The 56940-nt window shown below is 58.2% G+C and carries 59 protein-coding genes; 17 read left to right on the top strand and 42 right to left on the bottom strand.

What is annotated here, in order from left to right; translation table 11 throughout:
• Positions 1-144: 144 nt before the first annotated feature.
• The 16 genes from U5J94_RS05075 to U5J94_RS05000 form a co-directional block, all read right to left on the bottom strand.
• On the bottom strand, positions 145-750 hold the full coding sequence (locus U5J94_RS05075) for a hypothetical protein (protein ID WP_322564556.1): 606 nt from the start codon (positions 748-750) through the stop codon (positions 145-147).
• Positions 751-883: 133 nt separating this feature from the next.
• Complete coding sequence (locus U5J94_RS05070; protein WP_322564555.1) at positions 884-1969, bottom strand: tetratricopeptide repeat protein; 1086 nt, start codon at positions 1967-1969, stop codon at positions 884-886.
• Complete coding sequence (locus U5J94_RS05065; RefSeq protein WP_416224192.1) at positions 1966-2886, bottom strand: ExeA family protein; 921 nt, start codon at positions 2884-2886, stop codon at positions 1966-1968. The genes U5J94_RS05070 and U5J94_RS05065 overlap by 4 nt, the downstream gene beginning before the upstream one ends.
• A gap of 26 nt (positions 2887-2912) precedes the next feature.
• Positions 2913-4640: a pilus (MSHA type) biogenesis protein MshL gene (gene mshL / locus U5J94_RS05060; RefSeq protein ID WP_322564553.1), complete on the bottom strand. Its 1728-nt coding sequence runs from the start codon at positions 4638-4640 to the stop codon at positions 2913-2915.
• Positions 4641-4667: 27 nt separating this feature from the next.
• Positions 4668-4949, bottom strand: coding sequence for a hypothetical protein (locus U5J94_RS05055; RefSeq protein ID WP_322564552.1), 282 nt, complete (start codon positions 4947-4949; stop codon positions 4668-4670).
• A gap of 40 nt (positions 4950-4989) precedes the next feature.
• The gene (locus U5J94_RS05050; protein WP_322564551.1) at positions 4990-5652 is read right to left on the bottom strand and encodes a hypothetical protein; all 663 of its coding nucleotides are present in this window, start codon (positions 5650-5652) and stop codon (positions 4990-4992) included.
• On the bottom strand, positions 5649-6266 hold the full coding sequence (locus tag U5J94_RS05045; protein ID WP_322564550.1) for a hypothetical protein: 618 nt from the start codon (positions 6264-6266) through the stop codon (positions 5649-5651). The genes U5J94_RS05050 and U5J94_RS05045 overlap by 4 nt, the downstream gene beginning before the upstream one ends.
• The gene (pilM, locus tag U5J94_RS05040) at positions 6263-7231 is read right to left on the bottom strand and encodes a pilus assembly protein PilM (RefSeq protein ID WP_322564549.1); all 969 of its coding nucleotides are present in this window, start codon (positions 7229-7231) and stop codon (positions 6263-6265) included. Before pilM ends, U5J94_RS05045 begins: the two co-directional genes overlap by 4 nt.
• A 188-nt stretch (positions 7232-7419) precedes the next feature.
• Complete coding sequence (gene ubiA, locus U5J94_RS05035) at positions 7420-8307, bottom strand: 4-hydroxybenzoate octaprenyltransferase (protein WP_322564548.1); 888 nt, start codon at positions 8305-8307, stop codon at positions 7420-7422.
• Positions 8308-8400: 93 nt separating this feature from the next.
• Entirely contained in the window at positions 8401-8958 is a 558-nt protein-coding gene (locus U5J94_RS05030; protein ID WP_322564547.1) for a chorismate--pyruvate lyase family protein, read from the bottom strand.
• Positions 8959-8973: 15 nt separating this feature from the next.
• Positions 8974-11064 carry an ATP-dependent DNA helicase RecG gene (recG, locus tag U5J94_RS05025; RefSeq protein ID WP_322564546.1) on the bottom strand — a complete coding sequence of 697 codons (2091 nt, stop codon included), beginning with the start codon at positions 11062-11064 and terminating at the stop codon, positions 8974-8976.
• A gap of 130 nt (positions 11065-11194) precedes the next feature.
• On the bottom strand, positions 11195-11581 hold the full coding sequence (locus U5J94_RS05020; RefSeq protein ID WP_322564545.1) for a RidA family protein: 387 nt from the start codon (positions 11579-11581) through the stop codon (positions 11195-11197).
• Positions 11582-11709: 128 nt separating this feature from the next.
• Complete coding sequence (gene spoT, locus U5J94_RS05015; protein WP_322564544.1) at positions 11710-13803, bottom strand: bifunctional GTP diphosphokinase/guanosine-3',5'-bis pyrophosphate 3'-pyrophosphohydrolase; 2094 nt, start codon at positions 13801-13803, stop codon at positions 11710-11712.
• A gap of 68 nt (positions 13804-13871) precedes the next feature.
• Positions 13872-14339, bottom strand: coding sequence for a DNA-directed RNA polymerase subunit omega (rpoZ, locus tag U5J94_RS15235; protein WP_416224152.1), 468 nt, complete (start codon positions 14337-14339; stop codon positions 13872-13874).
• A gap of 252 nt (positions 14340-14591) precedes the next feature.
• Positions 14592-15233, bottom strand: a complete 642-nt coding sequence (gene gmk / locus U5J94_RS05005) for a guanylate kinase (protein ID WP_322564543.1) — start codon at positions 15231-15233, stop codon at positions 14592-14594.
• A gap of 18 nt (positions 15234-15251) precedes the next feature.
• Positions 15252-16115, bottom strand: a complete 864-nt coding sequence (locus tag U5J94_RS05000; RefSeq protein WP_322564542.1) for a YicC/YloC family endoribonuclease — start codon at positions 16113-16115, stop codon at positions 15252-15254.
• A gap of 132 nt (positions 16116-16247) precedes the next feature.
• On the opposite strand from U5J94_RS05000, the gene U5J94_RS04995 reads away from it, so the two are divergent.
• The 5 genes from U5J94_RS04995 (at position 16248) to U5J94_RS04975 (ending at position 20590) form a co-directional block, all read left to right on the top strand.
• Complete coding sequence (locus U5J94_RS04995; RefSeq protein ID WP_322564541.1) at positions 16248-17147, top strand: serine/threonine-protein kinase; 900 nt, start codon at positions 16248-16250, stop codon at positions 17145-17147.
• A 3-nt stretch (positions 17148-17150) separates the two neighbouring features.
• Positions 17151-18008: a PP2C family serine/threonine-protein phosphatase gene (locus U5J94_RS04990; RefSeq protein WP_322564540.1), complete on the top strand. Its 858-nt coding sequence runs from the start codon at positions 17151-17153 to the stop codon at positions 18006-18008.
• Between the two features lie 155 nt (positions 18009-18163).
• Entirely contained in the window at positions 18164-18880 is a 717-nt protein-coding gene (gene rph, locus U5J94_RS04985) for a ribonuclease PH (protein WP_322564539.1), read from the top strand.
• A gap of 2 nt (positions 18881-18882) precedes the next feature.
• Entirely contained in the window at positions 18883-19485 is a 603-nt protein-coding gene (locus tag U5J94_RS04980) for an XTP/dITP diphosphatase (RefSeq protein ID WP_322564538.1), read from the top strand.
• Positions 19486-19951: 466 nt separating this feature from the next.
• Positions 19952-20590, top strand: a complete 639-nt coding sequence (locus U5J94_RS04975; RefSeq protein ID WP_322564537.1) for an OmpW/AlkL family protein — start codon at positions 19952-19954, stop codon at positions 20588-20590.
• 233 nt (positions 20591-20823) lie between these two features.
• Here U5J94_RS04975 and U5J94_RS04970 read toward each other — a convergent pair whose 3' ends face one another.
• Positions 20824-23562: an EAL domain-containing protein gene (locus tag U5J94_RS04970; RefSeq protein WP_322564536.1), complete on the bottom strand. Its 2739-nt coding sequence runs from the start codon at positions 23560-23562 to the stop codon at positions 20824-20826.
• Between the two features lie 119 nt (positions 23563-23681).
• Here U5J94_RS04970 and hemW point away from each other — a divergent pair, with 119 nt between their 5' ends.
• The 5 genes from hemW to U5J94_RS04945 are packed head-to-tail and all read left to right on the top strand — an operon-like array spanning position 23682 to position 26529.
• Positions 23682-24836 carry a radical SAM family heme chaperone HemW gene (gene hemW / locus U5J94_RS04965; protein ID WP_322564535.1) on the top strand — a complete coding sequence of 385 codons (1155 nt, stop codon included), beginning with the start codon at positions 23682-23684 and terminating at the stop codon, positions 24834-24836.
• Positions 24829-25017, top strand: a complete 189-nt coding sequence (locus U5J94_RS04960; protein WP_322564534.1) for a CPXCG motif-containing cysteine-rich protein — start codon at positions 24829-24831, stop codon at positions 25015-25017. The genes hemW and U5J94_RS04960 overlap by 8 nt, the downstream gene beginning before the upstream one ends.
• Positions 25010-25264, top strand: coding sequence for a hypothetical protein (locus U5J94_RS04955; RefSeq protein ID WP_322564533.1), 255 nt, complete (start codon positions 25010-25012; stop codon positions 25262-25264). Before U5J94_RS04960 ends, U5J94_RS04955 begins: the two co-directional genes overlap by 8 nt.
• 2 nt (positions 25265-25266) lie before the next feature.
• On the top strand, positions 25267-25629 hold the full coding sequence (locus U5J94_RS04950) for a cupin domain-containing protein (protein WP_322564532.1): 363 nt from the start codon (positions 25267-25269) through the stop codon (positions 25627-25629).
• Positions 25630-25632: 3 nt separating this feature from the next.
• Positions 25633-26529 carry an ROK family protein gene (locus U5J94_RS04945; protein ID WP_322564531.1) on the top strand — a complete coding sequence of 299 codons (897 nt, stop codon included), beginning with the start codon at positions 25633-25635 and terminating at the stop codon, positions 26527-26529.
• A 179-nt stretch (positions 26530-26708) separates the two neighbouring features.
• Here the strand turns inward: U5J94_RS04945 and U5J94_RS04940 are convergent, their stop codons facing one another.
• The 4 genes from U5J94_RS04940 to tsaD all read right to left on the bottom strand — a co-directional run bounded on the left by U5J94_RS04940 (position 26709) and on the right by tsaD (position 29996).
• Positions 26709-27455, bottom strand: coding sequence for a DUF4197 domain-containing protein (locus U5J94_RS04940; RefSeq protein ID WP_322564530.1), 747 nt, complete (start codon positions 27453-27455; stop codon positions 26709-26711).
• A gap of 211 nt (positions 27456-27666) precedes the next feature.
• Complete coding sequence (locus U5J94_RS04935) at positions 27667-27954, bottom strand: GIY-YIG nuclease family protein (RefSeq protein WP_322564529.1); 288 nt, start codon at positions 27952-27954, stop codon at positions 27667-27669.
• Positions 27955-28176: 222 nt separating this feature from the next.
• A complete protein-coding gene (gene trmB / locus U5J94_RS04930) occupies positions 28177-28869 on the bottom strand; it encodes a tRNA (guanosine(46)-N7)-methyltransferase TrmB (protein ID WP_322564528.1) in 693 nt (230 codons plus the stop codon).
• A 113-nt stretch (positions 28870-28982) separates the two neighbouring features.
• Positions 28983-29996: a tRNA (adenosine(37)-N6)-threonylcarbamoyltransferase complex transferase subunit TsaD gene (tsaD, locus tag U5J94_RS04925; RefSeq protein WP_322564527.1), complete on the bottom strand. Its 1014-nt coding sequence runs from the start codon at positions 29994-29996 to the stop codon at positions 28983-28985.
• Between the two features lie 127 nt (positions 29997-30123).
• Between tsaD and rpsU the strand changes: the two genes are divergently transcribed.
• From rpsU to U5J94_RS04895, 6 genes are all read left to right on the top strand, one after another.
• On the top strand, positions 30124-30339 hold the full coding sequence (rpsU, locus tag U5J94_RS04920; protein ID WP_134080617.1) for a 30S ribosomal protein S21: 216 nt from the start codon (positions 30124-30126) through the stop codon (positions 30337-30339).
• Positions 30340-30388: 49 nt separating this feature from the next.
• Complete coding sequence (locus U5J94_RS04915) at positions 30389-30841, top strand: GatB/YqeY domain-containing protein (RefSeq protein WP_322564526.1); 453 nt, start codon at positions 30389-30391, stop codon at positions 30839-30841.
• Positions 30842-31423: 582 nt separating this feature from the next.
• Entirely contained in the window at positions 31424-33223 is a 1800-nt protein-coding gene (gene dnaG, locus U5J94_RS04910) for a DNA primase (protein ID WP_322564525.1), read from the top strand.
• A gap of 176 nt (positions 33224-33399) precedes the next feature.
• Positions 33400-35214 carry an RNA polymerase sigma factor RpoD gene (gene rpoD / locus U5J94_RS04905; RefSeq protein WP_416224191.1) on the top strand — a complete coding sequence of 605 codons (1815 nt, stop codon included), beginning with the start codon at positions 33400-33402 and terminating at the stop codon, positions 35212-35214.
• Between the two features lie 493 nt (positions 35215-35707).
• A complete protein-coding gene (locus tag U5J94_RS04900; RefSeq protein WP_322564523.1) occupies positions 35708-36199 on the top strand; it encodes a TlpA disulfide reductase family protein in 492 nt (163 codons plus the stop codon).
• 182 nt (positions 36200-36381) lie between these two features.
• A complete protein-coding gene (locus U5J94_RS04895; protein ID WP_322564522.1) occupies positions 36382-36987 on the top strand; it encodes a DUF4202 domain-containing protein in 606 nt (201 codons plus the stop codon).
• Positions 36988-37249: 262 nt separating this feature from the next.
• On the opposite strand, the gene U5J94_RS04890 is transcribed toward U5J94_RS04895, so the two are convergent.
• The 4 genes from U5J94_RS04890 to U5J94_RS04875 form a co-directional block, all read right to left on the bottom strand.
• Entirely contained in the window at positions 37250-38023 is a 774-nt protein-coding gene (locus U5J94_RS04890; RefSeq protein ID WP_322564521.1) for an FAD-dependent oxidoreductase, read from the bottom strand.
• A gap of 249 nt (positions 38024-38272) precedes the next feature.
• Positions 38273-39007, bottom strand: a complete 735-nt coding sequence (locus U5J94_RS04885) for a glutathione peroxidase (protein ID WP_322564520.1) — start codon at positions 39005-39007, stop codon at positions 38273-38275.
• Positions 39008-39056: 49 nt separating this feature from the next.
• On the bottom strand, positions 39057-39266 hold the full coding sequence (locus U5J94_RS04880; protein WP_416224151.1) for a DUF2061 domain-containing protein: 210 nt from the start codon (positions 39264-39266) through the stop codon (positions 39057-39059).
• A 1059-nt stretch (positions 39267-40325) separates the two neighbouring features.
• Positions 40326-41645 carry an MFS transporter gene (locus U5J94_RS04875; protein ID WP_322564518.1) on the bottom strand — a complete coding sequence of 440 codons (1320 nt, stop codon included), beginning with the start codon at positions 41643-41645 and terminating at the stop codon, positions 40326-40328.
• A 356-nt stretch (positions 41646-42001) separates the two neighbouring features.
• On the opposite strand from U5J94_RS04875, the gene U5J94_RS04870 reads away from it, so the two are divergent.
• Positions 42002-42397 (top strand): ribulose bisphosphate carboxylase small subunit, encoded by a 396-nt coding sequence (locus U5J94_RS04870; protein WP_322564517.1) that lies wholly within the window; start codon positions 42002-42004, stop codon positions 42395-42397.
• A gap of 198 nt (positions 42398-42595) precedes the next feature.
• Here U5J94_RS04870 and U5J94_RS04865 read toward each other — a convergent pair whose 3' ends face one another.
• The 17 genes from U5J94_RS04865 to U5J94_RS04785 all read right to left on the bottom strand — a co-directional run bounded on the left by U5J94_RS04865 (position 42596) and on the right by U5J94_RS04785 (position 56864).
• Entirely contained in the window at positions 42596-43654 is a 1059-nt protein-coding gene (locus U5J94_RS04865) for a LysR family transcriptional regulator (RefSeq protein ID WP_322564516.1), read from the bottom strand.
• 59 nt (positions 43655-43713) lie between these two features.
• Entirely contained in the window at positions 43714-45864 is a 2151-nt protein-coding gene (locus U5J94_RS04860) for a SulP family inorganic anion transporter (RefSeq protein ID WP_322564515.1), read from the bottom strand.
• Between the two features lie 368 nt (positions 45865-46232).
• Entirely contained in the window at positions 46233-46475 is a 243-nt protein-coding gene (locus U5J94_RS04855) for a hypothetical protein (RefSeq protein WP_322564514.1), read from the bottom strand.
• On the bottom strand, positions 46472-47092 hold the full coding sequence (parA, locus tag U5J94_RS04850) for a ParA family partition ATPase (protein ID WP_322564513.1): 621 nt from the start codon (positions 47090-47092) through the stop codon (positions 46472-46474). Before parA ends, U5J94_RS04855 begins: the two co-directional genes overlap by 4 nt.
• Positions 47093-47103: 11 nt before the next feature.
• Entirely contained in the window at positions 47104-47370 is a 267-nt protein-coding gene (locus U5J94_RS04845) for a 4a-hydroxytetrahydrobiopterin dehydratase (RefSeq protein ID WP_322564512.1), read from the bottom strand.
• A 12-nt stretch (positions 47371-47382) separates the two neighbouring features.
• Positions 47383-47859, bottom strand: coding sequence for a ferritin-like domain-containing protein (locus U5J94_RS04840; RefSeq protein WP_322564511.1), 477 nt, complete (start codon positions 47857-47859; stop codon positions 47383-47385).
• Between the two features lie 31 nt (positions 47860-47890).
• Positions 47891-48202 (bottom strand): BMC domain-containing protein, encoded by a 312-nt coding sequence (locus tag U5J94_RS04835; RefSeq protein ID WP_322564510.1) that lies wholly within the window; start codon positions 48200-48202, stop codon positions 47891-47893.
• 41 nt (positions 48203-48243) lie between these two features.
• Entirely contained in the window at positions 48244-48558 is a 315-nt protein-coding gene (locus U5J94_RS04830) for a BMC domain-containing protein (protein ID WP_322564509.1), read from the bottom strand.
• A gap of 48 nt (positions 48559-48606) precedes the next feature.
• Complete coding sequence (locus U5J94_RS04825) at positions 48607-48900, bottom strand: carboxysome peptide B (RefSeq protein WP_322564508.1); 294 nt, start codon at positions 48898-48900, stop codon at positions 48607-48609.
• Positions 48900-49157, bottom strand: a complete 258-nt coding sequence (locus U5J94_RS04820; protein ID WP_322564507.1) for a carboxysome peptide A — start codon at positions 49155-49157, stop codon at positions 48900-48902. The genes U5J94_RS04825 and U5J94_RS04820 overlap by 1 nt, the downstream gene beginning before the upstream one ends.
• Entirely contained in the window at positions 49157-50722 is a 1566-nt protein-coding gene (locus tag U5J94_RS04815) for a carboxysome shell carbonic anhydrase (RefSeq protein WP_322564506.1), read from the bottom strand. Before U5J94_RS04815 ends, U5J94_RS04820 begins: the two co-directional genes overlap by 1 nt.
• Before the next feature lie 19 nt (positions 50723-50741).
• On the bottom strand, positions 50742-52709 hold the full coding sequence (locus U5J94_RS04810) for a CsoS2 family carboxysome shell protein (protein WP_322564505.1): 1968 nt from the start codon (positions 52707-52709) through the stop codon (positions 50742-50744).
• Positions 52710-52804: 95 nt separating this feature from the next.
• On the bottom strand, positions 52805-53143 hold the full coding sequence (locus U5J94_RS04805) for a ribulose bisphosphate carboxylase small subunit (protein WP_322564504.1): 339 nt from the start codon (positions 53141-53143) through the stop codon (positions 52805-52807).
• A gap of 57 nt (positions 53144-53200) precedes the next feature.
• On the bottom strand, positions 53201-54613 hold the full coding sequence (locus U5J94_RS04800; protein WP_322564503.1) for a form I ribulose bisphosphate carboxylase large subunit: 1413 nt from the start codon (positions 54611-54613) through the stop codon (positions 53201-53203).
• A gap of 293 nt (positions 54614-54906) precedes the next feature.
• Positions 54907-55473 carry an NUDIX hydrolase gene (locus U5J94_RS04795; RefSeq protein ID WP_322564502.1) on the bottom strand — a complete coding sequence of 189 codons (567 nt, stop codon included), beginning with the start codon at positions 55471-55473 and terminating at the stop codon, positions 54907-54909.
• On the bottom strand, positions 55473-56099 hold the full coding sequence (locus tag U5J94_RS04790; RefSeq protein ID WP_322564501.1) for a BMC domain-containing protein: 627 nt from the start codon (positions 56097-56099) through the stop codon (positions 55473-55475). The genes U5J94_RS04795 and U5J94_RS04790 overlap by 1 nt, the downstream gene beginning before the upstream one ends.
• A gap of 420 nt (positions 56100-56519) precedes the next feature.
• Positions 56520-56864, bottom strand: a complete 345-nt coding sequence (locus tag U5J94_RS04785; protein ID WP_322564500.1) for a 5-carboxymethyl-2-hydroxymuconate Delta-isomerase — start codon at positions 56862-56864, stop codon at positions 56520-56522.
• Positions 56865-56940: the final 76 nt, after the last annotated feature.

Below are 56940 nucleotides of genomic sequence, written 5' to 3'. Positions count from 1 at the left end.
CGCAGAAAAATTATATCTGCCCGTGCAGCTCACGAAGTAATAAAACAAGCCTATTCGATGATAACGACAGCCAGAAAATAAAGCTTGTATCCTCTGCGTCTCTGCGGTGAAAGACTTAGAATATTCAAACAAAGAAGAGTTGGATCAGAAGTCCATGAACAGATCGAGGAAGATCCCTTTGGACTCATAATCCAGCCCGGGATAGGTCTGACCGTAGTCCAGGGAGTATTGCTGATGCTGCCAGCCGCCTTCGAGACCCAGACCCCGTTCCCATTTGTACCGGAGTTTGGCCTTGTAGTCGAAGGCGCGGGCCTGTTCGGTATCCCGGTGGCTGCCCTCTAACGAGGCGGATAAACCATCGAAGGGCAGATCAAACAGCGCCGTGGCATGGAACATGGGAATAGCCTGATTGAAATTATGAATCACATCGGTCCCGTCAGCCTGGGAATAACGGCCCACGGCATTGAGATATTTGACGTTGACCCCGAGATCCAGCGACATCCCGTGAATGGTGCTGACCGGATAAAACAGTCGTGCATCATATTGCTGCAAGGGCTGACCCGATCCGGTCGAATCCATCGTCGGGTCGAAACTGTTCAGGCGCGGCAGCAGGATGTTGTGTCGTGCAGCGTGATCACCGCCTAACAATGAACCCCGGGTACTGCGATCCATGTTCACGCGAAACTGCGGCAGGTAGCCGTTGTCCTGCTCTTTGGCCAGCGCAGGACCCGTCGCAAGCAACGGGAGCACGATAAGGCTCAGCAATCCGGTAATGTGAGTGGCGATTTTCAGCATGGCAAGCAAGGGCAAGGAGACGTATGTGATTTATTATAGAACAGCCCTGCTGCCGGAACCAGACAACAATCGTAAGGAGTAAAGAAATTCAGTGCCCGGCATCGGCCAGAACGGCCAACCGTTTATCAACATATTGGCGGAGATTCTCTGTCAGATTGGTGCTGTTTTTCGCGCGTTGATACGCCGAACGCGCTTCAGCGTATTTCTCCAGTTTTTCCAGGGAAATCCCTAATCCGATCCACCCGTTTCCCTGATGGGGATTGACCCGCAGTATGTCCCGGTAACTGGCTGCCGCCTTGAGATGTTGACCGGTCTGCTGATAGAGCGCCGCCAGCAGTGCGTGATATTCGCTGTCCACCCCCGGCATCGGCGGCTGCCGTTCCAGGATGGCGATCGCCCGGGCCGGCTTCTGCTGTTTCAGTAATACCCGCGCATACAGTTTGGCAAACAAGGTATGCCCTGGCGCCAGCGCGAGGCCCTCTTTTAACAAGCTACCGGCCTCCACATAACGCCCGCGTTTGATGTACACACTGGCCAGCAGTTCCCGTGCCCCGTGATGGCGCGGGTAGTGCGTCAACGCGTCGCGCAGCTGGCGTTCACCGGCTTCCAGCTGTTCCCGGCCCAGCAATTGATAGCCTTTTTTATAGGCCAGCTCGGCGCGCTGCTCGTCACTTAACGGCCGACTACGTTTGTTAACCGACGCATCATCCTCGCCCGCCTCCTCGCGTTGCCGGGATCCGGTCGTCGCGGGCTGTTCCGCCACTGTCGCCTCAGCTTGTTGTTGCCTGGCAGGTTCCGGCGACGACGGGGGCTTGGCGCTGACCACAGATTCCGGTTCCGGCCCGGGCTCAGGTGCCGCCTTTTGGGGCGACGCCTTGACCGCCGGCGTCTCGTTGGCCGACGCGGGTTGTTCTTCCGTAGTGGGGGACATCTCAACGGCCACCGGGGGTGTCGCGGCGTCGGCATGCTGTGGCGGATTCAGGTATGCCCAACCCAGGAAGCCGACCAGTGCCGCGAGGATCAACAATAATGCCCCCAGCCCATAAAACAGATAGGCTGGTCGGCGTTGCGCGACGTTGTAACGGTTCACCCCTTTTAACGGACTGTCCGGCGACGCCACCGATTCGGCACGGCGACTCTCCAGGTCCTTGAGCATCTGGTTGATCAAACTCATAAACTGACCCCCGGCATCTTGTCACCCTGCCAGTAAAACAGCATGGCCGCCGCCATAGCGCCGGCCGCCAGCCACCAGGGCCAGCGGCGTGGCGGGCTTGACAACTGGGTATCCTCGGTATCCTTCACCGCCATGCGCATGTGTCGCTGCCCCACGGTCGTGTCACCGCGCCCGTAAGCGGCCATCATCGCCTTGTGGGAGAGGATATTAATCAGGCGCGGAATCCCCCGACTACATTTATACAATGTTCGCATCGCCCGATGTTCAAACAGGGCCCCACCCTGATAGCCGGCAACAACCAGTCGGTGCGAGACATACGAATCCAGACCATCGCGATCAATCGGCTCGATCCGGTAGGAAAAGGTGATGCGTTGCTTGAGCTGGCGCACCTGTCGGGTATTCAATCGTTCATCCAGTTCCGGCTGACCGAACAACACCACCTGCAGCAGCTTGTATTTTTCCGTCTCCAGGTTGGTCAACAGGCGCAGGGTCTCCAGGGTATCGGTCGGCATGGCCTGGGCCTCGTCAAGACACAACACCACTTTCCTGCCTTCGCCGGTCAGCTCGATCAGGCGATCGGTGATCATCTTCTGCAACTGGTACAGGCCATAAGGCCGGTTGGACAGGGTAATACCCAGTTCCGATGCCAGGCCGGCCAGCAGACCGGAGGGTGTTACCATCGGATTGGGAATGTAGGCAGTGACAAAATCCTTGTCCATGGTGTTGAGCAACTTGCGGCACAACAGGGTTTTGCCGGTGCCAACTTCACCGACCACCTTGATAAACCCCTCACCGCTGCGCAGCGCCACCAGCAGGGTGTTCAATGCGTCGGCGTAATGGCCATAGGCGAAAAAATACGACGTATCCGGTGTGAGCGAAAAAGGTGCTTCGCGTAGGCCAAAGTGTTGCAGATACATCATGCTATCGTGCTCATCGGATCGGCTTAACGTCGGTTACGCATTTTGTTGATCCGATCCTGCGAGGAGCGGACCGCATCCGACCAGGTTTGATCCCCTTCCACCAGCACAGGTTTAAGCAGAATCACCAGCTCGCTCTTGCGGGTCACCTCACGGGTATGGCGAAACAGGCCCCCGATCAGGGGCAAATCACCCAGCACGGGAATCGAGGCATCCTCATCGCTTACCGAGTCCTGCATCAAGCCCCCGATCACCACCACCTGGCCGCTGCGCGCACGAATAATGCTATCCGACTCACGAATGGTGCTGATCGCCAGCGGCACACTGAAGGTGGTGGCCGAGGAGACACTGATATTCTTGGTTTTTTCCTTCACCGTGCTGACCGACGGATGAATATGCAAAATAATATTACCGTCATCACTGATCTGAGGAATCACATCCAGTGCCACACCGCTAAAGAACGGCGTCAGTTCCACGTTGCTGCTGGTGGTCGACGTGCCGGTCGTGATGTCTGTATTGGAAGCCACATCGGTAATAAAGAACTCGTCTTCACCGACCTTGATCACCGCTTTTTGATTATTAATCGTCGACACCTTGGGACTGGAGAGCACCTGCACATCACCCTGGGTCTTGAGCAGTTCGATAAATGCGGCAAAATCATTACCAATATTCAGGGCCATGGAGAAGACCCCGCCGAAGGCCGAGGCGGAGGAGCCATCGATCTGGTTGAGCGCATCGGGATTGAGATTACCGGAATTACCGGAGGTGCCCGCGACATTCGAGCCGCCAAAGATACTGCCGCCACCGGTCTGGTTAATCAGATAACTGTTACTGGCGGTATCATGCAGGGCCGACCAGTTGATACCGGTCTGAAAACTGTCGTTAAGCTCCACTTCGATGATCTTGGCTTCCAGAATCACCTGGCGTTGAATCACATTCTGGGTGGAGTTGATAAAACGTTCCACCGCACGCAGTTCCGTGGGCATGGCATTAACCACCACGATACCCGACTGGGGATTGACCACCACACTGCGGCCCTCTTTATTACCGACGATCGTCTTGAGCGCCGCCTCCATGTCCTTCCAGAAGTCGGACTCGGATTCGGTATTGATGGAACTGCCGGAGAGGCTGTTGCGCTGGCCACCCGGCTGATTGATGTCGCCGGAACCGGACAGCCCGCCGCTTCGGCCCACCCCGCTGGCGGGGACCTGCTCGGTCACCTGGCCGGAACTGACTCGCAGGTTGGAAACCCCTTTGCGTTTAATATCCAGATAGTCGAGTGTAAAGATGCGAGAGGTCAGGGTATTGGGGAAGACCTTGAAGCCGCTGCGAGTCTGCTCATAATCGTAGCCGTAAACATCGCGCACCACTTCCATCACTTCCGCGACGGTCACGTTTTTCAGATCCAGGGTAATGCGACCCTCCACCTCGGGATGCATCACCATATTGTGCGGTGTTCCTTCCACCAGCTCCATAAAGAAGCGGCGTACATTCGCCCGGTTCACCTTGATATCAAAACGCGGCTCGGTATCGATCCCGGTGCTGTCCGGCAACGCCAGATTAAACTCCGGCATCAGGGCGTCGCTGATACTTGGCGGCGTCTCCTCTCGTTGGTCATCCGAAGCGGCACCTGCCTCGTCGAGGGCCGCATCGATGGATTCGAGTGTGGCCGGCGGGCGCTGTTGATTGCCCGCGCAGGCGGACAGGCTTATGACCAGCCCGGTCAGAATAATGATTTTCAATTCTTTTATCATGGCTCGACTCAACACGGTTGCCCTGTTTTAGCGAAACTGTTTACGGATCGTCCCCGGTACCAGACGGATGGCGACCTCTTCCTGTTGATAACGCAAACGCACATAGCTCGGCTGGATATCCACTACTCTCGCGCCACCGACAGTGTCGCCCACCCGGACACGTCGACCGTTGACGATGGCGATCCGTTCATGCTCGCTGATCTTGATCGTATTCACATACCAGCTCGGCCCGGACTGCTTGCTCCCTGGCAGACGATGACCCGGCGGGCGGGTCGGATCATCGAGCTGCGCGGCGGCGGGAACCATCATCCCCACAAGGATCCCCAACAACACGATTCGACCCGCCTTGTTAAACACCGATCCAGCCCTCTTTCAGACTCAGCGTATGCACGGTAATGGTAACTTTCGAAACCGGGTAAGACTCCACCTGCAATTGCAGACTGTCCCAGTAAAAATCCCATTCCAACTCCTGCAACGCCTTGAGATAGTCCAGGGTACTGAGGTAACTGCCCCTGAATTCGATCTGCATGGCATGACGATAGACACCCGACCCGGGACGTTGACCGTCCTCGTTGGCCGGTAGCTCCAGCAACGGCTGGATGGGCAGATTCCGCACGCCGATCAGCTTGAGATCGGTTTTTTGGGTCAATACCGCCTCCAGGGCCCGCGCCATCTGGGCCGGGCTGATCAGTCCGCCCATTTTTTCCTGCAGCTGTTCGTCCACCTGCGCCAGTTGCTCGCGCAGTTTTTCCCGGCGCTGCAGATTGGTGCGATCGGGATCCCGTTCAACCTCTTTGCTGAAAGTGACCATCTGCTGATTCAGCGCCGTAATCTGCGAATCGGTGGTCTGAATCCGGCTCCTGAACGCCTTGGTGGCCTCGACCTGGGCCAGATAAATAAATTCCATCCAGAGGAGGCCAATGACCACCACCGCGGCAATCGCCAGAATGATCCGCTCGCGCTGGCTCAGGGCATTGAACCGTTTGGCCCACTGTTGCAGTTGCTGTGTCATTCGCCCTCACCCCGGCGGGTTTTACTCTGCAGCTGAAAATCCAGCTGTCCGGGATGATCCGCATTTCGATGAATGGCCAGATTCTCAAATTCGGTACCGGCAAAGATCGATTCGGCGGCAAGATTCTGCAAATAATTCGGTACATATTCGGGCTTCAGGCTGCGACCCTGCATATCCAGCCGGGTCCCCCCACGGCGTATCACCAGTTCCGTCAGCCACAAGCCCTCGATACGCTGGCGGGCCAGGCCGGTCAACTGCTCGACAAAGCCGTCGCTATTACCAAAACGCTGGCCGGACAGGGCCTGCAAAATCCGCTGCCTGGTTACCAGTTCCTCGTTCAGGGCATTAACCGCCCGTTGCAACGACGGATCACCCTGACGGGTTTCAAACTGCTGCCGCAATGCCGCCAGCCTGGCGTCCAGCCCGGCCTTTTGCTGCTCGCGCGCCACAAGCTGCTCCTGCAGACCCTGCTGTTGCCAGTACAGTCCTGCAGAGACCAGACCCAGCACCCCGATCAACACCAGCAGGAGCAGACTGACCTGACGGGCCGATACCGGGATGGTCTGTTCACGGAATACCTCCTGATAGAGGTTGATCTGCTGATGCACGCTCATGCCTCGAGCCCCCGCAATGCCACACCGATGGCGAGCAGACTCTCGGCCTGCAGGGTCCGATCCGTGGTCTGCTCGATATCCAGAATATCGGCCAACTCCAGCTGCCTGACCGCCGCGCCGAGGTTTTCACCCATGTAGTTCAGCATGGCGGGGATCGGTATCGGGGTCGGTGCGATCACCAGATGACCGATCGGTGCCAGGCCGAAATGGCTCTCAAAATAATCCAGCGAACGCTGGACCTCGAGAACGAGGGTTTCCAGCGCCCGCCGCTGATCCGGTGACAGGCTCTCCGCCAGCTGCAGGCCGCCTGCCTTGCCCTCCTGCGCCGGCGCGGCGCTCTCCAGCACGCGATACCCCACATCGATTTCCCGGGCCAGATACAACACTCCGCCACAGGTCAGGGTCAGCAGCGCGGCGTCCGGGCCCAGCGACAACATCGCCACCCCGCGGGCATCCTCGGCCAGTCGGATCGCCAGATTGCGTTGCGCCAGTTCGGGAATGTCCACACAGCAGAGATCCGCCCCGGCGCTCTCCAGCGCATCGATGTAGCGCTTCACCTGCGCCTGGCGCGCCGCCACCACATACACCATGGGCGAACGGCCTCGTTCCTGCTGGCCGGGGACGGTGAACACATCCAGCACCGCCTCATCCAGCGGGAAATCGAGCCGATCCTTGATGCGCCAGCGCACCGCCGCGCGCAACTCATCGGGCGTCACGTCCGGCGCCTCGATCAGCTGCAGATCAAACTCGCCGGCATTCAACAGGGTGCTGACCCGCATCCCCGCCAGGGGCGCCTGCGCCAGTAACCGCGCCAGCACCTGCGGGCGCTCGGCGTTACCGGCCGGCGCGAATTCGCAATAACTCAGCACCGGCTGCTCTGCCTGATAACGGACCGCCGCCACGGCGACGCCGCGATCAGTAAGATGCACCCCGGCCAGACCCGGCGCTGTGCTGGATTTTTTCAACCACCCGAACAGAGAACACCCCCTTTTCAGAACCTGGCCTCTTGCCGGCGAATCCGACTCCTCAATGAATCGGCCTGTTAGCGATAATTTTTAATATTAAACTCTAATTATTCAATCTAACTTACTGTAGTTTATAGATATTGTAGACGAAACTACAGCGAATACCCACCCTGCGACCGATTTACCCACTATATATATGCCAGAAACAGGCCGACGAAGACCGCGGCGCCCAGCCAGTGGTTATTGAGAAAGGCCCGGAAACACTCGGCGGGGCGCCGATCCCGGATCAGATATTGCTGATACCCCGCCAGCCCCAGCGCCACCAGCAGCCCCATATAATAAGGTGCGCCCAGCGCCAGCTCCCGCCCCAGCAAGACCAGTCCCAGAAACATCAGTCCCTGCAACAGGCCGATGATGAACCGGTCCGCGTCGCCAAAGAGAATAGCGGCGGACTTGACCCCGATCTTGAGATCTTCGTCACGATCGGCCATGGCATACATGCTGTCGTAAGCCACCGACCAGACCACATTGATCACAAACAGCAGCCAGGCCACCTTCGGCACGTCCCCCGCCTGGGCGGCAAACGCCATGGGAATCGCCCAGCCGAAGGCCATGCCCAGCACCACCTGCGGCAGATGGGTGTAACGCTTCATGAACGGATAGATGGCGGCCAGCCCTACGCCGACAAACGCGAGATAAACCGTCAGCCGGTTCATGGTCAGCACCAGCAAAAACGCCAGCAGGCAGAGGGTCGCGAACAGGCCCAGCGCCTCACGCGGCGTGACCCGGCCGCTGGCGATGGGCCGTTCCCGGGTCCGCGCCACGTGCGGATCGAAGTGGCGATCGGCATAATCGTTGATCACACAACCGGCGGAGCGCATCAGGATCACCCCGAGCACAAACACCACAAACACTCCCGGGCGGGGAAAGCCCTCGGCGGCGATCCACAACGCCCACAGGGTCGGCCACAACAGCAGAAACAGGCCAATCGGGCGATGCAGGCGCGTCAGCAGATAATATTGATATAAACGCTCGCGAATCATCTCGCGTTTGATCGCCGGCAGTAGCGGTTTCATTCAACCTCTGTCGCTGGTGCTGTGTCGGACTTGATGGGGAATTGTAACAATACTGGCTGAAATAGGGATATCAGATTTTGTCAAAGATGAAGTTCACAGTTTTTCGATCGTGGGCAAAAATATTTCATTGACCAGCAGGGGCTTGGCGGCCAGATAGAAGACCGAGCGACGTCCCCAGATCGTCGCCGGCGGACTCGCCAGGCGCTGTACGGCATCGGCAAACAACCGTTCACCGCTCTGCAGGCGGGCAAACTCCATCGGCTCGCGGTGCATGCGCGGATCGGCGAACAACAGCGCGCCCAGCGGCCGATTACCCAGTACCGCCAGATGGCGTTCGGCCCCGCTCAGGGTCTGCCGGGGAATAATGGTGCGGGCAAACACACAGGGCAAATCGCCACAATAGAGATAGACCTGACGCACCAGCGCCAGACGCCGGGTCGGCAACGCCAGCCTGCGACGCTCGTTGAGCAGCGGCCGTTGCCAGCCCTGCGCCACCACCTCGACCCGAAATTCCCGGTCGCAGGCCTGTTGCAGACGCCGGGTCAGCGAACCGGTATCGAACAGCCACTCCCGGAGCGCCGGCAGAGGCGAGAGCAGCTGCTGCCGATAGCGCCAGACCGGCTCGCAAAAGCTGTGCGGACAACGCCTCATACCACCGCCCGCGAATCACACATTGCCATAACGGACCGCCTGTCCCACCCAGCGTTGAATCAGCGGCTGAACGGCCTCGGGGTGTTGCTTTAGTAATTGATCACTCAAACTCACGACCTTCGGCATCAGCGCTTCGTCACGTTGCAGATCGGCGATCTTCAGTTGCAACAACCCGGTCTGCCGCGTCCCCAATACTTCGCCGGGGCCGCGCAATTCCATGTCCTTGCGTGCGATTTCAAAGCCGTCGTTACTGCGTCGCATCACCGCCAGACGCTCGCGGGCATTGGCGGAAAGCGTGCCATAATACATCAGGACACAGACGCTTGCCTGACCGCCGCGGCCCACCCGACCGCGTAACTGATGCAGCTGAGCCAGGCCAAGACGCTCGGCGTTTTCGATGATCATCAACCCGGCGTTGGGCACATCCACCCCCACCTCGATCACCGTCGTGGCCACCAGCAGATCCAGCTCGCCGCCCTTGAAGCGGGCCATGATCGCCTCTTTCGCCTGCGGCTTGAGCCGGCCGTGCACCAGTCCGACCCGTACATCCGGCAGGGCCGCCTGCAACAGCTGCGCGGTCTCCTCCGCGGCCTGGCACTGCAGCGCTTCCGACTCCTCGATCAGGGTGCAGACCCAGTAGACCTGATTGCCCTGCTGACAGGCGCGATGGACCCGCGCCACCACTTCATCCCGGCGACCGTCGGGCAGCACCACCGTCTCCACCGGCTGGCGCCCCGGCGGCAGCTCGTCGATCACCGAGCAGTCCAGATCGGCATAGACCGCCATGCTCAGGGTGCGCGGGATCGGCGTGGCGGTCATGATCAACTGATGGGGCAGCGCATCATCCCGGCGCCCCTTCTCGCGCAGGGCCAGCCGTTGATGGACCCCGAAACGGTGCTGCTCATCGATAATCACCAGCGCCAGATCCGAAAACTGCACCTCCTCCTGAAACAGGGCGTGCGTCCCCACCGCGACGGCCGCCTGCCCCGAGGCCAGTGCCTCGCCCGCCACCCGCCGTTCGCTCTGTTTCGCCCTGCCCGACAGCCAGGCCACCTCGATACCCAGCGGCGCCAGCCAGGCGGCGAAGTTGTGATAATGCTGTTCGGCCAGGATTTCGGTCGGTGCCATGATAGCGGCCTGGTAACCCGCGTTAACAGCAGCCAGTGCCGCCAGCGCCGCAACCACCGTTTTACCAGAACCGACATCCCCCTGTACCAGACGTTGCATCGGCACCGGTTGCGTAATATCGGTTTCGATCTCGGCCAGCACCCGTTGTTGCGCAGCAGTCAACTCAAACGGCAGCGCCGCGCGAAACTGCTCTACCAGTTCGCCGTGTGTGGACAACACCCGGGCCTGATGGGTCCGACTGCGCTGGCGTAACTGGCGCAGACTCAACACATGCGCCAGCAGATCCTCGATGATCAACCGCTGCATCACCGGGTGACGCGCCTCGAGCAGTTCATCCAGATCGGTCTCGATCGGCGGCTGATGCACGAACAGCAACGCCTGCTTGAGATCCGGCAGGGCATCGGCCGCCAGTAAGCCGGCCGGCAACAACTCCGGCAACGGCAGCCGATCGGCCCGCAACAGGGCCAGAGCCTGTTGCATGACATTGCGCAGGGTCAACTGATGCAGCCCTTCGGTGGTCGGATACACCGGCGTCAGCCCCGTCTCGGCGGCCGGCGCGGCATCCGTCTCGATCACACTGAACTCGGGATGCACCATCTCCAGCCCGCCGCCACCCCGACGCACCTCGCCATAGGCTCGCACCCGCTTGCCTCGCGCCAGGTTCTCCTGTTGTCGGGCGTTGAAATGAAAAAAGCGCAGCGTGATAAAGCCGGTGCGATCGCTGAGACGCACCAGCAACATCCGGCGGCGGGCGAACTTGATTTCACTCAGCTGCACCTCACCTTCGATGACCGTGTGCATGCCCGCACGCAAAGCGCCCAGCGGGGTCACCCGGGTGCGATCTTCATAGCGCAAGGGAAGATGAAACAGCAGCTGCTCCACTGAATCGATCCCCAGACGGGCAAACCGCTCGGCCATTTTCGGACCGATGCCTTTGAGGCGGGTCAATTCAGTCGCAGAAGCAGTCGGCGTTGTCATGGAAAATAACTATACCATGGGCCTGGGCACGCGCTGAACGGTTCATCCATGAATCAGGCATTGTGTTAATACAAACGTCCCTGTTTTATTGTTTCGGCAAGGCGGTCAAACATCGTTGACCACAAAATGGTTACTGTGCCAGAACCATAATGGCATCCATTTCCACTTCCGCACCTTTGGGCAGCGACGCAACACCAATGGCGGCGCGTGCGGGATAGGGTTCACTGAAGTACTCGCTCATGATCTCGTTGACCGTCGGAAAGTGACTCAAGTCGGTCAAAAAGATATTCAGCTTGGCGATGTCATTAAGACTGCCCCCGGCGGCCTGGCACACGGCACCGAGGTTATCGAACACCCGACGGATCTGGGCGTTGATGTCGCCAGTGACCAGTTCCATGCTCTCGGGAATCAGCGGAATCTGGCCGGAGAGATAGACGGTGTTATCAACCTTCACGGCCTGGGAATAGGGGCCAATGGCCTGCGGGGCGTGATCGGTTTGGATTATTTCGCGAGACATAACAAGCTCCAATAGTATTGTTTATTGTTCGATCACCGCAAGGCTTTGAAAAGTTGACAGTCGTCAGCTGGCAGATGGCAGTAAGTTGAATGCTGCCAACTGCATACTGATAACTGCCAACTTCGCATTCATCGCTTCAACCGATGAATACGGGAAACCATATCGAGTTTACGCAGATGGCGCATGATGCGCGCCAGATGCTGGCGGTTTTTGACCGAGACAGTGAAACTCAGCGTGGAGTGCATGCCATCGCGTTCCTCGATGGTAACGTTTTCGATGTTGGCTTCCATCTCGGAGAGGGTCGCGGCGACCTTGGCCAGCACACCACGCCGGTTTTGTACCAGCATGCGAATATCGATGGGGAACTCGCCTTCGATCTCCTTTTCCCATTTAACATCGATCCATTTCTCCGGCCGATTGCGGTATTCGGCCACGTTCTTGCAATCCTCGGTGTGGATCACAATTCCGCGTCCCGAGGTAACAAAACCCAGAATCGGATCACCGGGAATCGGCCGGCAACATTTGGCGTAGGTCACTACCGTACCTTCGGTCCCCTTGATGGCCAGAGGGGTGCCCTGCGCTTTTTCTTTATCACCGGGCACCGCCTCGTATTCGGAGGACAGCAGCGCGCGCGCCACCACCATGGCCATCTGATTGCCGAACCCGATCTCGCTGAACATCTGCTCCATACTTTCAAAACCGAATTCAGCCAATACCTGCTGTACCTCTTCATCGGCCAGATTCTCCAGTGCGGTGCCATGGGCCGCCAGACTCTTGTTCAACAGGCGCATCCCCAGAAGAACCGCCTCTTCCATGTGCAGGTTTTTCAAAAAGGCGCGGATGTTGGAGCGGGCCTTGGCCGTGGTGACAAAGTCCAGCCAGGCCGGGTTGGGTTGCGCGCCCTTCGAAGTGATAATTTCCACGGTCTGGCCGTTGAGCAGGCCGGTGCGCAACGGCATCAGACGCCGATCGATCTTGGCCGCCACGCATTGATTGCCCACATCACTGTGCACCGCATAGGCAAAGTCGACGGCGGTGGCCCCGCGCGGCAGCACCTTGATCTCGCCATGCGGGGTGAGAACATAAACTTCATCGGGAAACAGATCGATCTTGACGTGTTCGAGAAACTCGATGGAGTTGCCGGCGTTCTGCTGCATCTCCAGCAATTCATGCAACCACTGCCGGGCGCGCATCTGGGCGTTATTGCTAATACCTTCGTTGGTTTTATACATCCAGTGCGCGGCAATCCCGGCTTCCGAGACCTTGTGCATATCCTCGGTACGGATCTGCACTTCGATGGCGACGCCGTAGGGACTCATCAGTACGGTATGCAGGGACTGATAACCGTTGGCCTTGGGAATGGCGATGTAATCCTTGAAGCGGCCCGGCACCGGCGTATACAGGTTATGGATCGCCCCCAGTACCCGATAACAGGCATCGACATTGTCAACGATGATCCGAAACGCATAGACATCCATCACTTCACTGAAGGAGAGATGCTTGTCGCGCATTTTCTTGTAAATACTGTACAGATGTTTCTCGCGACCGATAACCCGGCCGATCAAGCCTTCCTGCTGCAAGCGGGATTTGATGGTCTCCTCCATCTTGCCCACGATTTCCTTGCGATTGCCGCGCGCCTTTTTCAGCCCCTCTTCGAGGATCCTGCTGCGCCAGGGATACATGGCAGTGAAACCAAGATCTTCGAGCTCCAGGCGCACGTTATTCATACCCAGGCGGTTGGCGATCGGTGCGTAAATGTCGAGTGTTTCGCGGGCGATGCGCCGACGCTTGTCCGGACGCATCACGCCCAGTGTGCGCATGTTGTGCAGGCGATCGGCGAGCTTGATCAGGATCACCCGGATATCGCGGGTCATGGCCAGCATCATCTTGCGGAAGTTTTCCGCCTGTGCCTCGGCCTTGTTTTCAAAATGGATATGGGTGAGCTTGGAGACCCCGTCGACCAGTTCGGCGATATGCTTGCCGAAACGTTTTTCCACCATCTCCTTGGGGACTTTGGTGTCCTCAATCACATCATGCAGAATGGCCGCCATGATGCTGAGATGATCGACCCGCAGCTCCGCCAGGATGCGGGCGACGGCAATGGGGTGGGTGATATAGGGTTCGCCACTGAGACGATGCTGGCCGTCGTGGGCCTCGGCCCCGAACAGGTAGGCCTGGTAGACTTCGGCGACCTGTTCGGGCTCAAGGTATTCTTCGAGCATCTCGCACAGATGCCTGATACGAAATGCCTCGTTCGGCGGGGGTGTAACCTCTGAAAGCGGGCGGGCGATTACTCGCGATCCTCTTCTTCTGATTCTGAGGTCGCTTCACCGGACGCCGGCTTGTCGGCCTCTTCCTCGCCACTGTCGCTACCCAGCTCGGCACCCAGCGCGGCCTTGATCGCGGCGGCGACATCGATATCCTCGTCGCTGTCGGCTTCACCGGTTTCGGTGGCGTCGGTTTCGATCCCGCTGCTGCCGGCTTCCAGTTCAGCCGCCATTTCCAGCTCGGCGGCCGCCTGTTCGTCGGTCAGCGGGGCGAAACTGTCCTCAATCACCTCCGGCGTATCCAGGATCGAGCTATCGACCAGTCCTTCGGAGATCTCGCGCAGGGCGATGACGGTGGGCTTATCGTTTTCCGGGTCGACCATGGGATCCCGCCCATTGGCGATCTGACGCGCGCGACGCGCGGAAACCAGTACCAGCTCGAAACGGTTTTCCAGGTTGTCCAGACAATCTTCTACAGTAACACGTGCCATTATTTCACTCCGGGGATTCGGGCCACGTCAGTCGACCTGGCCGGGAATTGGTTCAGGGACCGACCATTATAGTCATCCGGGCACGGTGGTGCCAGAGATAAAAACAGGGCCGAGGTACGAGGGCCGAGGGGTTTGTGGGGCTGTTTTCTACCCCCCCCCTTCCCCCCACCGGGTTGCCGGACACCGCGTTCGCTATGTCCGGCCTACGCACTGAGAGAGAAAGGGGTTTTTCTCCTCGTTCCTCGGCCCTCGTCACTGCTCCGCCAGGAGCTGCTTGAGGCTGTCAGCATGGCGCCGGGCCTGGGCGGCGAAGCGCAGGCGGCGGGCGAGGACGATGTTCTGTAAATCCGCCAGCGCGATCTCGAAATCATCGTTAAACACCAGATAGTCGAATTCGGCGTAATGGGACATTTCGTTGACCGCATCGCGCATGCGCCGGGCAATGACCTCGTCGGGGTCCTGACCGCGGCCGCGCAGCCGTTCTTCCAGCGCCTCGCGCGAGGGCGGCAGAATAAAAATGCCCACACTGCCAGGCACCTGCCGGCGCACCTGGGCCGCCCCCTGCCAGTCGATCTCCAGGATCACATCGTGCCCGGCGTCCAGTTCCTGTTCGATGGTGGCGATGGCGGTACCGTAATAGTTGTCGAACACCCTGGCGTGCTCGAGAAAGCGGCCCGCCTCGATCATCTGCTCGAAAGTCGGCACATCGGTAAAGTGGTAATGGATCCCGTCCTGCTCGCCGGGGCGCATGGGCCGGGTGGTATGCGAGACGGAGACATCGATATCGGGTGTGCTCTCCACCAGCGCCGCCACCAGCGAGGTCTTGCCGGCCCCGGAGGGCGCGGCAATAACGTAGAGAGTGCCGAGGGTGGGCTCGTTGTCTGTCAGTGTCATCGGATTGTCCCCGCTGGGTTATTCAATATTTTGCACCTGCTCGCGCATCTGCTCGATCAGCACCTTGAGATCCACCGAGGCGCGGGTCATGCGCCTGTCCACCGACTTGGATCCCAGGGTGTTGGCCTCGCGGTGCAGCTCCTGCATCAGAAAGTCGAGCCGCCGGCCGACGGGTTGCGCTGCATCCAGCACCTCGCGGATCTCCCCCAGGTGCATGCGCAGACGATCCAGCTCTTCGTCCACATCGGCCTTTTGCGCCAGCAGCACCAGTTCCTGCTCCAGCCGGTCCTCATCCAGCTCCTGCGACAGTGCTGCCAGGCGCGCCTGCAGCTTGTCGCGCATGGCCTGGCGGATCGCCGGCAGCGCCTGTTCCAGCGGGGCCAGGATCGCCTCGATAGCATCACAACGTTGCAGCAGCGCCTTGCGCAGCTTGGCGCCCTCGCGCCCGCGCATGGCCTGCAGATCATTCAGCGCCGCGTCGAGCAGCTCGCCCAGGCGCTGTTGCAACTGCTCACTGTCCACCGTCTGAGCCCGAATCACCCCGGGCCAGTGCATGAGTTCCAGCGCATTGACCGGGGCCGGATTATAGATGTATTTGTCGATGGCATGGCTGGTCCTGGCCAGCTTCTCCACCAGCGCATAATCCACATCCAGTGTCTCGCCGCAGACCGGCGGCTGAAAGCGCAGAGTGATATCCAGCTTGCCCCGCGCCACCCGCTGCGCCACCTGCTCGCGGATCAACGGTTCGAAGCCGCGCAATTCGTCGGGCAGGCGCAGATTCAGATCGAGATAGCGATGATTGACGGAACGAATTTCGAGACTGAATTCGCCGGACTCACCCGTCTGCTGCTGGCGGGTGAAGGCGGTCATACTGTAGACCATGAGTGATGTCTTTACTTATATATTTGGATGTCGATGCCGATAAGGATAGCGTACAGCAAGCGACGGGGGTTGACCATCCATCCCGCCGGCGAGTGTGGTAATCTTGGCAGCTGACAGGGGCAGATATTCAACATGGCCAGAATCACTCACGAACTACCCGGGGGCACCCGCCTGGACGGCTATACCATCCAGCGCGTCATCGGCGGTGGCGGCTTCAGTATCGTCTACCTGGCCACCGACGGCACCGGGCAGAAAGTGGTGATCAAGGAGTACATGCCCAGCAAGCTGGCGGTACGCAACGAGGAGCTGGACGTGGTCGCCTCGCAGGACCACTTCGTCGAACGCTTCGCCCACGGCCGACGGCTGTTCTTTCAGGAGGCCGGCACCCTCTCATCGATCAAGCACCCCAATATCGTCAACGTAATCAACTTCTTCCGTCAGCACGGCACGGTCTACATGGTGATGGAGTTCGAGGACGGCGCCAACCTGCAGGGCTATATCCTCAAACACAAGGGCAAGATGAGCGAGGCCTTTATTCTGACCGTGTTTCACGGCCTGCTGGACGGCCTGCGACACATTCACAGCCGGGGGCTGCTGCACCTGGACATCAAGCCGGGCAATATTCACCTGCGTCCCGGCGGCCGGCCCCTGCTGCTCGATTTCGGCGCGGTGCACGAGATGATGCACTCCCGCCAGTTTCAGCCCAACCAGGTGGTCACTCCCGGCTATTCACCCATCGAACAGCTGGATCCCGGCGGCTATGTGGGTCCCTGGACCGACATTTACGCCATCGGCGCCACCCTGCGCACCTGCATGAGCGGCCAGCCGCCCATCTCCTCCACCAAGCGTCGCGAGCGGGATACCCTGCGACCGGCGGTATACGCTTTTAAAAAGAGTTACTCGCCGCGACTGTTGAGCGCCGTGGACCGGGCCATGGAAGTGGATCCGATGCTGCGTCCCCAGTCGGTGGATGAACTGCAGACACTGCTGGACAAGGGCGAGGCGTCCGACGTGACGCTGGAAGAGGGCTGAACCATGCAGATGGAGATCGGACGGACCAGCCGCCTGGGCAACCGCGAAGTGAACCAGGATCGCCTCGGCGCGTTCGTCAGTGAGCAGGGGGCGCTGCTGGTTCTGGGCGACGGTCTGGGCGGCCGCCCCGGCGGAGACGTCGCCGCCCAGGCTTTAATCGACACCATCGAGACCGAGCTGGGGCTGCATCCGTTACCGGCCGAAGATCCGCCCCGCTTTTTACGCGAGCTGCTGCGCCGCGCCCACCGCGCAGTGCTGCTCAGCGGCCAGGAACAGGAGCCGCCCCTGGCCCCCGGCACCACCGCCGTGCTCGGTCTGGTGCAAAACGGCCAGGCCTGGTGGGCCCATGTCGGCGACAGCCGCGTCTACCTGTTCCGCGACGGTCTGCCGATCTACCGCACCCAGGACCACTCCTACGTGGAACAGCTCTACCAGGCCGGTCGCATCTCCCTGTCCAAGCGTCAGGGCCATCCCATGCGCAACTTCGTCACCCAGTGCATCGGCCTCAACCCCGGTGAGCCCCAGGTCACCATCAGCAACAGCATCGCCCTGCAGGAAGGCGATGTATTGCTGTTGTGCTCCGACGGATTCTGGGAGCCGCTGGATGACGCCCTGATCGGCTCCAGCCTGGCGTCGGGCAGCCTGCGCGACAACATCGACAAACTGGCCGAGCGCGCCGAACAGGCCAGTTACCCCCAAAGCGATAACACCAGTGCGGTGGCCGCCCGCATCATCTCGCTGCAACAACCGCAGCCAAACCCCCGACAGACCAGCCAGCGCCGAAGTGACGTGAACACCCTCGACGGCGCCATCGAGGAGATCGAACGCGCCATCAAGGCCTACGAAGACGAAATGAAATAAACAGCTCACCACCAAGACACCAAGGCACGAAGAAAAGATATTTATTTTGTAAAACTTGGTGTCTTTGTGTCTTGGTGGTTAATATTTTTAGGCGTTAACGGCCAGAGCCAGACGCGCTATACTGCCGCCTCATTCAAGCAAAGAGATTCCAGATTATGCGACCCAGCGGCCGAGCTCCCGATCAGTTACGCGATATCAAGATTACCCGTCATTACACCAAACATGCCGAGGGCTCGGTGCTGATCGAGTTTGGTGACACCAAGGTGATCTGTACCGCCAGTGTCGAGGATCGGGTGCCGGGCTTTTTGCGCGGCCAGGGCCAGGGCTGGATTACCGCCGAATACGGCATGCTGCCCCGTTCCACCGGCAGCCGCATGGGCCGCGAAGCGGCGCGCGGCAAGCAGGGCGGGCGCACGGTGGAAATTCAACGGCTGATCGGCCGCTCGCTGCGCGCCGCCGTGGATCTCAAGGCGCTGGGCGAATTTTCCATCACCGTCGATTGCGACGTGATCCAGGCCGACGGCGGCACCCGGACCGCCTCGATCACCGGCGGCTACGTGGCCCTGGCCGATGCGATCAACCATATGCTGGACACCAAACGGATCCAAAAAGATCCGTTAATCAATCATGTCGCCTCCATTTCTGTTGGCGTCTACCAGGGCACGCCGGTCATGGATCTCGATTACCCCGAGGACTCCAATTGTGAAACCGACATGAACCTGGTGATGACCGACGAAGGCAAGTTCATCGAGATCCAGGGCACCGCCGAAGGCGTGCCTTTCTCGCCGCAGGAGTTGCAGGCCATGCTGGATCTCGGCAAACAGGCCATCGATCAGCTGATCGACAAACAGCGCGAAGCACTGGGTGCCTGAGTATGCAGCGCCTCGTGCTGGCCAGTAACAATCCCGGCAAGGTGCGCGAGATCGACCAGATGCTGGCCGGGGTCGACATGCAGGTGCTGCCCCAGTCCGAGTTCAACGCCGGCGATGTGGACGAGACCGGTCTGACCTTTGTCGAAAATGCGATCCTCAAGGCCCGCAACGCCGCGCACCACTCAGGGCTGCCGGCCATCGCCGACGACTCGGGCCTGGAGGTGGACGCCCTTAACGGCGCACCCGGTATCTATTCCGCCCGCTATGCCGGTCCCGGCGCCAGTGACGCGCAGAACCTGCAAAAACTGCTGACGGATTTAGCCGATGTCCCCGACGCCGACCGCAGCGCCCGTTTTCAGTGCCTGCTGGTCTACATGCGCCACGCCAACGATCCCACGCCCCTGATCTGTCAGGGCTCCTGGGAAGGCGTCATCACCCGTGAACCGCAGGGCGACAACGGCTTCGGTTACGACCCGGTGTTTTATGTCCCGGACCACCACTGCACCTCGGCCCAGCTGCCCGCCGAAACCAAGAACCAGCTCAGCCACCGCGGCCAGGCCCTGCGCAAACTCGTTACCGCGCTCTCGCGCGGCAACAGGGGCTAGTTTCTGGCGGCTGGTGACTGGTGCCTCAATCAGGTTACGTGAAACGCTACCTGACATTCTCTCTATCGGGTAGATGTCACGCAGGCTACCTGCCAGCGTGACCTGCGCCTGATTGAACACCCTCGCGGCGTAGCCGCTCCTACAGCTACCAACTGCAAACTGCGACTGCCAACTTTCTTTTAGCCTGGTAGGCCCGATAGAGCAAAGCGGTATCGGGCATCCCCGGATTGCCGGACACCGCCTTCGCTCTGTCCGACCTACTCCCTGCCGACTTTCTCCCACTCAGCACTCAGCACTCAGCACTCAGCACTCAGCACTCAGCACTCAGGTAGTTTGATCCAGATCAATGTTTTGTCTCTCACTTTTCATTCATGTGACACAACCTGATCCAGATCAATACCCCTTTCCCCGCCTCTGTCACAGTCCTTATCAACAACGGCTTTTCACGACGAGATGAGGCATTATCATGAATTACAAAGCACTGTTATCAACTATTGCCGCCACCACAGCACTGGGACTGGCCAGCCAGCCGGCGACCGCGCTGGAAAAAGGCGATCTGTTACTGCGTTTTGGCGTGGTCAACGTCAGTCCCAACGACGGCAGCGACGCCTCGGGGTCCCTTGGACTCGGGGCTGATGACATCGGTGTCGACGACGATACCCAGCTGTATATCAACGCCACCTGGATGTTCCGCGACAATCTGGGGCTGGACATCCTGGGTGCCACCCCGTTCACCCACGACATCACCCTGGACGGAGCCGGTAAAGTCGGGGAAACCAAACATCTGCCGCCCACGGTCGGTCTGCAATACCACTTCAGCCCGCAAGATAATGTTCGTCCCTATGTCGGCGCCGGTATCAACTACACCACCTTCTTCAGCGAGGAAACCACGGGCGCCCTGGCGGGGACCGATATGAGCCTGGATGACTCCCTGGGACTGGCCGTCCAGGCCGGTGTCGATGTCGACATCAACGACGACTGGTTCTTCAACGCCGATCTGCGTTATATGAACATCGAAACCACGGCAACCATTGACGGTGCAGGCAGCGTCGATGTGCAGATTAATCCCTGGGTGTTCGGCCTGGGCGTGGGTACGCGCTTCTAAAAATACAGGGCCGAGTGACGAGGGACGAGTCACAAGCCCACCCCCCCCCTACTACCGGAACTTCAGGTTGAACAACCCGAAGTTCCGGTGTTTTTATTTCCTCGTAACTCGTACCTCGTCACTTCCCGGCGGGTTTGGCTTACAATAACCCTATGCTCCACTTCACCATGCTGCTCTGTTCTCGTTGTAAATCCATTTTCCGTACCGGGAGATGGGGGCTTTCGACTCTCTTTTTATCTCACCTGACGGGCGAGGGAGGGCAATGAACTGTTACTTGCCACAAACTTCTCCAGTTCTATGGGCTTGCTGATGAAATAGCCCTGCGCATAATCCACGCCAAAGTCCTTGACGATATTGAATATCTCTTCCGAGCAGACAAATTCCGCCACCACCTGCTTGCCAAGACTGTGCGCGACATCCACCATCGAGCGGACCATCACCCGATCTTCCTCACTATTGGGCAGGTTACGAATAAACGAGCCATCTATTTTCAGAATATCCACCGGAAAATTTCGCAAATAGGTAAATGAGGATAAGCCAGTTCCAAAATCATCCAGCGCGATCCGACAACCAAGTGCTTTAATGGAATCGATAAACGAACGCGCCGTGCTGATACTATGCAGCGACGCCGTCTCGGTAATTTCAAAAACCAGATGCCCCGGATCCAGTTGCTGTTCCTCAAACAGCCCTTCCAGCCACTCGAACAACTCGGGATCGCCGATATTTGCGCCGCTCAGATTGATGGAAATGGAAATACCAGAGCCTATGGCGTCATGGCCTGCCAAATGAGTGATGGCCAGCTCCATAACCCGCCGATCAATTTGTTTGATCGAGCCATAGCGCTCTGCCACGGGGATAAACTCCCCCGGCAAAATAATCTTGTCATCCGCGCCTTTATATCGCACCAGAGCCTCGTAGTGAGTCACCTTCCCGGACTGTATTTCAAGGATGGGTTGAAACAGCAGGAAAAACCGATTCTCCCTGATACCCGGAATAATCCTGTCAGCCCAGGCCTCACTGGCCCTTTCTCCTTCGTCATCTTCTTTCACATAAAAATGAATACGTTTCCGACTGTTGGCTTTGGCACTGCGCAGGGCGGCTTCCGAACGTGCCAGTAACTCGGCCGGCGTAGTGCCATGCTCAGGATAGATTGCCACCCCGATTTTGCAGGTAACATTGATATAGTTCTGGTTTACCTCGAAGGGTTTCGCCTCGATAGCGTAAATAATTCTTTTACCGGCATAAACCGCGCCTGTTTGATCAGTTTCCGGTAATATCACCACAAACCGGTTCCCCCCTGCCCGGACAAGCAGGTTATCGTCATAAACAACCGCCAAATCGCTGATTCTTATTAGCTCGCCGAGGCGTTTCGCAAACTGGATGAGCACCTCGTCACCACCTGCACGCCCATAGGTATTGTTAATGGCATGCATCCGATCAATATCAATGTGCAAACAGGACAAACTCCGGCCATGGCGTTTTGATTGTGACAACAGGTTTTCCAGAATGACCGAGAACCCGTTTTGATTAATCAACCCGGTCATGGGATCATGCGTCACATAAAAATCCGCCAGTTGTTGGGCCTCACGCAGCTGGCTGACGTCCTGGACCGTACAGATAAAATACTGAACTCCTTCAACCCGGGTCACATCCAATGCGATCCTGACGGATCGGAGTCGGCCATCGTCAGACTTGATCCGATACTCTCTGAATTGCTCCTCAATGTTCCGGTTTTTCCTTGCCTGCGCTTCGCTATCAAAAGATTCGAGGGTTTTACTGAATTCATTGGCTTCCACTTCCGGCATCAGGCTGGCAATACTGTATTCAACCAGGCTGGCTTTATTCCGCCCGAAAATTTCCTCCGCCGCCTTGTTAGCGGTCAACACCATGCCATTGCGATTCAGTGTCAGAATCCCTTCGGCGGAGATATCCAGCACGGTATTAATGAACGCATTGGTTGACTCCAGCGCCTTGTTTATTCGTCGTAACACATTGAACCGGAAGTAGCCATAAGCCAGCAGGCCCATGACCACCAGCGCCAGGACCAGATAGGTCACACGCCGATGGTCCCAGAACACCGTCTCCGGATGCCAGCGCGAATAGATTGTCCCGTAGGTCTTCGACGCCAGGACTTCCTGCAATGCCCGGTCCAGCTTTTCTGCCAGTTCAGGTTGTTGTTTGTTCACGGCGATAGCCCGGGGTATTTCGCGCAGCGGCTCACCGATCGCCTGTATCTGGCCTTTTAGCCGCAGATTCCTGGCAAGGTATTTTGCGAGGGGTGTCGGATAGATGATCGCATCGATCTTGTTTGTTGCCAGATCCAGCAAGGCATCCGCCAGATGCGGATATTCACGGCTTCTGATTGCCGGCTCTTGATTTAAAATATTGACCCCGACATTATCCCGCACCACACCGACAATGTATCGGGAGCCCCTCAAATCATCTAACTGATCGAATAGCCCCTTGTCCTCCAGCACCAGTAACGAGACGGGTATCTTGTTGATCGGGCGGGTGAAGTTAACGAAGGCTTTTCGTTTCTCGGTGATCCCCAGATTGGGAATGATATCCGCCTGGCCGCTTTTCAGCTGCGCGAAGGCCGCGTCCCAGGAGGCGACCGGAACATATTCAACCGTCACCCCGGCCCGCGAGGCCACCTCCTCCATGATTTCGATACCAAAACCCGTAGGCAAACTGTTGACCGTGATGCTGTAGATCGGCGCAAAGCGTTCAGGAAATACGGCAACAACCGTCTGCCTGGCATCCACGGGACGGTCCTCATCAAGCTCGGCGCTAATGCCGGTTTGCCAGGTCAAAGCCAGAAGCAGGCAGGCGAGGTGTTGGCGTGAGCATCGTCCCATATTAATGATTTGGTATCCTTTCTCCCTACTCCAATCAATTATATCGTCAAGCCACTGAATTTCATTAACTTTAGTGCCCGATATATTCGCCGCGTCGATCTGGCCGATCCCCACAGCCCTTCCGGATCTGATAATACAAGGGGGTTAAATGGCGCGCATCCGCGCATACTTCTGCTACTCTAGCAGCGTTCCCGGTGCTCTCAAGGCCCTGATTCGCAGGTTGTTCCCGTTCTATGTTTGTTTTTCGCTCACTGCCCCCGCTGTCACTCTACATCCACTTCCCGTGGTGCATCCGCAAATGCCCCTATTGCGATTTCAACTCCCACGCCCTGAGCGAGGCGTTACCGGAACAGGCTTACATCGATACCCTGGTGCGGGATCTGGAACAGGATCTGCCGTTGATCTGGGGCCGGCGGGTCAACACCATCTTCATGGGCGGCGGCACGCCCAGCCTGTTTTCGCCCGAAGCCCTGGAACGCCTGCTGGGGGAACTGCGCGCCCGGCTGAACCTGGCGGCGGATATCGAGATCACCCTGGAGGCCAACCCGGGCTCGGTGGAGGCCGACAAGTTTGCCGAATTTCGTGCCGCGGGTATCAACCGGCTCTCCATCGGCATCCAGAGTTTCGACAACACGCAATTAGAGGCCCTGGGTCGCATCCATGATCGCCGGCAGGCGTTTGCCGCCGCCGAAGCCGCCCACCGGGCCGGGCTGGACAACTTCAACCTGGATCTGATGTTCGCCCTGCCACGACAGAGCGTGGACGGGGCACTGGCCGATCTGCACAACGCCCTGTCGCTGGAGCCGGCGCACCTCTCCTATTACCAGCTGACCCTGGAACCCAATACCTGGTTTTACCATCATCCTCCGCCGTTGCCCGACGAGGATATCGCCTGGCAAATGCAGTCCCGCGCCCAGGCGACCCTGAGCGAACACGGTTATGCCCAGTACGAAGTCTCGGCCTATGCCCGGCCCGGCCAGCAATGCCGGCATAACCGTAACTACTGGGAGTTCGGCGATTACCTGGGCATCGGCGCCGGTGCCCACGACAAGCTCAGCGACGTGACCGCCGGGCGTATCCTGCGCCGCAGCAAGCAGCGCAACCCGCAGGATTATCTCCAGGCCCGGGATTTCGTCCAGCGCCAGGCGCAACCCAACGAGGCCGACAGCGTGTTCGAATTCATGCTCAATGCCCTGCGCCTGAACGACGGTTTTGATCTTGATCTGTTCGAAGCGCATACCGGTCTGACGCGCGAGCGCCTCGCCGGGCCGCTGCAACAGGCCCGCGAGGACGGCTTGATTGAGGCCGATACGGCCCATATACAAACCACCGAACGAGGCAAACAGTACCTGAACGATCTGATAGAGCGCTTTTTACCCGATGATTGATGAAATCCGAGTCAGCTGTCCGTATTGCGGCGAAACCTTTACCACCGTGGTAGACTATTCGGCCGGCCCCCAGGAATACGTGGAGGACTGTTATGTCTGTTGTCGCCCCATTCAGTTCAGGGTTATGGTGGATATGAACGGCGAACTGAGCGATGTGATCACGCAGCAGGACAATGAGTAACGACCACGACGATCCGTACCAGGCCATCCCCTGCGCCGACTACAGCCACTACGAGCTGTGGATCATGCAGGGCCGCCGCCTGCAGCTGGCCTGGCGGGACGAGCACGGTCAGGACCATATCGGCATCCTGCAACCGCTGGATCTGTTAACCCGGGACAAGCAGGAATTTCTGATCGCCCGACTCGCCGATCACAACATCCCCATCCAGATTCGCCTGGATCGGATTATTCGTTGCAAACCGGAGTGAGCATGGCCCATAGCCGCGATCGTGACATCGACACCTACACCACCAAAGACGGTTCGCAAATTCGTGAGCTGATGCATCCGGCCGTGCACGGTAACCGCAACCAGAGCCTGGCCGAAGCGATCGTTCCCCCCGGGGAGATCACCCAGCTGCACCGTCACGGACACAGCGAAGAGCTCTATCACATTACGCAGGGCCGCGGCTGGATGACCCTGGGCGAGCAGGAGTTCGAAGTGAACCTCGGTGATACCGTGGCCATCGCCCCCGGCACCCCGCATCGGATCAAAAACACGGGTGACGAACCGCTGCATATCCTCTGCAGCTGTTCGCCGCCCTACGCCCACGACGACACCGAACTACTGGAGTAAATTATGCGCATCGGAATCGATCTCGGTGGCACCAAGATCGAAGGCATCGCCCTGGATGATCAGGGCAACGAGCTGCTGCGCAAGCGGGTCGATACGCCCAGGGGCGATTATCCCGCTACCCTGCAGGCCGTCACCGATCTGGTGCACGACCTCGAAGCCGAAACAGAACAACGCGCAACAGTCGGCATGGGCATTCCCGGCGCCATCTCACCGGCCACCGGTCGGGTCAAGAACGCCAACTCCACCTGGCTGATCGGCCAGCCGTTACAAATAGATCTGCAAGACAAACTCGGGCGCGAACTGAAGATCGAAAACGACGCTAACTGTTTCATCACCTCCGAAGCTACCGACGGCGCTGCCGCCGGCGCCGAGATCGTCTTCGGTGTCATCGTCGGTACCGGAACCGGCGGCGGCGTCTACGTGCGCGGTCACTCTATCGTTGGCCGCAACGCCATCGCCGGCGAATGGGGTCACAACCCCCTGCCCTGGCCCAAAGAAGACGAATACCCCGGCCGCGACTGCTACTGCGGTCGCAAGGGCTGCATCGAAACCTGGCTCTCCGGCCCCGGCTTCGCCTACGACCACCGCATGAGTACCGGCCAGGACCACACGCCCAACGAGATCGTTAAACTGGCACAGGAAGGCGACAACTTCGCCGAAGCTTCACTGGAACGCTACGAAGAACGCATGGCCAAGAGCCTGGCCTCGGTCATTAACATACTCGATCCGGATGTCATCGTGCTGGGCGGCGGCATGTCCAACATCCAGCGCCTGTATGACAACGTGCCCAAGCTCTGGAACCCCTACGTCTTCTCCGATCGGGTCGACACCCAACTGGTGCCGCCGAAACACGGCGACTCCAGCGGTGTCAGGGGGGCGGCATGGTTGTGGCCGCAATGATAAAAAAGTAGGCAGTTGGCAGTCGTCAGATGGCAGGATTTTAAAAATCTTAACCACGAAGGCACGAAGAAAAACAAATTCATTACTTCGAGACTTCGTGTCTTCGTGGTAAAAAAGCAGCGGTATCGGTTTTTTCTCGGACAAGCGCCTTTTGAATACCCGCACCTGGATACCAGTACCTAGCGCCGGTTCGAAGGACCAAAGACGCGCTGCAGGATTTCGGTGGTGCGTTTGGCCGGGTCCTGGCGAATGGCGGCTTCTTCCTTTGCCAGGTAATAGAACATCCCGTCGATCCCGTGCTGGATCACATAGCCGCCCAGATCAACATTGACTTCGGGCGCGAGCGGAATTGACCGGTACCGGTCCATCACCCGCTCATAAAGCTGCACCACACCCACCTGTGCCAGGCTGTCGTCGACGACCGAACGCATCAGGCGCTTGAGTTCGGGTGTCATTGCATTCTGAAAATATCGCGTGGCCGCATCGTCCGGGCCATTGTAGATCTGCTTGACGTCCTGCCAACTCATCTGCCGGATCGCGTCGATGAACAACTTTCTGGCTTTGGGTGCGGCCACTTCGGCCGCCCGATTCATTCCCTGTTCCAGCTCCGCCAGATAATGACCCAGACCAACTTTCGTCAACGTTTCCTGCACCGGCTGCAGTCTGGCCGGCAGCGGAATATGAATCGCCTCGTCCTGGTAATAACCGCCCTGGTGTCCCACCTGGTCGACCACCCGTTCGGTGCCGACTTTCAAGGCCTCTTTCAGACCGGCAGCGATCTCTTCTTCGGTCAACGGCCGGTATTGATTCAGCATATCCTCACCCTGCCTGAGCAGGTCGCCGTTACAGGCAGTTAAAAACAGGCTGCTCAATATCACGAAGATAAGTGATTTCAATATGCTTGAATCGTGCCGTTGTCTGTTCATTTTTATATTCTTTCTCGCTTCCAGGAGATTGCTTCGCTTCGCTCGCAATGACAGCTTGTCCGGTCCTGACTGGTACCGAGAGATTACTTCGCTTCGCTCGCAATGACAGCTTGTCCGGTCCTGACTGGTACCGAGAGATTACTTCGCTTCGCTCGCAATGACACACGGTTACATTGAGCACTTCATTTCTTGCTACCATTGCATGGCAGGCCTAAAGATCATAGTACAAATCATTCCAGCCTGGATTAAAACTGCGAATCAAGTCCAGCTTTTTCTGTCTGGAACCCGCTTTTATCTGCTTTTCTCTGGCTATAGCGTTTTCAGGATCAATCAATATTTCGTAATACACCAGTTTATCGACGTTGTATTTTCGGGTAAAACCCGGCTGGAGTTTCTCCTTGTGCTCGTACACCCGGCGTATCAGATTGTTGGTCACACCGGTATACAGGACAGTATTTGAACGATTGGTCAGGATATAGATGTAATATTGCCGTTCCATGGCAAGTCTCCAGATAAATAATTAATTGGATTTGGTTTATCTCCGAGAGATTGCTTCGCTCTGCTCGCAATGACAGTCACTTTTCCTGATTTTCGCTGGCATCTGGAGATTACTTCGCTGCGCTCGTAATGACGTCACTTTATTATAGGATCTCAACGACTGGTGTCATTGCGAGGAACAACGTGACGAAGCAATCTCTTCAATCAATACTCGATATTCCTGCTAATCCACTTTCTTGTAGATCAGATCCCACACACCATGCCCCAGACGCTGGCCGCGCTGTTCGAACCTGGTCAGGGGCCGGTAGTCCGGTCTTTTGGCATAGTGCCCGACGCCGGCGGTATTTTCAAAGCCTTCGGCCTGTTCCATCACTGCCTGTGCATGCCCGGCATAGTCTTCCCAGTCGGTCGCCATGTGAAACAGGCCCCCGGGTTTGAGTTTACGCCGCAGCAGTTGGGTAAAGGCGGGTTGCACGATGCGTCGCTTGTGGTGCTTTTTCTTGTGCCAGGGATCGGGGAAAAACAGATACACCGCATCCAGGCTGTGATCCGGGATCTGATCTTCCAGGACTTCTACGGCATCATGCTGGCTGACCCGCACGTTACTCAGGTCGTGTTGTTCGATCTGCAATAACAGGTTACCCACGCCGGGGCGGTGCACCTCGATACCGAAATAATCGTTCTCGGGATGATCCTGCGCCAGTTGCGCCAGCGCCCCGCCGTTGCCGAAACCGATCTCCAGGATACGCGGCGCCCGGCGGCCGAACAGCTCGTCCAGATCGAGTAACTGTGGTGTAAACGGCACGCCGTAACGGGGAAACAGTTCGTCCAGTGCCCGCTGCTGGCCTTTGGTCAGGCGACCCTCGCGGCGCACGAAGCTGCGGATGCGGCGGTAAAACGGTTTGCTTTCATTCATCAGTCATGACCATACACATGAAAAGAGCTCACCACCAAGACACCAAGGCACCAAGAAGAATGATATTTAAAAAAACTTGGTGTCTTGGTGTCTTGGTGGTGAGATTTTATTGTTTAGACTGCGTCGAGTTCCGCCAGCGACCAGCGGGCGCGGCCGGTGAATTCGAGGCTTTCGTGCTGGCCGGCGGCCAGGCGCTGGCAGCCGGCGAAGGCGATCATGGCGCCGTTGTCGGTGCAAAATTCCAGCCGCGGGTAATAGACCCGGGCACCTTCCTTGTCGGCCAGTTGATCGAGTTTCTCGCGCAGCTTGCGGTTGGCGCTGACCCCGCCGGCGATCACCAGCCGGGTGAGGCCGGTCGCCTGCAGGGCGCGGCGGCATTTGATGGCCAGGGTATCGACCACCGCCTCCTCGAAGGCGCGGGCGATGTCGGCTCTGGCCTGCGCGTCGCCTTCATACTTTTTATAGGTATTGAGAGTAAAGGTCTTGAGCCCGCTGAAGCTGAAATCGAGGCCGGGGCGGTCGGTCATCGGTCGCGGGAAGCGAAAACGGCCTGGGTCGCCCTGCTCGGCCAGTTTGGCCACCGCCGGGCCGCCGGGGTAGCCCAGGCCCAGCAGCTTGGCGGTCTTGTCGAAGGCCTCGCCGGCGGCGTCGTCCAGCGACTCGCCGAGCAACTGGTAGCGGCCGATCCCCTCGACCCGCACCAGCATGGTGTGGCCCCCGGAGACCAGCAGGGCGACGAAGGGGAATTCGGGGGGATCGGGCTCCAGCATCGGCGCCAGCAGGTGGCCCTCCATGTGGTGCACCCCGATGGCCGGCACGCCCCAGCCGTAGGCCAGGCTGCGGGCGATGCCCGCCCCCACCAGCAGTGCGCCCATCAGCCCCGGGCCGGCGGTGTAGGCGATGCCGTCGATGTCGCTTTTTTCACAACCAGAGTGAGTCATCACTTCGCGTATCAGGGGCAGCGTCTTGCGCACGTGATCCCGCGAGGCCAGCTCCGGCACCACCCCGCCGAACTCGGCGTGCAGCGCCACCTGGCTGTACAGGGCGTGGCCCAGCAGCCCGGCGTCGCTGTCGTAGATGGCGATCCCGGTTTCGTCGCAGGAGGTTTCGATGCCCAGTACCCGCATGGTGATTAGTCCTTAATAGCCTTGAAATTCACTGTGGCTGCGCGCATTTAGACTTTGCAATTGGCAGGGGCAGGTATTAAACTTGCGCGCTTTAACTTTTTCAACAATTTTATCGAGGTGATGCTGAATGCCTTCTGTACGTGTGAAGGAAAACGAACCTTTTGACGTCGCTCTGCGCCGTTTCAAGCGTTCCTGTGAGAAAGCCGGTGTCCTCTCTGAAGTTCGCCGTCGCGAATACTACGAGAAGCCGACCGCCGTGCGTAAGCGCAAGCTGGCTGCCGCGGTCAAGCGCCACCAGAAGAAACTGTCTCGCGAACGCTCCCGTCTGAAACGCCTGTATTGATCCCTCACTTACCGTCCGGTTTTCCGGGCGGGTTACCTGACAAACCGGTATGAGCGAACCATCTCTCAAGCAGCGCATCAATGACGACGTCAAGACAGCGATGCGCAACAAGGACAGGGAGCGCCTCGGCACCCTGCGCCTGATCACGGCGGCCATCAAGCAAAAGGAAGTCGACGAGCGCATCGAGCTCAATGACGATCAGATCCTCAATGTGCTGGAGAAGATGATCAAGCAGCACAAAGACTCCATCGAACAGTACGACAATGCCGGTCGCAGCGACCTGGCGGACAAGGAGAAGGCCGAACGGGTCGTCATCCAGGAATACATGCCCGCCCAGCTCTCCGAGACCGAAATCACCGCTCTGATCGACGACGCCATCAGCCAGACCGGCGCCAGCGAAATGAAAGAGATGGGCAAGGTCATGGGCCTGCTCAAACCCAAACTGGCCGGCCGCGCCGACATGGGCCAGGTTTCCGCGCTGATCAAAGCCAAACTTTCCTGAACGACCGCCTTCCCTGAACGACCGCTTTCCCTGTAGGAGCGGCTGCGCCGCGATAAGCAGCCCGGGTAAATCCCGCCATCGCGCTGGAAGCGCTCCTACAACACGCCGCCACCCCTTTTTCCCGACCAGGCGTAGGTTGCGCGCAGCGCTACCTGACATTCGCCGTATCGCCAGGGGTGTCACGCAGGCTAACGCCAGCGTGACCTGCAGGACTGTACGACCGCTTTCCCTGTAGGAGCGGCTACGCCGCGATAAGCGGCCCGGGCATATCTCGCCATCGCGCTGGAAGCGCTCCTACAGCAATCCGCCCCCTTTTTTCCGGTACCCGGGCGTAGGTTGCGCGCAGCGCTACCTGACATTCGCCGTATCGGCAGGGGTGTCACGCAGACTAACGCCAGCGTGACCTACCGAACTTTCCTGAACGACCGCTTTCCCTGTAGGAGCGGCTGCGCCGCGATAAGCCGACCCGGGTAAATCCCGCCATCGCGCTGGAAGCGCTCCTGCAGCAATCCGCCACCCCCCTTTACCTCGTCCCTCGTAACTCGTCCCTCGGCCCTGTGTCTGTGCTGTACAATCAGCAGCATGGCCTTGATCCCCCAATCCTTCATTGACGAGCTGATGAGCCGCATCGACATTGTCGATGTGATCGACGCGCGCGTGCCGCTGAAAAAGGCCGGCCACGAGTACAAGGCCTGCTGCCCGTTTCATAACGAGAAAACCCCCTCGTTCACCGTCAGCCAGAACAAGCAGTTCTATCACTGCTTCGGCTGCGGTGCCCACGGCACCGCCATCGGCTTTTTGATGGAATACGAGCATCTGGCCTTCCCCGAGGCGGTCGAGGAGCTGGCCCGCAATGCCGGGATGAACGTGCCCTACGAGGGCGGGCGCTCCACGGCGCAGGATCGCCAGGCCAGCCGCGATACGGACGATCTCTATGCCCTGATGCAGCAGGCGGATGACTATTATCGCCAGCAATTGCGCGACCACCCGCAGCGCCAGGCGGCAGTGGACTACCTCAAGGGCCGGGGCCTGAGCGGCCAGATCGCCGTCGAATTCGGTATCGGCTATGCTCCGCCGGGCTGGGACAATCTGCTGAAAAAACTCGGCACCGCCGCCGAACGCCAGAAACAGCTGGTCACCACCGGGATGCTGATCGAAAAAGACGAGGGCAAGCGCTACGACCGCTTTCGCCACCGCATCATGTTCCCTATCCGGGACCGGCGCGGACGCACCATCGCCTTCGGCGGCCGGGTCCTCTCTGACGAAGATTCACCGAAATATCTGAACTCGCCTGAAACCCCGCTATTTCACAAGGGCCGCGAGCTGTACGGCCTGTACGAGGCGCGCCAGGCGCTGCGCCAGATTCCCCGGCTGCTGGTGGTGGAAGGCTATATGGACGTGGTGTCGCTGGCCCAGTTCGATATCCGCTACGCGGTCGCCACCCTGGGCACGGCCACCACCGCCGATCACCTGCAACAGCTGTTCAAGGTCACGTCCGAGGTGGTGTTCTGCTTCGACGGCGATCGCGCCGGGCGCGACGCCGCCTGGCGGGCGATGGAAAACGCCCTGCCGGTGATGCGCGAGGGGCACCAGATCCGGTTCCTGTTCCTGCCCGAGGGCGAGGATCCCGACACGCTGGTACGCAGCGCCGGCAAGGCCGAATTCGAGCAGCTGATCCGCCGTGCCGCGCCCTTCTCCGACTACCTGTTCAACTCGCTGAGCACACAGAATGACACCGCCTCCATCGACGGCCGGGCCAATCTGGTGGAGCAGGCCCGGCCGCTGCTGGCCAGGCTGCCGCCGGGGGTTTACCGGCAGATGATGATCAGCCAGCTGGCGCAGCTGGCCCGGATCGACGAGAGCCGGATCGAAACCGCCCTCAACCAGACAAAAAGTCGGGGCAAACGCGGCACCGAGTCCGCCCCGGCCGCGCCGCCCCGCCGGGCGGCCCGCGGCGGCGGTCAGGAGCGGCAGACCTTCTCGCCGGTACGTCGCGCCCTGGCCCGGCTGCTGCACGACCCGGGCCTGGCCGCCGAGGCCGGGGATCCCCGGCGTTTCAGCCAGCTGGAGATGCCGGGGATCGATTTATTGATTGATCTGCTTGAAACTTTGCACCATCACCCCAATCTAACCACCAGCGCCCTGCTGGAACGCTGGCGCGAGTCGGAACACATCCGGCCCCTGGAAAAGCTGGCCGCCTGGCAGCCGGAAATTGACGACACCGCGAGCCTGAAACAGGAATTTACGGCCGCTATCGAGGCCCTGGATCGCCACCGGCTGGAGTCCCGCTACGACATGCTGATGGCCAAGTCCAACCACGGTAACCTCTCGCCGGAGGAGAAGGTCGAAATCCGGCAACTGTCCAGCCAGCTGTTCCACTGATGTCTTTTTCAGAAAAAAATTAAATAAATCGGGGGGCTGTGCCGTCATATAGGGGCAGCCACCTTATGTAAACCTGTCCCGATTACCTGGAAAATCGGGCAAATTAGTGTAAAATTGGATGGTTTTACGCTGCTATTTTGGGATCTGACTAAATGAAGCCTGCAAAAGCCGAAGCGATGGATTTAACTCAACAGCAATCTCAGCTCAAGTCGTTGATTGCCAAGGGTAAAGAACAGGGTTTTCTGACCTATGCCGAGGTCAACGACCACCTGCCCGATGATATTGTCGACCCCGAGCAGATCGAAGATATCGTTGCCATGATCAACGATATGGGTATCGTCGTCTACGAGGCAGCCCCCGACGCGGATACCATTCTGGAGACCACCACCGAGGTGGACGAAGACGCCGCCGAAGAGGCCGCCGCCGCGCTGGCATCGGTCGACAGCGAGTTCGGTCGCACCACCGATCCCGTGCGCATGTACATGCGCGAGATGGGTGCGGTGGAACTGCTGACCCGCGCCGGCGAAATCGAGATCGCCAAGCGCATCGAAGACGGCCTCAACCAGATGCTCTCCGCGCTGACCATGTACCCCGAAACCGCCAGCCAGTTGCTGCTGCTGTGGGACCGGGTCGACGCCGGCGAAATGAAACTGACCGATCTGATTACCGACTTTATCGATCCCAATGCGCCGGATGAAATTCCGACCCATACCCCGGTCGACGCCAACGCCGCCGCGACCGAGAGCGACGATGATGATGCCGAGGAAGTCGATACCGGCCCGGATCCCGAAGAGGCGCGTCAGCGTTTCGAGAACATTCGCAAGATCCATAAGAAGCTGGTGACCTCGACCCGCAAATACGGCCATCGCGACAAGAAAACCGCCAGGCATCGCGACGAGCTGGTCGAACAGGTCATGCAGCTCAAACTGACCCAGAAGGTCGTGGACAGCCTGGTTCTGGCCATGCGCGAACTGATCGATCGTATTCGCAGCCATGAAAAAGTCATCATGGACATCTGCGTGGATCGCGCACACATGCCGCGCAAGGAATTCATCACCTCGTTCCCCGAGAATGAAGCCAAGCCCGAGTGGCTGGAACAACAGATTGAAGCCGACACCAAATACTCGCCGGTCCTGCTGGCGCACAAGGACGATATCCTGCGTGCCCAGCAAAAGCTCGCCTCCATCGAGGAGATCTGCGGCCTGACCATTTCCGAAGTCAAGGATATCAACCGCAAGATGTCCATTGGCGAAGCCAAGGCCCGCCGTGCCAAGAAAGAGATGGTTGAGGCCAACCTGCGCCTGGTGATCTCCATCGCCAAGAAGTACACCAACCGCGGGCTGCAGTTCCTGGATCTGATCCAGGAAGGCAACATCGGCCTGATGAAAGCGGTCGACAAATTCGAATACCGTCGCGGTTACAAGTTCTCGACCTACGCCACCTGGTGGATTCGTCAGGCCATCACCCGCTCCATCGCGGACCAGGCCCGCACCATTCGTATTCCGGTGCATATGATCGAAACCATCAACAAGCTCAACCGCATCTCGCGGCAGATGCTGCAGGAGATGGGCCGCGAACCGACGCCCGAAGAGCTGGCCGAACGCATGGAAATGCCCGAAGACAAGGTGCGCAAGGTGCTGAAGATCGCCAAGGAACCGATCTCCATGGAAACCCCGATCGGCGACGACGAGGATTCCCACCTGGGCGACTTCATCGAGGACCTCAACGTGTTGTCACCGATGGACCACGCCACCTCCAGTGGCCTGATGGAAACCGTGCAGGGTGTACTGGAAGGACTGACCGCGCGCGAGGCCAAAGTACTGCGCATGCGCTTCGGGATCGACATGAACACCGACCATACCCTGGAAGAGGTCGGCAAACAGTTCGATGTCACTCGTGAGCGCATTCGCCAGATCGAAGCCAAGGCACTGCGCAAACTGCGTCACCCGACCCGCTCGGATCACCTGCGCAGCTTCCTCGACTACGAATAAACCCGGCGAATGCCGTCACCAGAAAGGCCGTCCCGATACCCCGGGCGGCCTTTTTTCGTTATACTTCCAGTCTTATTGGGCCTGTAGCTCAGTTGGTTAGAGCAGGGGACTCATCAAAAAGGTGCGTTCATGCCGAAAGGCATGAAATGAACGGGATGAATTCAGGGGAACCTTACAGCCACGCCGGTGGGACTGATGGCAACCCTGAGCCAAGCCGGCGGTACACCGCCGGAAGGTGCAGAGACTACCTGGGAGCGGGTTCCTCGGAACCGAGTGCTCTTAATAACAGGCTTCGAGCGTCCCGCACCCTAACGAGCTATTCAATAGCTGTCGAGGGTGATGAGATAGTCCGCACGCGATAGAAATATCGTGAGATTGTGAATCCCTTGGTCCCAGGTTCGAGTCCTGGCGGGCCCACCATAAATACAGTGACGAGGTACGAGGGGCGAGTTACGAGGAAAACAACTTGCCCCGGACATTCCGGAGTACAAATATGACTTTGTTACCTCGCTCTCTCCTTTCCATTTTTCTTCTTTTTATATCCTGCACTTCGTCATATGCCGAAACGGGGCACCGGGTCGGGCAGACGGCGCCGGGGTTTGAACTGACCAGTCTTGAAGGTGACAAGGTCTCGCTGGACTCCCTGACACAGCAGGGGCATGTGCTGCTGGTGTTCTGGGCGACCGAATGTGTTTACTGCTATGCGCATATTTCCGACTTCAACGCGCTGCACGATCAATATCATGACCGTGGCCTGACGGTGGCGGCGATCAATATCGCCGGCGAGTATGCGCAGGAAGTACGTGAATATGCGCAGAGCAACGGTCTCAAATATCTCGTGCTGGCCGATCGTCTCGATAACCTTGATGTCGCCGAGGACTATCATGTCGTCGGCACCCCGACACTCGTGCTGGTCAGCCCTGACAACCGGGTGCTTTTCTACGGCCATAACCTCCCCGACATCAGCAAATGGCTGAAAGACTGATCCGGAAACTGGTATAGTTGGACTTTCGGGTCACTATAAAGAAGTATTTCTGACTCCACATTACCGGCGTTAACCGTTCTGTTGCCCTCTGGCGCTGGTGCCAGCGCCAATGCCGTAACCGTTTAACTGCCAGTATCGTTTCTAACCGGCTATGAACAACCTGTATTTAACGGAGGCATGTTATGTCGCAATCGCTGTATGAGAAGGCTGTCGAACTGATCGATAATGCCAACCGTGAAGATCCCAACATGGAGTCCGATGGTGAAAAGGAGTGGCCAAAAGAATTGCTCTATTCCCACCGCATGAGCGACATGCAGGAACGTTATGCCCCCGATGCCGATGATGCCCCGAAACTGGCGATTCGCGCCCAGCATATCCAGCGCTGGAAATCACCGCGCGACGCCTATCCCATGGATCGCAAGGGCTATCTCAAATGGCGCAGTGACCTGTACAAGTTCCACGCCGAAACCGCCGGCGAACTGTTGGCCCAGGCCGGCTATGATGAAGAATTTATCGAACGGGTCAAAAAAGCCGTCGCCAAGCGCGGCCTGAAAAGCAACCCCGATACCCAGTTACTCGAAGATGTCACCGATCTGGTGTTTATCGAGCATTACATGCTGGCGTTCGCCAACAAGCACCCGGAATACTCCGAAGAGAAGTGGATCGACATCATCCGCAAGACCTGGAACAAGATGTCACCCGAGGCGCAACAGTTCGCTCTGGCCGGGAATATCCAACTGCCCGAGCCGCTGGTGCCCTTGATCCAGAAGGCCGTGGCTGGCGACTAAATAAAGAATAACCACCAAGACGCGAAGACACCAAGATATAGATTTTTCACGCTTCGTGTCCTAGTGACTCACATTTAGGGATAGGGTGCGTTCTACGCACCATTATCCGGGTATCCAGGATGCGGTGCGCAGGACGCACCCTGCCCAACTAAATAACCATTTCACAATCGTGCGCGACGATGCAGGTCAGGTTGCGCATCGCGCTACCTGACATTGGGTTAAAAGAACCAGGGGTGATGTACACCCCTGTAAGACAGGTCAATTAGCTTACGGCCTTCCACTCGTTGCCGGCATCCACGTCATGCGTTTTATCTTCTATGTCATGACTTGACTCCGGCTGCCTGAGCGTCACCAGCTCCTCGCTGCTGGTCGGGTGAATGGTGATGGTGCTGTCGAAGTCGGCCCTGGTGGCTTTCATTTTCACCGCCACCGCAAAGCCCTGCAGCATCTCGTCCACGCCGTCGCCGATCAGGTGGATCCCGACTACCTGCTCGTCCTTGCCGGCGCAGACCAGTTTCATAGCCGTGGCCGTACCGTGGTCATTCAGCGCGTAACGCATCAGTGTGAACCCGGTTTTATACACCGTCACTTCGCAACCATAACGCTCGCGCGCCTGGGCTTCGGTGAGCCCGACCGCGCCGATCGGTGGATGGGCAAACACCACACTGGGGATGTTGTCGTACTCCACCCGGCTGAACGGCTTGTGATTGAACAGCCGCTCGGCCAGTCGCCGTCCGGCCGCGATCGCTACCGGCGTCAGTGGTATTTTGCCGGTAATGTCGCCGATGGCATAGATCCCCGGCACACTGGTGTTCTGAAAATTATCCACCGGCACGATGCCGTTGCGCGCCATGGTCACCCCGGCGGCTTCCAGGTTCAGTTCACGGGTATTGGGCGCGCGGCCCACGGCCCAGATCACCGTATCGAACGCGGCCAGGCTGCGACCGTCCTTGCCGCCGATCACGACCCCTTCGGCACTGTCGGACAGGGCCGAGACCTGAAAGCCGGTCTGCACATGAATACCCTGCTTGTGCATCTCGTTTTCCAGTAGTCATTGATATTGCGAATATACCGATCGCGGCCGGCCACAGCCAGGCCGCCACTGCCGCCGCCGATTACGATTAAGTCATAATGCATGGCACATCCTTTAAATATCGTCGTTAAATTGAAACCTTATTACGCGTAACGCGTCTCTGCAGACCGATACTGGTCCGAGGTACGAGTGACGAGGGCCGGAGGTTTTAGCCCTCGTACCTCGTCCCTCGTTACTTGGCCCTGCGCAGCGTTACGCTGCGCGTAGGTATGCTTCCAGCGCTTCGGAGCCGCCGATGCGTTCACCGTTGATGAACACCTGTGGCACGGTCGCTTCACCGGAAACCGCGCGGATGGTGCCTTCGCTGAAGTCGCGGTTGAGGACCAGTTCCTCGAAGTCGATGCCGGCATCGCGCAGCATGCCCTTGGCGCGAACACAGTAGGGGCAGCCTTCACGGCTGAACACGGTCACATTCAGCGGCTTGCTGGCATTCGGCGCGATGTATTCGAGCATGGTATCGGCATCGGAGACCTCGAAGGGATCGCCCGGCACGTCCGGCTCGATGAACATCTTGTCGATCACGCCGTCCTTGACCAGCATGGAATAACGCCAGGAGCGTTCACCGAAACCCAGGTCGCTCTTGGGTACCAGCATGCCCATGCCACGGGTGAAGTCGCCGTTACCGTCGGGCAGGAATGTCACATTGCTGGCATTCTGCTCCTTCTTCCATTCGTTCATGACGAAGGCATCGTTAACCGACACGCAGATCACATCGTCCACGCCCTGTTCTTTCAGTGCGGGGGTCAACTGGTTGTAGCGCGGCACATGGGTGGAGGAACAGGTCGGGGTAAAGGCGCCCGGCAGTGCGAAGACCACCACGGTCTTGCCCTTGAAGATATCGTCACTGCTGACATCGACCCATTCATGATCCCGACGGGTACGGAAAGTCACCTGCGGAATGTTCTGACCTTCTTTGTTCTCTAACATAGGTATTGCTCCTTCTGTTTCAGTTAATAAAGTGGATTAAAAAATTTGTTTATACTTGCGGCAGCGCGTCACGGGGACTGTCAGGCTTTGCCGATTTAAACCGCGCCCACACCTGTTCATGAATGTGATAGGCGACGGTATTGATGGCCGGCTCGACCAGCGCCAGAGCCCCGCCCACCAGCACGCTGCCGGTCATGGCATAACCGACGGTGAATGCCACCGTGAAATGCACTGCTGCAAAACTCATTGTCTTGCTCATCGCCTTGTCCTCCCTGGAACAGGGTGTTTGCTCTCTACGGGAATCATTATCGGGGCCGCTTGATGATATATAAAATCGTTTGTTTATATTGTATCGATAGTCAATACCTATCATTATTTTATGTTTTCCCAGGTTATTGAAATATCAGGATTTTCTGGCAGGGGAATTTAACAGGGCGCAGGTCAATCAGCGGAAAACCCGCCTCAATCTGGTTCGCGCCCGTGGGGCGCTCCCACATGGGGTTGGTTCCCCCGGGGAGTTCTGTGGATAAATCAAAAGGCGGGTATATGGGAGCGGGCGACGCACAGGGAAGTGCTAACACCCAAAGGCACTCGCTTTGCTCACGGGGTGGGCTCTGCCACGGAAGGCAGGACGATGTACAGGAAGTACAAGTGTCGCGAGAGACCAGGGATGGTCGAAGCGACTGCCGAGAGAGACTTCGACCGCGATCGGCCTTTGGTTCGAGATTCGCGCCCGCGGGGCGCTCCTACGGGGCTGTGCCGGTAACCGGTTTTATGTGTAGGAGCGGGCTTCGACCGCGACCGGCCTTTGGTTCGAGATTCGCGCCCGCGGGGCGCTCCTACGGGGCTGTGCCGGTAACCGGTTTTATGTGTGTAGGAGCGGGCTTCGACCGCGACCGGCCTTTGGTTCGAGATTCGTGCCCGCGGGGCGCTCCTACGGGCTGTGCCGGTAACCGGTTTTATGTGTGTAGGAGCGGGCTTCGACCGCGACCGGCCTTTGGTTCGAGATTCGCGCCCGCGGGGCGCTCCTACGGGGCTGTGCCGGTAACCGGTTTTATGTGTAGGAGCGGGCGACGCACAGGGAAGTGCTAACACCCAAAGCACTCGCTTTGCTCACGGGGTGGGCTCTGCCACGGAAGGCAGGACGATGTACAGGAAGTACAAGTGTCGCGAGAGACCAGGGATGGTCGAAGCGACTGCCGAGAGAGACTTCGACCGCGACAGGGCCTGCAACCGCGGATCCATTTATCTGGTGACGCCGACCGCAAGCGCTGACCGAGACCTTCAAATTCAAAATTAAACACTAAAAAATTCAACATTATTCTTTTGTCACCTCAGGCAGGCCCAGCGCCCAGATTGCCGCCAGCAGGCTCAAAAATGCCAGCAACAGGATCACCGTCTGCACGTCGAGCACATCGGCCAGCACCCCGATTACGCCGCCCGCCAGCATGGCGATGCCGATCAGGGTATTGCTCAGGGCCACGTAGATCGCCCGGGTATCGGCCGTGGCCATGTCCACCAGGTAAACCTTGCGCCCCAGGCGCACCCCGCCGTGGAAGACGCTCAGGGTCAAAAACAGCCCGGCATACAACCAGGGGCTGTCGATCCAGGGCGAGTCGGCCTCCACCAGGCCATAGAGCAGGATCCCCTGCACCCCGGCGGCCAGCGCGGCGATCACCATCACCAGCCGGCTGGAGTAGTCGCTCAATCTGCCCCACACCGGGGAGCTGAGGCTGCCGGCGATGCCGCTGGCGATAATCAGCATCCCGAGCCCGACCAACCCCTCCGCGGTATGTTGCTGTGCCAGCAGGACGTAAAAGGGCGGTGCCAGCGCCACGCTCAACAGCAGCGCCCGGCCGATCACAAAATCACGGAACAGCGAATCGCTTTTCAGCCGGCCAAAACTTTGCAGCGCCACGCTCAGGGCATTCCCGCCGCCTTCGGTGGCGCCGGGCTGCTCGCGAATCGCCGCAAAAAACCCCATCGCGATAAACCACAACAATGCCCCGCCCGCCAGCAGCCAGGCCAGCATTGTCAGCGGTGCGTCACCCGCGAACCATTCCACATAGACCCCGATACCCAGCACCGCCAGGCCGGAGATGCCGGCGCTCCAGCCCATCAGGGTGCCGCGCTTGCCTTTGGAAACCGTCTTGCCCAGCACATCCTTGGCCGAGACCGAACACAGGCCGCGCGCCAGCGAGAACACAATCAGCAGCCCCAGTATCGCCCAGCCGGCCGCAATCCCGGACAGGTTCCCCGTCGCCACCGCCATCAACGCCAGCGCGATCCCGGATAATCCCGCTCCCAGCAGCCAGACTGTCTTGCGAATCGCCATGCGACGGATGATAGCCGCCACCACCAGTTGCGGCAGCAGCACCCCCGCCTCGCGAATCGGCACCAGAAAACCGGTAAAGGCCGCCGGCGCACCCACACTGGCCAGCAACCAGGGCAGAATCAATCGTGCACTGGCAATTTCATCGGCAATTTTTCCCAGCAGGTTGGCGATCAGGTAAGCGAAAAAATTACGCGGCTGATCGTTGCATGCTGAATCAGATATATCCTTGCAAACGCGAGCATCTTCATCACCGGTAATCAAATCGTGCAGGCTGGTGGTGAGGTCCTTGTTACGTTGAGACATAAGATGGCTTTTGAGTGTTGTTGTTCTGCTTGTCACGTATTAGCGAATGCTTAATGAATCAGGTACGACATCGAATCATGATTCTCAGTGTCCTATCGCCTTGTTGCACGATGGAATAACAGGTTATTCAAAGGGACTTGAGCAAAGCAACTATACATAGATATTGATCGATACTTTTATAGAAATAAACAATCCAAAAGACCCTTCCTAATCCCCCGCCACCACGGTACTCTCATTTTACCCAAGTATAACACTCGGGATTAACCCGACTGAATATCGAACAATACTACGATGACTTTAACGCCGTCAGACAGGTAACCGCGTAACACGTACGGTAATTACATGAGGCACTGCTTATGCAACTGGATAGCTACTACATTAAATTGACTTGCCTGGCCCTGTTTAACAAGGTAGAGAACCTCGTGCAGCACAGCCTCCGGGGAGACTGGATTGTCCGTATTCAATATGGCGTATCAACCTCGGACAACACGCTTGGCTGGCATCAATGGCAAAGCCCGTTCTTTGCCCTGCAGAACGCCAGATCACTCAACGAGGCGATCCTGGCCTGTCGACTGAATTATCCCCTACATCCGGTTAGATTGTATGCCGAAAAAGTTCGCCCCGAATCTCATTTTATCTACTGGATTCATACCCCCGACCATCAGGCACCGCCTCCCGCCGAATCTCTGCCAGAGCCCCGCTACACACAACCGGCACTGATCCTCGATTATCAACAGGCCAGGGCCTCCTGAACTCAGGGGATCAAGTTACTGATAACGCATTAATAGTTTAATCAATAGCAAGCCGAAGCAGGCGGTTTTTTCCTGGGTGAGGTGTTTTTTTGGTTGAAGGCGCAGGTCAGGTTGCGCGCAGCGCCACCTGACATTCAGTGTATCGGCAGGGGTGTCACGCAGGCTAACGCCAGCGTGACCTACGGGATTAGCCAGTATTCAGATGCGTTTGGTCTTGCGTGAGGTGGCTTTTTCGGACGCCGCGGTGTCTTGTTTGGTCAAATACTGAGTTACCTCCGGCCACATAGTAATGATGCGTTCGCGCATCTGCGGCTCGAGTTCCCTGGCAAAGTCGACGAATGCCCTGGACACCAGTGACAGCTCCTTGGCCCTGGGATAGACCAGATACCATTGACGCATGATGGGAAAGCCTTCCACATCAAGAATGGCGACCGGTCCATCGATACCTTCGAGCGTCAAGGTATGTAACGACAGTACCGACAGACCGAGTCCGCCCACGATGGCATGCTTGATCGCCTCGTTACTCCCCAGTTCCATTTTAACTCTGGGCCGCAATTTGTGTTCGTCGAACTTGCGTAACATGGCATCGCGAATGCCCGAACCCGGCTCACGCAGGATAAAGGGTTCCTCGGTAATCCGCTCCAGGGAAATATTCTTTTCGCCGACCAGCGGATGATTCCGCGGCGCCATGACCACCAGGGGATTGGGCGCAATCGGAAAAGCGACCATCTCCATCTCATCGGTAGGCGCCTGCCCCATAATGTACAGGTCGTCTTCGTTGGTGCGCATGCGCTCAATGATTCGGTCGCGATTGGTCACCTTCAGCGCCACGTCGATGCCCGGGTACAGGGCGCTGAATTCACCCAAAACCTCCGGGGCGAAATATTTGGCGGTCGTGATTGCGCCCAGACGCAGACGCCCGCGACGCATGCCCTTGAGGTCGGAAATCTTCATTTCCAGGTTCGCCATGACCTGAAAAATACCCCGGCATGCCTCATACAGCTCCAGCCCGGCCTCGGTCGGCTCGACATTGCGCCCGACATGCTCGAATAGCGGCAGGCCGATGACATCGGTTAATTTCTTGATCTGCATCGAAACGGTGGGCTGGGTCAGAAACAACTCCTCGGCCGCACGGGTAAAACTGCCCAGCCGGACAATCGTTTCAAACACCTGCAACTGACGCAGAGTGGCATGACGGATCAGAAAATCCGGTATAGCACCAGGCGGCGTATAGGTATAATCAGAGGCATTGGCCATTTCTCCGTTCTTATATCGCGCGCGCTTTGACTTGTCTACACGTCGGGGCATATTTCACCTCATAAAAGATGGCTGGCAAGACTGCCGCCACGATAGGGGCGACTCTCCCGCTCCGGAAAAGGCAGCGCACTCTCGTCGAAACGCTTTTGCAGGACTTGCATAGCAGTCTGTTTGTCGGGGAAAAAGGCCTCTCTGCCCAGCTCATCGACCAGGCCACTGGACTGGATCACCTGCATAACCTGGTGTTTCAGACCGCTGAACATCAGTTCCACGCCCACCTCGCGAAGACGACCGGCCACTTCCCGGATTTTTTCTTCCCCGGAAGCGTCAATTTCATTGATGCTGCTACCGATTACGAGAATCACTCGCCCTTTGGGAAAATCACGCAGGGCTTCGAGGATGATGTCCTCGAAATAAGCCACATTAATAAATGTCAGGGAACCATCGAAACGTACCGGAACATATACCTCGCTGACCGGCTTTAACCCGTGAGCCTCGATGCCGCCCAGTGTGCCATCCGGCTTCGGTGCAACAATCTCGGCTCGGGGCCGCATTATGCGGATGAAATAATGCAGGACGGTCAGCCCGATCCCCAGCAAGATGCCGTTGGCCAGCGCGGGCGCCATCAGCAACGTGGCGAAAAATGTAATGACACCGATCAGTGCGCTGACCCTGTCGACTCGCCAGGCATGACGCAGCGGTTCGATCTTGATCAGGCTGAATACTGCCATCATCACGATCACGGCCAGCACGGCCTGTGGGAGGTGGTAGAGGTAAGTGGTAAAAAACAGCAACACCAGCACCACCGCAATCGCACTGATAATTGAAAACAGTCCGGTTTTCGCGCCGGTTCTCGCGGCCACTGCCGAGCGAGAGAATGAACCGCTGACCGTATAGGAACTGAAAAAACTGCCGGCAATATTGGCCAGCCCCTGCCCGACCAGCTCCTTGTTGGTATTGACTCTTTCACCGGTAGTACTGGCTATGGCCTTGGAAATCGAGGTCGCCTCCATAAACCCAATCAGCGCCATAACCAGCGCTGCCGGCAACAAGGTCAGTATGAGATCCCATCGCAGAGCAGGCACCTCGAACTGCGGCAGGCCTTCCGGAATCGTTCCGACAACAGCACCACCGGCAGACAATACAATCTCCTTACCATCGACGCCATTGAAGCGCCAGGTTTTTTCGTCGCCCTCGATGTTGGATGGAGCGCTTTCATAGGGAAGGAACGTCCATTGTCCGTTATCGGTTTTAACCCCCTGTAGCCGGACTTTATGCAGATCGATCAGGCGTCGGATATTGTCTTTTTTCAGTTGTCTCAGCTCATGTCGGCGAACCTGAATATCGGCACGCAGTGAGGCAGCCTGCTCGATCGCGGGCAACTCACCCTGCTCCTCGAGCTTTTTGGCCCGCTGGTTGAGGCTGGCAATTTCATCCGTCAACCCGGCGATACGCTGTTCACTTTGCGCGAAAGTCGCCATTTTCGCGGCAACCGTCTCATCCTGTATCTGTTCCAAACCGACCATCTGTCTGTTCTCATAGGAGACAAACGCACTCACCAATGTGGTCACCGCCACGGCAATGAGTACTCCCGGCAACGAAGGCAGCTTCTTCTTGAGAGCGACCATCAGAAAAAAAGCCGCAACGGCAAACAGCAGTGTCGGGATGTGAAGATGCGGAAGCTGTTCGAATACCCGCCACAGATCCATCAGATAAGAGTCCCCACGCGGGAAGGGGACACCGACGACCTTGTTCAACTGCGACAGGCCAATGATCAATGCCGCGGCATTGGTGAAGCCAACGATCACCGGACTGGAGAGTAAATTAACAATCGCCCCGAGTCGGAACAGACCCAGCGCCAGGCGTAGAATGCCAACCATCAGGGCCAGCATGACAGACAGTTCGATAAATTCAGCGCTGCCCGGACTGGCAAGGGGGATCAATGCCGCGGCCGACATCAAAGAGAGCATGGCCACCGGCCCGGTGTGCAGCTGGCTGGATGAGCCCCACAGGGATGCCACAATCACCGGCACGAACGACGCATATAACCCGTAAACCACCGGCAGGCCAGCCAGCTGGGCATAGGCCATGCTCTGCGGCACCAGTACCAGGGCGACTGTGATCCCCGCGATCAGATCCGCGCGTATTATCTCGCGGTTCATGGGGAACCAGCGCAGGAAAGGGAACAACGTAGTCAACCATGCCTGCATAACAGGGGTTACTCCATCACTTCAAAATCATTAATTACGCTCGGTACTGCCTTGGCGAAAACCGGCATCTCTAACAAACTTCATGACTGGTGAAGCTGTCGGCCGTGGGGCTTCTCGGAGAAAAAGATGCACAGATCACACCTTTGGCAAAGCCGACTTGTGTCCGGGCGATCTGCTTTGAGGCGCAATTACGCCGGTGACTGAAATCCGGAACAGTATGCAGCACCAAAGAAATGCCTCCCCCTGCTGAGAGCCGACATCGTTTAACCCTCTTTGTTTGCTTTTCATTTCAGGTATGTGCTGTGTACAACACATCATCTGGCCGACAATGTACCGATAACGAATTGATGGCTGGCGATACAAAACGCTCAATCCGGCCAGACCCGCCTTTGCCTGGACTGATAGGGGTCAGCAGCGCCGGAATTTTCCGGTTTTGTTTTTGCTGTCTTTTTCACTGTCTTATCGGCTTTATTGCCTGAAGCGGCAGGTGGTGTTTTTTCAGGCTCTGTTTTCCCGGACGTCGGGTTCGACTGGGCTTTGTCCGCAGAATCTGACTTGGTCTTGCGCATGGAGTCCACCAGCTTTTGCCGTGTCTTGTCACTCTCGCTCATGAGGGTACTACCTCCCGAATCAATTGATTGAGTTCGCTCACCGCATCAATACCCCGACGTCCCATGTCGTACACGCTTTTGCCTTCCAGTATGCTACTGCGATAAATGGCACGGCGACGAATTGGTGTTTCGGCAACCGGTATATCGATTTCGGCCACTGCTTCGCGCACCAGTCGCGATAAGGTGGTGCGGGGCTCCAGCTGATTGATAATCAACCAGGCCGATAGTTGCGCATTGACCTGTTTCGCCTGCTTAATGGCTTGTTCGATATGCACCGTCGCCCACAGATCGACCGGCGAGGGTTGTACCGGTATCAGGGCCACATCGCAGGCCTGCAGTGCTTCATGGGTCTGTGGGGCCTGGACCGAAGGTGGACAATCCACAATCACATGATGATATTGCCGCGCCATTGTGGCGATAGCCTCGTCCAGCGTCTCGCCGGCGACAACCACGGGTAACCGGCTATCGCCGATCACTTTCCATTGCACCGAAGAGCCCTGCGGATCGGCATCCATCAATACGGTGTCCGCCTGTTCGGCCAGTGCCACGGCCAGATTGATGGACAATGTTGTCTTGCCGGCACCGCCTTTGTTTCCCACCAGAGCGATAACCGACATTCTGCCGTCCCCTAGTGCGTCCCTTGCTCTTGATCAAGCAAGGCATCGTATTCGGCAGCCAGACGGCGTTGCTGTTCGCCCAGCTCATTGCTTTCTTCATCGGCATGGATGGTCACGTTGACATAGTCACGACCGAAGCCCATGTCGGGATACAAACCTTCACGCTCGGAGACATCCGCGGCGCGATCGAGAAAATCTCGCAGGCTCGGGTAATCGGCAAAGTCATAACGCCGTTCCAGGCGAGCGGGTCGGATACGTTCCTGCCATTGTTGACTCATGGTTCGCCTCCGTTAAAAAGTGGCGCGTGTCTTGTCGACCGTTACGCCGGGTTGTTCCAGTTCTTTCAGCCATTTCACCAGTTCGGCGGCATGGCCCTGCTCCTCACCGAGGAGTTCTTCAAAAAACAGCCGGTTGTCATGGTCACCGCTGCGTGCACAGTACTGTGTCGCCTCGGTATACAACCGGATCAGTTCGTTTTCGAATGCATGGTTGTGCTGCAACAGTTCCTGCAGGCTGCGGCCAAGTTTGGGCGGGCGCAGTTGCGAGGCATTGGGTGCCACGCCAAGGGCGAGCATGCGGCCGATAATCCGGTCCGCATGCGCCATTTCCTCACTGGCCTCGTTGCTCAAACGCCTGGATACCTCGCCCAGCCCCCAGGTCGCGACAAGTCGTGCCTGGGTGCTGTACAGCTGGACCGCCGAGAGTTCCAGACTCAGGGCCCGACCGAGATAACCCAATACGCGTTGATCAGCGTTGGCGTATAGCATGACGACGGATCAGTCAGCGTCAACCAATCATTCAACTACGCGTTGTGCCGTTACCGGCATCGCCGAGAATAGGCTCGACTTCACGATGCGGACGGGCAATGATGTGAGCAGCCACCAGGCCATCGCCTACGCGCTCACACGCATCCGCGCCTGCGCGCACGGCTGCATTTACCGCACCGGTCTCGCCACGTACGAGCACGGTGACATAACCGCCGCCGACAAATTCACGCCCGAGCAGGCGAACTTCTGCCGCTTTGGTCATGGCGTCTGCCGCCTCGATGGCGGGCACCAGCCCGCGCGTTTCAATCATGCCCAGTGCTATGCCGTAGTGTTCGTTGGCCATGGTGTGTTACTCCTTAGTCAGTTAAATACAATGCCTATCAATCAGGCTGCAGTTTTACTGCTACTACCACCTGTCGGCAGAACCGGTTCTACTTCACGATGCGGACGGGCAATGATGTGTGCTGCAACCAGACCGTCACCTACACGTTCACAGGCATCGGCGCCAGCACGAACCGCCGCGTTAACCGCACCGGTTTCGCCGCGAACCAGAACAGTGACATAACCGCCACCAACGAATTCACGACCGATCATGCGCACTTCTGCCGCCTTGGTCATGGCATCTGCCGCCTCGATGGCGGGAACCAGCCCGCGTGTCTCGATCATACCGAGTGCAATGCCGTAGTTATCGTTTGCCATCTTTCTATCTCCTACTCTGTTGACATGGTTGTTGAACTGTAAAAATCGCTACAACGCCTGTTCCGTTGTCTCGCCCTTCCCGGTTGACCGCGTCTCGTCAGCCCCCCAGAAATCGATGATCCCGCCAATGGTGAGATCAGTCAGGATCTCAAAGTCACCAGCGGCATAACGTGCGGCCGAACCACTTACCGTGAATACCCAGTTGCCCTGGCGTGCGCCGACCGGATCCACCGCCACATGACGTTGTCCCTGTTCGTCGCGCAACACCCGCAAACTGCTCTGTTTGAGCCCGTCAACCCGACGGGTACAAACCAGCGGTGCTTCGACCTGCAAAATATCCACTACGCGCGCTCTCCCTCGGGCGGCCAGTGGTCGATGATCCCGACAATCGTCAGGTCACTCGGATACTCCTTGCTGCCCGCCGCTTCCCGTGCCGCGGAACTGCCGACACAAATCACCCAGTCACCGGGAATACAACCCACGGCATCCACGGCAACCAGCATTGAACTGCCGTCCCGCACGACCTGCATGTGCTTGTGCTCCAGACCGGGGATACGGTTGGTGGCAACCAGCGGCCGTTCAACCTGGCAGATCTTCATCAGTGTGCCTCCTCAAATACCTGTCCTTTTACTGACGAACCCATCACTTCAATTCGCTCTCCCGCTTCGCAATCGCGAATCACGCGCAGCGTATGCAGCAGTCCTTTCGTGGCGAGCTCCGTATAACGATCGTGCAAAGCATTATCGACTCGTTCGCAATGTTCGATGGCCCGCTCGCGTGCCCCCGGCACCTGGCCGTGATAGTCAAAACGCACCACAATCGGCACCGGCAGATCGTGACTGACATTCAGCTTGCTGAATATATTGATCCCCACATCCAGATCGGCCGCCGCTTCTTCCACGGTTTGCATGTATGCAAAATATGTCAGATTGCGTAACTGCACTTCTTCAAAACCGATACCGGCGCCGATAAATCGCTCGGCATGACCAATATCCTGGTAACGACCATTGTGATACTGGCGCACATACTCGATCTGCGAGACATTGTTAATCAGTAAATGGGACATCAGCTTCTGCATGCCCTCACTCATCTCGCCTCCGGCCTGCCGGACCTGACCGTAAATATACTCGTCAGCCTGCGCGCGACTCATCGACAGTGTCGCGTCAAACAATTCCGACGCATCCAGATAACGCTTGAGATCGATCTCGCCATGGCGATCCGGCATGTGGATGCGAATCGCATCGCTGTCGGTATCCAACCCGATCAGCATCAGATCGATCGAGGCGCCACAGCAAAAACTGTTTTCCACCGCGGTCTGAAACGCTTTGAGCTGTTCCAGTCCGCCCTGCGCGGCGCGCCCTGCATCGGAGCCGTGTGCCGCGCAACCTTCATGCTCGGGATCACCCGAGCTGAAGTGATAGACCACGGTTTTTAAATAACGCGTGGGCATATCGGCGCTGGTCGGCGTGCCTTCGCGAAAGCGTTGCAATTCCATTTCGGTCCATTTCGTAACACTGTCCTCGATATCGAACATGGCACCGGCATAGGATCGGCGACGAACCACTTTATGCGGCAGACGCAATACATAACTGATTACGTGTGCCAGGCGACCATCCGCACACGGTGAGATGTCCAGTGTGTGAAAGCCGCACTCGATTAAAAAAGTCTGGAATTCCGTTTCCAGACGACTCAGGAAGTCGTTTGCAAAAAAATCATCACAAAATTGCTGGTACGTCTGGAAAACACACCAGGCAAACAGCCGGCGCATGTCCAGTTGGGTTACCCAGGCATCGGCCAGGATATCCCCGGGTAATTCAAAACCGAGTTGTTCCTTCGCCAGCGCCTGGGCGCGTCGTTCAAAATCGGCCTTGTGTTGCAGGCCGGAAATCTGTTTCAACGTCGGCACGACGGCATCAAAAGCCGCTTTGGTGCGCTGCTCGTAATCAAACAACTGCGCGTTCTCGCTGGCATTGGCCAGCGGGTGCTGGCCCGCTTTGACCGGTACCCGGGCCACCCGCGTTGTATTGCGTGGTTTTGCCGGCTTCGCACCATCGTCATTCTTTACGCGCGGGGCTGTTTCGGCCCCACGCGCACCCGGACGCCCCGGCGGTGCGGTCGGCACCCAGCGGTTTGAACGGTTTGACTGACGGCGTGAACTCAACATACTGATTCATCGCGCGGGATTAACCGCGGGCGCCTCCGGAATAGGTAATGAATGAGCCTTTTTCCGTGTTCCCACTGCCGCCGGTTACCGGACTTATCGGCTCGGGAATATCTTCATTGCGTTTCGGCTCCGGTTTCATCTGCATGGCGCTGGTGGCACGCCCGCCCTGACGGGTCGGGTTACGCTTGGTTGCCGTCATGCCTTCGGTCCCGGTGACCCGGTCACCGCGATCCCAGTCGTCGCCGGTGATCTTCAAACCGGCCTCGATCCCTTCACCACTGATCCGCGATTTGACACGGCCCTGGACCTGCTGGGCTGTTTCCGGCATCGGCGCGGGCGCTGGTTCGGCGTTATGCCCTTTGCCGAAACGGGCTTCCTCGGTACCGGTCACCTTGCCGCCAGCCATGCCGAACGGGCCGGTGATCTTGCCCTGTTCATAACGGTTGCCGGTCACATCAAAATGCTCGTCGCCCTGACTGGCATGTACCGGGCTCTGTACACTGAACTTGCCCCACGGGGTTTCACCCAGTTGCTGCGGAAAATCGGGACTGCCCGGTTCAGCCGGTACCGACGGACAGGCCTCGGCGTACTGGTCCGCACCCACATACGGCGTACCGCTCACGGGTTCGCACAGACCCTTGTCGGCGCCGGTCAAATGGCCGTTCAGGCCCGGCTGAATCCCGGTCATCACTGAACCGGGCGTGCTGCGCTGCTGACGATAACGGGCGCTCGCCAGGCTGGTCTCTTCCGGCTTGCAATAGTTGCTGTACTGTTCCAGCCCGGCATACGGGGTGCCGGTCACGGACTTGCAGGTGCCCGGTTCATCGCCGGTCATGCGCGTGGAACGGCCGGTCAGGGTGCCAGAGACGGATCTGCCATGGAATGTCTGGGTAAAACCGACTTTTTGATCCTGCGGTTTCGGCGCCTTGCCGCAAAAACCCTGGTACTGCTCCTGGCCGACATAATCATCACCGGTAACCGATTTGCAGGTGCCCGGCTCATCACCGGTAACCCGCTCCGAACGCCCGACCTGGGTGCCGGTCAGACTGCCACCGCGCAGGGTCTGGCTGGTGCCCACTTTCATCGGTGACTTGCCATTCCCCTTTTGCATGTACTGGCTGCCGGTCAGTTCGCGCCCGGCCCCGGTTTCATCACCGGTGACGTTTGAGGAGCGCCCCACGTTGTTACCACTGACGCTCTGCCCCTGACGGGTTTGCGAGCTGGTGATCTTGCTCGGCGCGCCGCCGCTCGAGGTACTGCAGAACGCCTCGGTCTGATCGGCACCGATGTATTCCACGCCGGTCACGTTCTTGCAGGTGCCCGGTTCATTGCCGGTTACCCGTGAACTGCGGCCGACAAGGGTGCCGGTCAGGGTCTGGCCGTGGCCGGTCAGGCTCTGGCCCACTTTCCAGGGGGCATCGGTTGCCGCGCCCGTTTCACTGCTGGTGTAATCCTTGCCCGGGCGCATACGACCGACCGGCTCGGACTTTTTCTTGCCGGTATTGCCGTTACGGCAACGATCGGCGCGCACTTTTTTGGCCAGTTCACGTCCGGACAGTTTCGGATTGGCGGCGCGCGCGGTTTGCGCTTCGCTCATACCGTTACCGTTGAGCCCGGCCTTACCGCGCTGGGACATGGCCTGACGACGCGCCAGCGACGCAGCGCGGCTGCTGTTCATTTTGATATGCGGCTGCTGCACCCGGGCGCGGCTCGTCACTTTCAGTTTGCTCGCCGTATCGGTGTGCGGCGTCGTTGCGGTTTCAGCTTCACTGCGGGCCTTTTCGCCCTTGCAACCACAGTCACCCCTGCTCTTGCCGGCCTCGGCATCAGCCGGTTTGGCCGGCGCGGCCTGCGTCGCCGTCTGCTGGGCCGGCGCACCACGGGTACGGTCGGTATCATTCAGCGCGGCCTTGCCCCGGCTCGACATTGCCTCACGTCGTGCTTTGGAAGCTGCGCGTGCTGTGTTGTTCTGTGCAGTCTGTGCCATCGTAAACCCCGTCACATCGATACTGGTTGTTCGTAGTCTTGTTTGTAACCGGGGACCCGATCACATTACCGGGTCCCGTTTCTTGCTGTGTTTGCTCAGCGTCCTTCGAAAACCACAAAGGAGTGTCCCTGGGTCTGGCTGTAGCTGTCATAACCGATCAGCTTGATGTGATGATCGGGATAGGCCCGGTGGCAGGCTTCCAGTTCATCCAGCACGTGCTGCAGATTGGTTTCGCCGAAGAACGGCAGTTTCCACATGGTCCAGTAGTGGTTCATGGCACCGCTGGGATGCTCGTGTTCGACCGCCGGTGTCCAGCCATTGGCCAGGATGTACGCGATCTGTTCCTGGATTTCCTCAGCGGTCAGCCTGGGCAGAAAACCGAAAGTTTCGAGTGTCTGGACGGTCTGGAAGTCACCCATTTCTTGCGTATTCATAATTGTTTACCTCGTATCAATTCGCTGTCAGTTTGCTTCGTCCGGGCTGGACGGGGCTTAGCCCACGTCCAGTTTGTCCACGGTTTCGAATTCGAACTTGATCTCTTTCCAGGTTTCCAGCGCGATAGCCAGTTCCGGACTGGTTTTTGCCGCGTCCGTGAGAATGTCACGCGCTTCTTTTTCGATTTCACGACCCTGGTTACGCGCCTTCACACAGGCTTCCAGCGCGATACGGTTGGCCGCGGCGCCGGCCGCGTTACCCCACGGATGCCCCTGGGTACCACCACCGAACTGCAGGCAGGAATCGTCACCGAAGATGGCAACCAGTGCCGGCATGTGCCAGACATGGATACCGCCCGAGGCCACGGCGAAGACGCCGGGCAGGGAACCCCAGTCCTGATCGAAAAACACGCCGCGCGAGCGATCTTCGGGAACGAACGATTCACGCAACTGATCCACGAAGCCCAGGGTCGAATTACGATCACCTTCGAGCTTGCCGACCACGGTACCGGTATGCAGCTGATCACCACCGGACAGGCGCAGGCACTTGGCCAGGACGCGATAGTGAATACCGTGTTTCGGATGGCGGTCGATAACCGCGTGCAAGGCACGGTGTACGTGCAACAGCATGCCGTTCTTGCGGCACCAGTTAGCCAGACCCGTATGCGCGGTAAAGCCGCCGGTCAGAAAGTCGTGCATGAGGATCGGGCTGCCGACTTCCTTGGCGAATTCGGCACGCTCGTACATGTCTTCCGGGGTCGGCGCGGTCACGTTCAGGTAATGCCCCTTGCGCTCGCCGGTTTCCTGCTGGGCTTTCTGGATGGCTTCGCCGACAAATTCGTAGCGATCGCGCCAGCGCATGAACGGCTGGGAGTTGACGTTCTCGTCGTCCTTGGTCAGGTCCAGACCGCCGCGCAGGCATTCGTAGACGGCACGGCCGTAGTTCTTGGCGGACATACCCAGTTTAGGCTTGATGGTCCCGCCTACCAGCGGACGGCCATACTTGTTCAGGCGATCACGTTCAACCTGGATACCGGCCGGTGGACCGCCGCAGGTCTTGATGTAAGCGATCGGGAAACGCAGGTCTTCCAGACGCAGATGCTTGAGTGCCTTGAACCCGAAGACGTTACCAACCAGTGAGGTCAGCACGTTGGTCATCGAGTTTTCCTCGAACAGGTCAATCGGATAGGCGACAAATGCATAGAAGGATTCCGAGTCACCGGGCACATCCTCGATACGGTAAGCACGGCCCTTGTAGTATTCCAGATCGGTCAATAATTCGGACCAGACGGCACTCCAGGTCCCGGTGGAAGACTCGGCGGCCACGGCAGCGGCAACCTCCTCGCGAGGCACGCCGGGCTGGCCGGTGACCTTGAAACAGGCCAACAGGTCCGTATCCAGCGGGACATAATCCGGGGTCCAGTAATTATCGCGGTATTCTTTTACACCCGCTTCATAGGCTTTAGACATGATCTACTCCTGCTTCGGTTGCTGATATTTCAGTTCGCTGCAAATTCTGTTTGGGCAGTCAAAGCTTAGGGAGCTGCGTTGTTTGATACAAATCGATATTATCTTCGTAATCGATAGATGATTTACTATGTCATTCTCATCCATATCGATTTTCAAACCCATCGATTGCGATCTATATGCCTGTTGCCTGCCGTGACGCCTGAATTCCAACCGCAGTGTTTGCGTGGTTATGCCACCCGGTCTACCCGGGCCTGTGTGATGATTTTTCACCTGTCATCGCCAGGTGTACTGCTTTATCCGTTGTCAAACCCATGCCGCATTTGCCGGGTTTTTTCCAGCATGCGATAGGTGGAACGGTTGTTGTTAAAGCGCGGCACGTCATGCAGCGCCACCCAGCCGATCTCATGGGACTCGTCGTTACCCGGAATGGGCAGGCTGTCGTCTATCTCCACCAGAAAACGGATATCAATGTGTTCGTGCGCCGGGGCATCCGCCGTCACGGGCGTCCAGTGAATATCTACATCAAAGATCGTCTCGCTTAACAAACTGACCTGCGAGGGTTCGATACCACTCTCCTCGGCCGTCTCGCGCAGGGCGACGCGCAGAATATCGGCATCGCCGTCGGCATGGCCGCCGGGCTGAAACCATTGATCCAGCTTGCGATGGTGCAGCATCAATACATGCGAGCGATCCGGGCTGACCACCCAGGCCGAACCGGTCACATGGGTCGGCAACAGTTCGCGCTCGAAGCAATCCGGGTGTTGTTCGACAAAGGCAACCGCACGCCGGACAAAGCCCGCCTCATCCATGAATCGGGGCTGATGTTGTCCGAGCAGGCGCAGCAGTTCCTGGCGATGCATCAGCGCGATCCCCATGAAGTCCACGGATGCTGCACAGCATTGATAGCCGCTGCGGCGGCCTCGTCCACGTCGGCCTCACGGCCGGAAAGGGTCAGGCGCCCGAAGGCGCCGACCGCGCGGGCGTCGATCAGGGTGATACTGGCGGCTTTCTCCGCCTGGTTGGCGGCATAAATGATGTAACCGGCCGGCTCAGTCTCGAGAATGAACATGCTCTGATCGGGCAGGATCATCGAGCCCTTGCGATCCTGGCGGTTGATTACCACGGTGTGATCGGGCGTCATGCCGCGGATGGTTTCCTGCCAGGCGATCTTGCAAGGTTCGGGACTGGTCGCGGCCGTGCCCAGGTGGCTGAGTATCACCCGGCCCGATTCTTCCACATCGCTATGATCGCGATGGTGAATCACCATCGAGCCGTAGGCACGCTCCACTACCTGCTGGGCCAGATGCACGCGGGTCGCCTTCAGGGCCATGTCGGTGAGACGATGCACCGCCATGCCCGGCGACACTTCCACCCACAGGCAGGCGTTACCGGGCGAGGGCGGAAACCCCTGGGACACCGTGGCCATGTATTCGGCCAGTTGCGGCTGCAGGGAGTCGATATAAACGTAGGTTCGAAGTGAGATCATGTACCGCGCGCTCGCCACTGCCCTGCAAAGCCAGAATAAGACAGAAGCTTAAAAATCCCGGTACTTCAATACAAATCGATAATATCGACGTTTCTGATAGAGGATGTTCTATGAATTAAGTCCGCGTGATTAGTCTGGACAAACGGCTGGCGCCCTCACTATACAAGTATGCACCGGAAGATGTTCATTGCGTTGGCCAAACAGATTGCTTCGCTTTGCTCGCAATGACTGCAAACACGGATGTCATTGCGAGGAAAAAGGTGACGAACCAATCTGCCGGAAGGTGTGCGTGAAGAAAGCATTGAGCTGCGCCGCTCTACCACCTGCGTCCATACAGGCATTGCAATGACAACGAACAGCGAAGTCATTGCGAGGAACAAAGTGACGAAGCAATCTCCAGAGGCTATCCGGAATATCGGCTCAGTCGGCGTAATAGCGGGTATAGCTGGCCGGGTCCATGTCGATCACCTCGGCTGTGATAGCCGCCACACCCAACTCCAGCTCACGCAGCGTCGCGACCACGGCCTCGGACAGCTGCTTTTTCTGCGCACCCGTGCGCCCGGCGTGGATCCGGCAACGCACACAGACAAAACCCTTGCCTTCAACACCCATCCGATATGCCGTGATCGGGATCGCGCGGGATTTGATATTCGCCGTCTCGAACAGACCGGAATCATGCGCCGCCCCGAACACGGCATCGGCCATGGCCTGCGCCTGATGTTCGTCAATACAATCCGCACTGTAATCGATAATCAAATGGGGCATCGTCGTATTTGCTCAGGCAGTTGGCAATGATCATGGAAAAACCGCATTTAAACGCAGCGTTTATCCTGGCAACAGT

The organism is Thiohalophilus sp. (genome assembly GCF_034522235.1).
GTDB lineage: Bacteria > Pseudomonadota > Gammaproteobacteria > UBA6429 > Thiohalophilaceae > Thiohalophilus.
This window is presented reverse-complemented; position numbering and strand designations above follow the sequence as displayed.

Bases quoted from the DNA above. Each gene is read 5' to 3' on its own strand.
- U5J94_RS05070 (WP_322564555.1), bottom strand. From the start codon at position 1,969: ATGAGTTTGATCAACCAGATGCTCAAGGACCTGGAGAGTCGCCGTGCC.
- U5J94_RS05065 (WP_416224192.1), bottom strand. From the start codon at position 2,886: ATGTATCTGCAACACTTTGGCCTACGCGAAGCACCTTTTTCGCTCACA.
- mshL (WP_322564553.1), bottom strand. From the start codon at position 4,640: ATGATAAAAGAATTGAAAATCATTATTCTGACCGGGCTGGTCATAAGC.
- U5J94_RS05055 (WP_322564552.1), bottom strand. From the start codon at position 4,949: ATGATGGTTCCCGCCGCCGCGCAGCTCGATGATCCGACCCGCCCGCCG.
- U5J94_RS05050 (WP_322564551.1), bottom strand. From the start codon at position 5,652: ATGACACAGCAACTGCAACAGTGGGCCAAACGGTTCAATGCCCTGAGC.
- U5J94_RS05045 (WP_322564550.1), bottom strand. From the start codon at position 6,266: ATGAGCGTGCATCAGCAGATCAACCTCTATCAGGAGGTATTCCGTGAA.
- ubiA (WP_322564548.1), bottom strand. From the start codon at position 8,307: ATGAAACCGCTACTGCCGGCGATCAAACGCGAGATGATTCGCGAGCGT.
- U5J94_RS05030 (WP_322564547.1), bottom strand. From the start codon at position 8,958: ATGAGGCGTTGTCCGCACAGCTTTTGCGAGCCGGTCTGGCGCTATCGG.
- recG (WP_322564546.1), bottom strand. From the start codon at position 11,064: ATGACAACGCCGACTGCTTCTGCGACTGAATTGACCCGCCTCAAAGGC.
- U5J94_RS05020 (WP_322564545.1), bottom strand. From the start codon at position 11,581: ATGTCTCGCGAAATAATCCAAACCGATCACGCCCCGCAGGCCATTGGC.
- spoT (WP_322564544.1), bottom strand. From the start codon at position 13,803: ATGCTCGAAGAATACCTTGAGCCCGAACAGGTCGCCGAAGTCTACCAG.
- rpoZ (WP_416224152.1), bottom strand. From the start codon at position 14,339: ATGGCACGTGTTACTGTAGAAGATTGTCTGGACAACCTGGAAAACCGT.
- gmk (WP_322564543.1), bottom strand. From the start codon at position 15,233: ATGACACTGACAGACAACGAGCCCACCCTCGGCACTCTCTACGTTATT.
- U5J94_RS05000 (WP_322564542.1), bottom strand. From the start codon at position 16,115: ATGGTCTACAGTATGACCGCCTTCACCCGCCAGCAGCAGACGGGTGAG.
- U5J94_RS04995 (WP_322564541.1), top strand. From the start codon at position 16,248: ATGGCCAGAATCACTCACGAACTACCCGGGGGCACCCGCCTGGACGGC.
- U5J94_RS04990 (WP_322564540.1), top strand. From the start codon at position 17,151: ATGCAGATGGAGATCGGACGGACCAGCCGCCTGGGCAACCGCGAAGTG.
- rph (WP_322564539.1), top strand. From the start codon at position 18,164: ATGCGACCCAGCGGCCGAGCTCCCGATCAGTTACGCGATATCAAGATT.
- U5J94_RS04980 (WP_322564538.1), top strand. From the start codon at position 18,883: ATGCAGCGCCTCGTGCTGGCCAGTAACAATCCCGGCAAGGTGCGCGAG.
- U5J94_RS04975 (WP_322564537.1), top strand. From the start codon at position 19,952: ATGAATTACAAAGCACTGTTATCAACTATTGCCGCCACCACAGCACTG.
- hemW (WP_322564535.1), top strand. From the start codon at position 23,682: ATGTTTGTTTTTCGCTCACTGCCCCCGCTGTCACTCTACATCCACTTC.
- U5J94_RS04960 (WP_322564534.1), top strand. From the start codon at position 24,829: ATGATTGATGAAATCCGAGTCAGCTGTCCGTATTGCGGCGAAACCTTT.
- U5J94_RS04955 (WP_322564533.1), top strand. From the start codon at position 25,010: ATGAGTAACGACCACGACGATCCGTACCAGGCCATCCCCTGCGCCGAC.
- U5J94_RS04950 (WP_322564532.1), top strand. From the start codon at position 25,267: ATGGCCCATAGCCGCGATCGTGACATCGACACCTACACCACCAAAGAC.
- U5J94_RS04945 (WP_322564531.1), top strand. From the start codon at position 25,633: ATGCGCATCGGAATCGATCTCGGTGGCACCAAGATCGAAGGCATCGCC.
- U5J94_RS04940 (WP_322564530.1), bottom strand. From the start codon at position 27,455: ATGAACAGACAACGGCACGATTCAAGCATATTGAAATCACTTATCTTC.
- U5J94_RS04935 (WP_322564529.1), bottom strand. From the start codon at position 27,954: ATGGAACGGCAATATTACATCTATATCCTGACCAATCGTTCAAATACT.
- trmB (WP_322564528.1), bottom strand. From the start codon at position 28,869: ATGAATGAAAGCAAACCGTTTTACCGCCGCATCCGCAGCTTCGTGCGC.
- tsaD (WP_322564527.1), bottom strand. From the start codon at position 29,996: ATGCGGGTACTGGGCATCGAAACCTCCTGCGACGAAACCGGGATCGCC.
- rpsU (WP_134080617.1), top strand. From the start codon at position 30,124: ATGCCTTCTGTACGTGTGAAGGAAAACGAACCTTTTGACGTCGCTCTG.
- U5J94_RS04915 (WP_322564526.1), top strand. From the start codon at position 30,389: ATGAGCGAACCATCTCTCAAGCAGCGCATCAATGACGACGTCAAGACA.
- dnaG (WP_322564525.1), top strand. From the start codon at position 31,424: ATGGCCTTGATCCCCCAATCCTTCATTGACGAGCTGATGAGCCGCATC.
- rpoD (WP_416224191.1), top strand. From the start codon at position 33,400: ATGGATTTAACTCAACAGCAATCTCAGCTCAAGTCGTTGATTGCCAAG.
- U5J94_RS04900 (WP_322564523.1), top strand. From the start codon at position 35,708: ATGACTTTGTTACCTCGCTCTCTCCTTTCCATTTTTCTTCTTTTTATA.
- U5J94_RS04895 (WP_322564522.1), top strand. From the start codon at position 36,382: ATGTCGCAATCGCTGTATGAGAAGGCTGTCGAACTGATCGATAATGCC.
- U5J94_RS04890 (WP_322564521.1), bottom strand. From the start codon at position 38,023: ATGCACAAGCAGGGTATTCATGTGCAGACCGGCTTTCAGGTCTCGGCC.
- U5J94_RS04885 (WP_322564520.1), bottom strand. From the start codon at position 39,007: ATGTTAGAGAACAAAGAAGGTCAGAACATTCCGCAGGTGACTTTCCGT.
- U5J94_RS04880 (WP_416224151.1), bottom strand. From the start codon at position 39,266: ATGAGCAAGACAATGAGTTTTGCAGCAGTGCATTTCACGGTGGCATTC.
- U5J94_RS04875 (WP_322564518.1), bottom strand. From the start codon at position 41,645: ATGTCTCAACGTAACAAGGACCTCACCACCAGCCTGCACGATTTGATT.
- U5J94_RS04870 (WP_322564517.1), top strand. From the start codon at position 42,002: ATGCAACTGGATAGCTACTACATTAAATTGACTTGCCTGGCCCTGTTT.
- U5J94_RS04865 (WP_322564516.1), bottom strand. From the start codon at position 43,654: ATGGCCAATGCCTCTGATTATACCTATACGCCGCCTGGTGCTATACCG.
- U5J94_RS04860 (WP_322564515.1), bottom strand. From the start codon at position 45,864: ATGCAGGCATGGTTGACTACGTTGTTCCCTTTCCTGCGCTGGTTCCCC.
- U5J94_RS04855 (WP_322564514.1), bottom strand. From the start codon at position 46,475: ATGAGCGAGAGTGACAAGACACGGCAAAAGCTGGTGGACTCCATGCGC.
- parA (WP_322564513.1), bottom strand. From the start codon at position 47,092: ATGTCGGTTATCGCTCTGGTGGGAAACAAAGGCGGTGCCGGCAAGACA.
- U5J94_RS04845 (WP_322564512.1), bottom strand. From the start codon at position 47,370: ATGAGTCAACAATGGCAGGAACGTATCCGACCCGCTCGCCTGGAACGG.
- U5J94_RS04840 (WP_322564511.1), bottom strand. From the start codon at position 47,859: ATGCTATACGCCAACGCTGATCAACGCGTATTGGGTTATCTCGGTCGG.
- U5J94_RS04835 (WP_322564510.1), bottom strand. From the start codon at position 48,202: ATGGCCAACGAACACTACGGCATAGCACTGGGCATGATTGAAACGCGC.
- U5J94_RS04830 (WP_322564509.1), bottom strand. From the start codon at position 48,558: ATGGCAAACGATAACTACGGCATTGCACTCGGTATGATCGAGACACGC.
- U5J94_RS04820 (WP_322564507.1), bottom strand. From the start codon at position 49,157: ATGAAGATCTGCCAGGTTGAACGGCCGCTGGTTGCCACCAACCGTATC.
- U5J94_RS04815 (WP_322564506.1), bottom strand. From the start codon at position 50,722: ATGTTGAGTTCACGCCGTCAGTCAAACCGTTCAAACCGCTGGGTGCCG.
- U5J94_RS04810 (WP_322564505.1), bottom strand. From the start codon at position 52,709: ATGGCACAGACTGCACAGAACAACACAGCACGCGCAGCTTCCAAAGCA.
- U5J94_RS04805 (WP_322564504.1), bottom strand. From the start codon at position 53,143: ATGAATACGCAAGAAATGGGTGACTTCCAGACCGTCCAGACACTCGAA.
- U5J94_RS04800 (WP_322564503.1), bottom strand. From the start codon at position 54,613: ATGTCTAAAGCCTATGAAGCGGGTGTAAAAGAATACCGCGATAATTAC.
- U5J94_RS04795 (WP_322564502.1), bottom strand. From the start codon at position 55,473: ATGCATCGCCAGGAACTGCTGCGCCTGCTCGGACAACATCAGCCCCGA.
- U5J94_RS04790 (WP_322564501.1), bottom strand. From the start codon at position 56,099: ATGATCTCACTTCGAACCTACGTTTATATCGACTCCCTGCAGCCGCAA.
- U5J94_RS04785 (WP_322564500.1), bottom strand. From the start codon at position 56,864: ATGCCCCATTTGATTATCGATTACAGTGCGGATTGTATTGACGAACAT.